This window comes from Streptomyces torulosus, from assembly GCF_001419765.1.
GTDB classification, from domain to species: Bacteria; Actinomycetota; Actinomycetes; order Streptomycetales; family Streptomycetaceae; genus Streptomyces; species Streptomyces torulosus.
Genome location: NZ_LIRK01000010.1, coordinates 1 through 48212 on the forward strand (window position 1 = coordinate 1; position 48212 = coordinate 48212).

Sequence of the window (48212 nt, forward strand, 5' to 3'; positions counted from 1 at the left end):
CCACCTCCCCGGCGGACCATCCCCCGGCGGCCCGTGCCTCCGTAGGACCTGCCTCGGTGGGGCCTGCCCCGGCAGGGCGTGCCTCGGTAGGGCGTCCCGAGGGGCGGGTGCCCAGTCCGCGTCGGCCCGCGCGGCCGGCCGATCCCGCGTCCCGCCCGGCGCCGGCGGGATCCGGTGGCCGGGACGGGGCGGGGGTGTCCCGGCACGACCCGGCGGGCCGGTGGTGGGGAAGGGGTGTGCCGGGGGTGCCGTTCCTCGCCCGGCTGCGGGTCGGCGCCAAGCTGATGCTGCTCGTGCTGCTGCCGGTGACCGTGCTGCTGGTGTTCACCGTGTTCGCCGCCAAGTCGCACTGGGAGAAGGCGCGGACGCTGCGCGACTTCGACACGGCGATCGCGGTGTCTTTCGCGACCGGCGACGTCTCCGACGCCGTCGCCCGGGAGCGGATGGCCGCCGTGCAGGCCCGGCTGCACGTCGAACCGGGCACCGCCCGCGAGCGCGCCGACGCCCAGCGGGCCACCGACGCCGCGCTGCGCCGGGCCGCCCGGCAGGCCACCGGCCGGCCGGTGCCCGACGTCGCCGGTGTCCTCGACGCCGTACACCGGCAACTGCACGCGCTGCGCGTGGAGACGGGCACGACGTCCCTGGACGCGCAGACCGTCGCCCAGCGGTACGACGCCATCGAGGACGTGCTGCTCGACACCGTCGCCACCCTGGAGTCCGGCCGCCCCACGCGGGCCGCGGGCCGCGCCGCCGACGCCCACGTGGCGCTGCGGAAGGCCATCGCCGCCGCCGAACGGGAACGGGCCGAGCTCGCCATCCTGTTCGGCGTCCCCGCCGGCCAACGCCCCACCGCCGCCGGCCGCTGGACCGAACTGGAGAAGGCCCAGCTCCGCACCTTCGAGCAGAACACCTCCGCGGAACTCTGGGCCCATCTGCACAGCACCATGTTCCAGGCCCCCGGCCGCGCCGTCCGCAAGGTCCGCGACATGCTCGACGACTCCGACACCCGGCCCGCCGACTGGCCCTCGTACGACGCCTGGCTCGCCGACTCCGGGGAGTACGTCGACGACCTCCGGGACATCCAGGACCGGGCCATGCGGGACCTCGCCCGCACCGCCGACGACGAACTGCGGGCCACCCGCACCCGCGCCTACAGCGAACTGGCCCTCTTCCTGGCCGTCCTGTGCGCCGTCACCGTCCTCGCGCTGGCCCTGCGCCGCTCGATCACCCGCCCCCTCGGACAGGTCGCCGCGGGTGCGCGGGCCCTGTCGGAGGGCGACCTGTCGTACGACATCCGCTACGCGGGCCGCGACGAACTCGGGGACGTCGCGGACACGTTCCGGGAGCTGCGGGTGACCACGGAACGGCTGGCCGGCCAGATCCGGGCCATGAACACGGCGATCGACGCCGGCCGCCTCGGACACCGGGCCGACGTCGACGCCTTCGACGGCACCTGGGCCCAGCTGCTGGGCGGCATGAACGACACCATGGCGTCCTTCGCCGCCGCCCACGGCCGCCGCAGGCGCGCCGAACAGGAACTGGAAGGCATCTTCAACCTCTCCCTCGACCTGCTCTGCATCAGTGGACTCGACGGCTACTTCAAACGCGTCAACCCGGCCTTCGAACGCACCCTCGGCTATCCCGCCGAGACCCTGACCGCCAGGCCGCTCGTCGAGTTCGTCCACGAGGAGGACCGCGACAGCACCCGCGAGGCGATCGCGCTGCTGGCGAGCGGCGCCGACGTCGCCGAGTTCGAGAACCGGTACGTCCGCGCGGACGGCACCGAGTGCTGGCTCCAGTGGAGCGCCCGGCCCGTCCCCGAGGAGGGCCTCATCTACGCCGCCGCCCGCGACGTCACCGAGAGCCGCCTCGCCGCCCGGGAACAGGCCGCGCTGCGCCGCGTCGCCACCGAGGTGGCCCGCGGGGTGCCGCCGTCCGACGTGTTCGCGAAGGTGGCTGAGGAGGTGGGCGCCCTGCTGAGCACGGCCGCGGCCGTCCTGCGCTACGAGAGCGACGGCGACGTCACGGTCCTCGGCATCGCGCGCGAACACGCCGACGGCGGTGGCGGAGCGCCGCGCCTGACCCGGCGTGAGGCGGCGCGCACGGTGATGCGGGAGGTGGCCCGCACGCGCGGCGCCGCACGGTCGGGCACCGCCGCGGGCGCCCCCATCGTCGTCGAGGGCCGGCTGTGGGGTGTCGTCGTCGCGGCCTCGCTGCTCGACCCGCTGCCCGAGGGCACCGAGTCCCGGCTCGCCGACTTCACCGAACTCATCGCCACCGCGATCGCCAACGCCGACAGCCGCGCCCAGCTGACCGCCTCACGCGCGCGTGTCGTCGCCGCGGGCGACGCCTCCCGGCGCCGTATCGAACGCGACCTGCACGACGGCGTGCAGCAGCGCCTGATCTCCCTCCAACTGGAGCTGCGGATGGCGCAGACCCTCGTCGAGCAGCGCGGCTCGGAACTCGGCAGGCAACTCGACCACCTCGGCAAGGGCCTCGACGACACGTTCCAGGACCTGATCCAGGTGGCCCGCGGCATCCACCCGGCCGTCCTCTCCAAGGGCGGCCTCGGCCCCGCCCTGCGCTCCCTCGCCCGCCGCTCCGCGATCCCCGTCGAACTCGACCTGCGGCTCTCCACGCCCCGCTTCCCCGAGCCGGTCGAGGTGGCCGCGTACTACGTGACGTCGGAGTGCCTGACCAACGCCGTCAAACACGCGCGCGCGAGCGTGGTGACCGTCACCGCCGAGGACACCGGCGGCGTCCTGGAGGTGGTCATCCACGACGACGGCGCCGGGGGAGCGGAGCCGGGCAGGGGCTCGGGACTGATCGGGCTCATCGACCGGGTGGAGGCGATCGGCGGCCGGCTGACCGTGACCAGCCCGCCGGGCAGCGGGACGACGCTGGGCGTCCGCCTGCCGCTGACACCGCCCCCGGAGACGGGGGACGCCGTCGTGTCACGTTCATGACCGCCCGAAGCGTACGCGGCGAGACCCTCAAGGGGGGGAGTGCGGGACTCGGTCGGGCGTACGTTCGGGCGGTCGTGCCGGACGGTGAAGACGGCCGTCCGGCCCAGCACGCGGGAGAACGGCCGATCCGTCTCCGCCGAGACAACCGGCCACCCGCGACTGCACTCTTTCGAGCATGACGTGCCGCCCTCACGGTGTCGCCCCGGCTCTCCCCCAACTAGGCTTCCAGCTAGCCGTAAGACCGCGTTCAGGCAGGCTGCCGTGGAGAAGAGAACAGGTCGGGCAGGGGGAGGCCGAGACCAATGCACGCCGATCAGCATCCGGCGCTGGGACGGGTGGTGCTCGCGGACGACGACGTGCTCCTGCGCGAGGGAGTGGCCAGTCTGTGCGAGCGCGTCGGATACGAGGTGGTGGGCCAGGCCGGCGACGGCAGCGGGCTCATGGACCTCGTCGAGTCGCAGGTGCCGGACATCGCGATCATCGACATCAGGATGCCGCCGACCCAGTCCACCGAGGGTCTGAAGGCGGCCCGGGCCATCCGCGAGCGGTACCCCTCGGTCGGGATCCTCGTCCTGTCGGCGTTCGTCGAGGTCGAGGACGCCCTGGAGCTGCTGGCCGGCGGGCGCAGCATCGGCTATCTGCTCAAGAGCCGGATCACCGCCGTCGACGAGTTCCTGGAGACGCTCGACCGCATCCGCCGGGGCGGCTGTGTGGTGGATCCCTCACTCGTGCAGGAGCTGGTCGCCGCGCAGCGCCGCGACGATCCGCTGGCCATGCTCAGCAACCGTGAGCGCGAGGTGCTCGGCCTCATGGCCGAGGGGCGCTCCAACGCGGGCATCGGCAAGCGGCTGTGGGTGACCGAGGGCACCGTCGAGAAGCACGTACGGAGCATCCTGGGCAAGCTGAGGCTGCCGGAGGAACCGGACGACCACCGCCGGGTCCTGGCCGTCCTGACGTTCCTGGAGACCCGCTAGGGCCTGTTGTGAAAGTGGCCTCGTCGCCCGGAGGGCGGCCGCGCGGCGTCCGGTGCGTGCTCTCGGCGTGCCGCCCGAAAGCCCTCGTACTGGGCGTACTCGGGCTTTCGGGCGGTGCGGCGAGAGTGCGTGCCGGGCGTCGCGCGGCAGAGGTCACTTTCGCAACAGGCCCTAGTCCCCGGCCTGGGCGGCCGCCCTCCGACGGCTGCCCGGGCGCCCCGCGCTGTCACTCCCCGCCAGTAGGGTGTGGAGCATGGCCGATCCCTCCAGCTACCGCCCCAGTCCGGGACAGATCCCGGACTCCCCCGGGGTGTACAAATTCCGTGACGAGCACCGCCGGGTGATCTACGTCGGGAAGGCGAAGAGCCTGCGCCAGCGCCTGGCCAACTACTTCCAGGACCTGGCCGGCCTCCACCCGCGCACCCGCTCCATGGTCACCACGGCCGCCTCCGTGGAGTGGACGGTGGTGTCCACGGAGGTGGAGGCGCTCCAGCTGGAGTACTCCTGGATCAAGGAGTTCGACCCCCGGTTCAACGTCAAGTACCGCGACGACAAGAGCTACCCGTACCTCGCGGTCACGATGAACGAGCAGTACCCCCGCGTGCAGGTGATGCGCGGTCACAAGAAGAAGGGCGTCAAGTACTTCGGCCCGTACGCGCACGCGTGGGCGATCCGCGACACCGTGGACCTGCTGCTGCGCGTCTTCCCCGTCCGCACCTGCTCGGCCGGCGTCTTCAAGAACGCGGCCCGCACCGGCCGCCCCTGTCTGCTCGGCTACATCGGCAAGTGCTCCGCCCCCTGCGTCGAACGCATCACCGCCGAGGACCACCGGGAACTGGCCGAGGAGTTCAGCGACTTCATGGCCGGCCGCACCGGCACCTACCTCCGCCGCCTGGAGCGGCAGATGATGGACGCGGCCGAGGAGATGGAGTACGAGCGGGCCGCCCGGCTGCGCGACGACATCGAGGCCCTGAAGAAGGCCATGGAGAAGAACGCGGTCGTGCTCGCCGACGCGACCGACGCCGACCTGATCGCGGTCGCCGAGGACGAGCTGGAGGCCGCCGTCCAGATCTTCCACGTCCGCGGCGGACGCGTACGCGGCCAGCGCGGCTGGGTCACCGACAAGGTCGAGGCCGTCACCACCGGTGACCTCGTCGAGCACGCCCTGCAGCAGCTCTACGGCGAGGAGACCGGCGACTCGGTGCCCAAGGAGGTCCTCGTCCCGGCGCTGCCCGACCCCGTCGAGCCCGTCCAGGAATGGCTCACCGGGCGCCGCGGCTCGAACGTCTCCCTGCGCATCCCGCAGCGGGGCGACAAGAAGGCCCTCATGGAGACCGTGCAGCGCAACGCCCAGCAGTCGCTGGTGCTGCACAAGACCAAGCGCGCCTCCGACCTCACCACCCGCTCCCGGGCCCTGGAGGAGATCGCCGAGGCCCTCGACCTCGACAGCGCCCCGCTCAGGATCGAGTGCTACGACATCTCCCACCTCCAGGGCGACGACGTCGTGGCCTCCATGGTCGTCTTCGAGGACGGGCTGGCCCGCAAGAGCGAGTACCGCCGCTTCCAGATCAAGGGCCGTGTCGGGGACACCCAGGTCTGGCACGGCGAGGGCCAGGACGACGTCCGGTCCATGCACGAGGTCATCGCCCGCCGCTTCCGGCGCTACCTCGCCGAGAAGGAGAAGACCGGCGAGTGGGCCGAGGGCGAGGACGCCTTCACCGAGGAGGACGGCCGCCCCAAGCGCTTCGCCTACCCGCCGCAGCTCGTCGTCGTCGACGGCGGACAGCCGCAGGTCGCCGCCGCCCGCCGGGCCCTGGACGAGCTGGGCATCGACGACATCGCCGTGTGCGGCCTCGCCAAGCGCCTGGAGGAGGTCTGGCTGCCCGGCGAGGACGACCCGGTGGTCCTGCCCCGCACCAGCGAGGGCCTGTACCTCCTCCAGCGCGTCCGCGACGAGGCCCACCGCTTCGCCATCACCTACCAGCGCACCAAGCGGGCCAAGCGGTTCCGGGCGAGCCCCCTGGACGACGTGCCGGGCCTCGGCGACACCCGCAAGCAGGCCCTGCTCAAGCACTTCGGCTCGCTGAAGAAACTGCGCGCCGCGACGATCGACCAGATCTGCGAGGTCCCCGGCATAGGCCGCAAGACGGCCGAGACCATCGCCGCGGCCCTCGCGGAGGCGGCTCCGGCGGCACCCGCCGTGAACACCGCCACTGGAGAGATCATGGAGGAAGAGGAGCCCGGCACGACGGACACCTCCGTGGAGCCCGTGGCGGTGTTCACCGCGGGTCCCCCGGACCGGCGACGAGGGCAGGAGACATGACCGAGCACGAACAGCGCCCAGAACCCCACGAGCGCCCCGAGCGCCCCGAAGAACAGCACCCAGAGCACACAGCGGAGCGCGGGCAGGCCCCCAGCGCGGTGGGCGACCACGCCTCCCAGCACCCAGCGCCACAGGAAGACGGAGCACACGTGAGTACGGGCATCGAAACAGCCGGGGTCCCCGAGGCGGCCATCCCCGAGCTGGTCATCATCTCCGGCATGTCCGGCGCCGGCCGGTCCACGGCCGCCAAGTGTCTGGAGGACCTCGGCTGGTTCGTCGTGGACAACCTGCCGCCCGCGCTGATCCCCACCATGGTGGAGCTCGGCGCCCGCTCCCAGGGCAACGTGGCGCGGATCGCGGTCGTCGTCGACGTCCGCGGCCGCCGCTTCTTCGACAACCTCCGCGACTCCCTCGCCGACCTGGAGACGAAGAACGTCACCCGCCGGATCGTCTTCCTGGAGTCCTCCGACGACGCCCTGGTGCGCCGCTTCGAGTCGGTGCGCCGCCCGCACCCCCTCCAGGGCGACGGCCGCATCGTCGACGGCATCGCCGCCGAGCGGGAGCTGCTGCGCGAGCTGCGCGGCGACGCCGACCTGGTGATCGACACCTCCAGCCTGAACGTGCACGAGCTGCGCGCCAAGATGGACGCCCAGTTCGCCGGCGAGGAGGAGCCCGAGCTGCGGGCCACCGTCATGTCCTTCGGCTTCAAGTACGGCCTCCCCGTCGACGCCGACCTGGTCGTGGACATGCGCTTCCTGCCCAACCCGCACTGGGTCCCGGAGCTGCGCCCGTACACCGGCCTCAACGATGAGGTCTCCGCGTACGTCTTCAACCAGCCCGGCGCCAAGGAGTTCCTCGACCGCTACGCCGAGCTGCTCCAGCTGATCGCCGCCGGGTACCGCCGCGAGGGCAAGCGGTACGTGACCATCGCGGTCGGCTGCACCGGCGGCAAGCACCGCTCGGTCGCCACCTCCGAGAAGCTCGCCGCCCGCCTCGCCTCCCAGGGCGTCGAGACCGTCGTCGTGCACCGCGACATGGGCCGCGAATGACCGGACGTGCTGCTCTGCGGCTGAGCAGACTGCGCCGGACCACCCCGGAAGGACGCACGACCGGCCCCGCCGAGGCCCGCGGCGGCCGGCCGCGCCGTCGTGGCGCCCAGCCCAAGGTCGTCGCGCTCGGCGGCGGCATGGGCCTGTCCGCCTCGCTCGCCGCCCTGCGCCGGATCACCGGCGACCTCACCGCCGTCGTCACCGTGGCCGACGACGGCGGCTCCAGTGGACGCCTGCGCGACGAGCTGGGCGTGCTCCCGCCCGGCGACCTGCGCAAGGCGCTGGCCGCGCTGTGCGGCGACGACGACTGGGGCCAGACCTGGGCCCGTGTCATCCAGCACCGCTTCGCCTCCCAGGGCGACCTGCACGACCACGCCGTCGGCAACCTGCTGATCGTCGCCCTGTGGGAGCAGCTCGGGGACCACGTCCAGGCGCTGGACCTGGTCGGCAAGCTCCTCGGCGCGCAGGGCCGCGTGCTCCCCATGTCCGCGGTGCCCCTGGAGCTCCAGGCCCTGGTCAAGGGGCACGACCCGGCGCGCCCCGACGACGTCGACACCGTCCGCGGCCAGGCGACCGTCGCGCTCACCCCCGGCGAGGTGCAGTCCGTGCACGTCGTGCCGCACGACCCGCCCGCCGTGCCCGAGGCGGTGGAGGCCGTCCTCGACGCCGACTGGGTGGTGCTCGGCCCCGGCTCCTGGTTCTCGTCGGTCATCCCGCACCTGCTCGTGCCCGAGCTGCTCGACGCCCTCACCGAGACCAAGGCCCGGCTCGTGCTGTCGCTGAACCTCGCCCCGCAACCGGGAGAAACCGATGGCTTCTCCCCGCAGCGTCATTTGGAGGTTTTGGCACGACACGCCCCTAAACTCGCCCTGGACGTGGTGCTGGCCGACGAGGCTGCCGTGCCCGACCGTGATTTGCTCACCGAGGCCGCGAAGCGGTTCGGCGCCGCGGTCGAGCTGGCGCCGGTGGCCCGGCCCGATGGATCTCCGCGGCATGATCCGGAGCTGCTGGCCGCCGCGTACGACCGTATTTTTCGGATGCATGGAAGGATCGGCCCATGGCGATGACGGCAGCGGTGAAGGACGAGATCTCCCGGCTACCCGTCACCCGGACCTGCTGCAGAAAGGCGGAGGTCTCGGCGATCCTGCGGTTCGCGGGCGGGCTGCACCTGGTGAGCGGCCGCATCGTGATCGAGGCGGAGCTGGACACCGCGATGGCGGCGCGCCGCCTCAAGCGGGACATCCTGGAGATCTTCGGCCACAGCTCCGAACTGATCGTGATGGCACCCGGCGGACTGCGCCGTGGCTCGCGCTATGTGGTGCGGGTCGTCGCGGGCGGCGATCAGCTGGCCCGTCAGACGGGACTGGTCGACGGTCGCGGCCGGCCCATCCGCGGGCTGCCCCCGCAGGTGGTCTCGGGGGCCACCTGCGATGCCGAGGCCGCCTGGCGCGGGGCGTTCCTGGCGCACGGCTCGCTCACCGAGCCCGGCCGTTCGTCCTCCCTGGAGGTGACCTGCCCGGGCCCGGAGGCCGCCCTCGCGCTGGTCGGCGCGGCCCGCCGGTTGTCGATCGCCGCGAAGGCCCGTGAGGTGCGCAGCGTCGACCGGGTCGTCGTACGGGACGGTGACGCGATCGGCGCGCTGCTGACCCGGCTCGGCGCCCATGAGTCCGTGCTGGCCTGGGAGGAGCGGCGGATGCGCCGCGAGGTCCGGGCCACGGCCAACCGGCTCGCCAACTTCGACGACGCCAACCTGCGCCGCTCGGCCCGTGCCGCCGTCGCCGCCGGTGCCCGGGTGGGCCGCGCCCTGGAGATCCTCGGCGACGACGTGCCCGAGCACCTCGCCGCCGCCGGACGGCTGCGCATGGAGCACAAGCAGGCCTCGCTGGAGGAGCTGGGCGCGCTCGCCGACCCGCCGCTCACCAAGGACGCCGTCGCGGGCCGTATCCGCCGGCTGCTGGCCATGGCGGACAAGCGCGCACAGGACCTGGGCATCCCGGGGACCGAGTCGAGCCTCACCGAGGAGATGGCCGAAAACCTCGCCGGGTGACCATCCGTCACCCGAACGCCGTATCGACGAACTCGCCGGTGCCGACGCCCTGTTGGGCTGTCGGCGCCGGCTTTTCGGTGACGGGGTGAATTCCTCGTGTGGCCTGTGCGGCACCCTTGACGTGACCCTGATCTGACATGAGCCTGGCGTCTGTTCGCCACTGTGGCGAACCCACACAAGGGGGGCTCATGAGACGAAGAGCGAGATCGATCCTCGCTGCCGGCGTGCTCCTGCTGGGCGGCGGCGCGGGACTCGCGCCGTTCGCCCAGGCGGCCGAGAACGACGGTTCCGGCGATGCGGAAGAGGTCAAGGTCTTCCGCGCCGAGGTCACGAAGAAGCAGATACCCCTGCTTCTGGCGGCCGGGCAGGACGGTCACGAACTCAGCGAGCAGGCACCGCAGAAGGGCACCGCGTCGGTCGAGGTCTACCTCACCGACAAGCAGGCGAAGGCCCTGGAGGAGCAGGGCGTCGACCTCAAGGAGCACAGGCTCACCCGTAAGGCGGAGGCCCGGGTGGACGCCGCGGGCGACGGGGTCTACCGCCCCTACAGCGGCGCCGGCAACATCAAGGAGGAGATCCTCCGGACCGGTCAGGAGAACCCTTCCCTGACCAAGGTGGTCTCCATCGGCAAGTCCCTCCAGGGACAGGACATCCTCGCGCTCAAGCTGACCAAGAACGCGAAGAAGACCAAGGACGGCGCCAAGCCCTCCGTCCTGTACATGTCCAACCAGCACGCCCGTGAGTGGATCACCCCGGAGATGACCCGGCGGCTGATGCACCACTACCTGGACAACTACAAGACGGACAAGCGGATCAAGAAGATCGTTGACACCACCGAGCTGTGGTTCCTGATCTCCGCCAACCCGGACGGCTACGACTTCACCCACAAGGCCGACGGCAACCGCCAGTGGCGCAAGAACCTGCGCGACATCAACGGCGACCACGCCATCACCGTCGGCGACGGCGTCGACCTCAACCGCAACTTCGCCTACAAGTGGGGCTACGACAACGAGGGTTCGTCCCCGTTCCCCACCAGCGAGACCTACCGCGGCGCGAGCCCGGGCTCCGAGCCCGAGACCAAGGCCCTGGACGCCTTCGAGAAGCGCATCGGCTTCGAGTACGGCATCAACTACCACTCCGCCGCCGAACTGATCCTCTACGGCGTCGGCTGGCAGGTGGCCACCCCCACCCCGGACGACGTGCTCTACAAGGCGCTGGCCGGCACCCCGGAGAACCCCGCGGTCCCCGGCTACCACCCCCAGCTCTCCTCGGAGCTGTACACCACCAACGGTGAGGCGGACGGCCACGCGGCCAACGTCAACGGCACGGCGATGTTCACCCCCGAGATGTCGACGTGCCAGACCGCGTCGAACATCGACCCGGCCGACGCCTGGAAGCCGGAGGACTGCGCCTCCGTCTTCACGTTCCCGGACGACGAGAAGCTGATCAAGCAGGAGTTCGAGAAGAACATCCCGTTCGCGCTCTCCGTCGCCGAGTCCGCGGCGAAGCCCGACCGGCCGAAGTCCTCCGTCGGCCTCGACGCCCCCGACTTCACCCCGGCGTCCTTCACCACGTCGTACTCGCGCGGCGCCGACCAGCAGATTTCCGTCGTCGTCCGCAAGTCCGTGCGCGACAAGGAGCTGAAGTACCGGATCAACGGCCGCGGCCGGACCTACGACCAGACGCTCAGGCCCTGGAAGGGCGGAGAGACGTTCGGCGGTGAGGACAACCTCTGGTTCGACGAGTACCGGGCGAAGGTCCAGGACGGCGAACCCGGCGACAAGGTCGAGGTCTGGTTCACCGGCGAGACCAAGAGCGGCAAGCCCACCCGCAGCGAGCGCTTCACCTACACGATCGCCGAGCGGCCGAAGGTCGACACCCTCGTCGTCGCCGAGGAGGGCGCGACCGCGACCCAGACCCAGACCTATGTCGACGCGCTGAAGGCCAACGGCAAGAAGGCGCTCGTCTGGGACGTCGCTACCCAGGGTGCTCCCGACGCGCTGGGCGTACTGAAGCACTTCAAGCAGGTCGTCCACTACACGGGCGCCGTGCGCCCCGGTGTCGCCACCCAGCTCGCCCTGCGCGCCTACCTCAATGAGGGCGGCAAGCTGATCGAGGCGGGCGAGAGCGCCGGCGGCTCCGTCGACCTCGGCGGCGGCACCCTGTCCAACGACTTCAGCCAGTACTACCTGGGCGCCTACAGCCGTACGTCCCTGCCCGACGCCAAGTCCTTCGCGGGCAGCGGCAAGCTGGCGGGCTTCACGGGAACGCTCGGCGACGCGCCCGGCAACCCGCTCAACACGGCCGGGTCGTTCGGCCTCACCTCCGACGCCCTGCCCGCGGACGCCTTCCCGCAGTTCGCGAGCGCCGGGGCGGGCCAGTACCCCGGCACCGTCAACCCCTACGGCCCGTACGAGGGCGCGTCGATGGCGGCGGTCACGCACTCCGACTACGCCTGGAACCGGCTCACCCGCACCATCGACCTCACCTCGGTGACCGCGGCCGACCGGCCCACGCTGCGCACCCGGGTCCTGTGGAACACCGAGGAGGGCTACGACCACGCGGTCCTGGAGGCGCACACCGCCGGGGCGGACGACTGGACGACGCTGCCCGAGGCGGGCGGCGCCACCTCCACCGCCGTGCCCGCCGAGTGCGAGGCCGGGTACTTCATCCAGGCCCACCCGGCGCTGAAGCGGTACCTGACCCTGGGCTCCGGCGGTTGCACGCCGACCGGCACCAGCGGTGCCTGGAACAGCTTCACCGGTGCCTCCGACGGCTGGAAGCAGGTCGAGTTCGATCTGTCCGCCTACGCCGGCAAGTCGGTCGAGGTGTCCTTCAGCTACATCACCGACCCCGGTTCCGGCGGTCGTGGCGTGCTGCTCGACAACACCACGGTGGTCACCGGCGGCACCGCCGGCGCGACCGAGGGCTTCGAGACGTCGCTCGGCGCGTGGAAGACCCCCGGCCCGCCCGCGGGCAGCCCGGCGGTCGTCCGGGACTGGGGCCTGTCCGGCGAACTGTTCAAGACGTTCGGCGCGGTCACCACGAGCGACACCGTGCTGCTGGGCTTCGGCCTGGAGCAGGTGCCCGCGGCGGCCGACCGCACGGCCCTGCTCGGCAAGGCGCTGGCGGCGCTGAGGAAGTGAGCGCCGACTGCGCCGAAGGGCTGATGGCAGGCCCTGGAGAGGCCACCCCGAACGTCTGAAATCAGATGATCGGGGGGCCGCTCAAAAGGTAATCAGCTTGTAAAACCCGGGCGGTCCGTACCCCTACTGGCGGGTACGGACCGCACCGGCATGTATAGGGCATCTCGATGTCACTCGACGGGCCCCGGGGAGGTAGGGTCGTAGGCGGTCGGGGACATCCCATACAGCTCGCCGGCACTGAGCCGGCGTACCAACGAGGAGATCGGTTCGTGACGATCCGCGTAGGCATCAACGGCTTTGGCCGCATCGGTCGTAACTACTTCCGCGCGCTGCTGGAGCAGGGTGCAGACATCGAGATCGTGGCTGTCAACGACCTGGGTGACACCGCGACCACCGCTCACCTGCTGAAGTACGACACCATCCTGGGCCGTCTCAAGGCCGAGGTGTCGCACACCGCCGACACGATCACCGTGGACGGCCACACCATCAAGGTCCTCTCCGAGCGCAACCCCGCCGACATCCCGTGGGGCGAGCTGGGCGTCGACATCGTCATCGAGTCCACCGGCATCTTCACGAAGAAGGCCGACGCTGCGAAGCACCTCGCCGGCGGCGCCAAGAAGGTCCTCATCTCGGCTCCGGCCAAGGACGAGGACATCACCGTGGTGATGGGCGTCAACCAGGACAAGTACGACCCGGCCAACCACCACGTCATCTCCAACGCCTCCTGCACCACCAACTGTGTGGCGCCGATGGCGAAGGTCCTCGACGAGAACTTCGGCATCGTCAAGGGTCTGATGACGACGGTCCACGCGTACACCAACGACCAGCGCATCCTGGACTTCCCGCACTCGGACCTGCGTCGCGCCCGCGCCGCCGCCGAGAACATCATCCCGACCACCACCGGTGCCGCGAAGGCCACCGCGCTGGTCCTGCCGCAGCTCAAGGGCAAGCTCGACGGCATCGCCATGCGTGTCCCGGTCCCGACCGGCTCGGCCACCGACCTGGTCGTACAGCTGCAGCGCGAGGTCACCAAGGACGAGGTCAACGCCGCCTTCAAGAAGGCCTCCGAGGACGGCGACCTCAAGGGCATCCTGTTCTACACCGAGGACCAGATCGTCTCCTCGGACATCGTCAGCGACCCGGCCTCCTGCACCTTCGACGCCTCCCTGACCATGGTCCAGGAAGGCACGTCGGTGAAGATCCTCGGCTGGTACGACAACGAGTGGGGCTACTCCAACCGCCTCGTCGACCTGACGGTCTTCGTCGGCAACCAGCTCTGATCGACGGAAACAGGCACTTGATGTGACGGCAGGGCTCGGGCGGCGCAGTGACGCGCCGCCCGGGCCCTGACTCACGTGCGAAACGGCCCTCTTACGATCACGAGCACCACAAGTCCTCTCCGGGAGCCCCTCAATGAAGACGATCGACGAACTCCTCGCTGACGGAGTCGCCGGAAAGCGGGTCTTCGTCCGCGCCGACCTGAACGTGCCGCTGTCCGGCACCACGATCACCGACGACGGCCGTATCCGCGCCGTCCTGCCCACCGTGAAGGCCCTCGCCGAGGCGGGCGCCCGCGTGGTCGTCGCCTCGCACCTGGGCCGCCCCAAGGGCGCCCCGGACCCCGCCTTCTCGCTCGCCCCGGCCGCCGCCCGCCTCGGTGAACTCCTCGGCGCCGACGTGGCGTTCGCGACGGACACGGTCGGCGAGTCCGCCGAGGCCGCTGTCACGGGCCTCGCCGACGGCCAGGTCGCCGTGCTGGAGAACCTGCGCTTCAACGCCGGCGAGACATCGAAAGACGACGCCGAGCGCGCCGCCTTCGCGGACCGGCTCGCCGGCCTCGCCGACGTCTACGTGGGCGACGGCTTCGGCGCGGTGCACCGCAAGCACGCGTCCGTCTTCGACCTTCCGGCCCGGCTGCCGCACTACGCCGGTCACCTCATCGCCACCGAGGTCGGCGTCCTCAAGAAGCTCACCGAGGACGTCAAGCGCCCCTATGTGGTCGCGCTCGGCGGCGCCAAGGTCTCCGACAAGCTCGCCGTCATCGACCAACTGCTCGGCAAGGCCGACCGCATCCTCATCGGCGGCGGCATGGCGTACACCTTCCTCAAGGCCAAGGGGTACGAGATCGGCGGCTCCCTCCTCCAGGAGGACCAGCTCCCGGCCGTCGTGGAGTACCTGGAGCGCGCCGAGAAGACCGGTGTGGAGCTGGTCCTGCCCGTCGACGCCCTTGTCGCGTCCGCGTTCCCGGACCTGAAGGCCAAGGCCCCGGCCGACCCCACCTCCGTCGCCGCGGACGCCATCCCGGCCGACCAGATGGGTCTGGACATCGGTCCGGAGACCCGCAAGCTGTACGCCTCGAAGATCGCCGACGCGGCCACCGTCTTCTGGAACGGGCCGATGGGCGTCTTCGAGCACCCCGATTTCGCCGAGGGCACCAAGGCGGTCGCCCAGGCTCTCCTCGACTCCGAGGCGTTCACGGTCGTCGGCGGCGGAGACTCCGCTGCGGCCGTGCGCATCCTGGGCTTCGACGAGAACGCATTCGGCCACATCTCGACCGGTGGCGGTGCCTCCCTCGAATACCTCGAGGGCAAGACGCTCCCCGGACTCGCCGCACTGGAGGACTGACCCTCGATGACTGCTGTTGAAAACGGCCGCCTGCCCCTGATGGCGGGCAACTGGAAGATGAACCTCAACCACCTCGAGGCCATCGCCCACGTCCAGAAGCTCGCCTTCGCCCTGGCCGACAAGGACTACGAGGCCTGCGAGGTCGCGGTCCTGCCCCCCTTCACCGACCTGCGGTCCGTGCAGACCCTCGTCGACGGCGACAAGCTCAAGATCAAGTACGGTGCCCAGGACCTGTCGGCCCACGACTCCGGCGCCTACACCGGCGAGATCTCCGGCCCGATGCTCGCCAAGCTCAAGTGCACCTTCGTGGCGGTCGGCCACTCCGAGCGCCGCCAGTACCACGACGAGACCGACGAGATCGTCAACGCCAAGGTCAAGGCGGCCTTCAAGCACGGCCTCACCCCGATCCTCTGCGTCGGTGAGGAGCTGGAGGTCCGCGAGGCGGGCAACCACGTCTCCCACACCCTCGCCCAGGTCGAGGGCGGGCTGAAGGACGTCCCCGCCGAGCACGCCGAGACAGTCGTCATCGCCTACGAGCCCGTGTGGGCCATCGGCACCGGCAAGGTCTGCGGCGCCGAGGACGCCCAGGAGGTCTGCGCGGCCATCCGTGCCAAGCTGGCCGAGCTGTACGGCCAGGAGCTGGCCGACCGGGTCCGCATCCAGTACGGCGGCTCCGTCAAGGCCGGCAACGTCGCCGAGATCATGGCCCAGGCCGACATCGACGGCGCGCTCGTCGGCGGCGCCTCCCTGGACGCGGACGAGTTCGTCAAGATCGTGCGCTTCCGTGACCAGTGAGTAGGCGGTAGCGGCGTAACGTCGTAGTCTTGCGGGGGCATGGCTCAGCCGCCATGCCCCTGTCGTCCATCCAGATCCGAGGAAGTTGGTCCAGCCGTGGTTATGGGGTTCTCGATCGCCCTGATCGTCTTCAGCGGGTTGCTGATGCTGCTGGTGCTGATGCACAAGGGCAAGGGCGGCGGCCTCTCCGACATGTTCGGTGGCGGCATGCAGTCGTCCGTCGGCGGCTCCTCGGTCGCCGAGCGCAACCTCGACCGGATCACCGTGGTGGTCGGTCTGCTGTGGTTCGCGTGCATTGTCGTACTCGGCATCCTCATGAAGGTCAACAACTGACCCTCGGGTCCGCGTAGGACAACGTGTCACGGACGCACCAATCCGCACGTAAAGCCCCATGCTGGGTACGCGACTTCGAGCGCGGCCTATCATGGGGCTCGCGTCTGGGATGGGATGTAACTCCAATCACTGGACGCGCGTTGGGCCTTACGTAGACTGAGGCGCTCGCAGCGAAGCGAAACGCCGACTCGCTTCGCCGCACCATCACGCAGGGAGTTACGACCGTGGCAAGTGGCAACGCGATCCGAGGAAGCCGGGTCGGGGCGGGGCCGATGGGCGAAGCCGAGCGCGGCGAGTCCGCACCCCGGCTTCGCATCTCCTTCTGGTGCTCCAACGGACACGAGACCCAGCCGAGCTTCGCAAGCGACGCTCAGGTCCCCGACACCTGGGACTGCCCGCGCTGCGGCTTCCCGGCCGGACAGGACCGGGACAACCCGCCGGACCCACCGCGCACCGAGCCCTACAAGACGCACCTCGCCTATGTGCGGGAGCGACGCAGCGACGCGGACGGCGAGGCGATCCTCGCCGAGGCGCTCGCCAAACTGCGGGGCGAGATCTAGGAAGTGCGGCCGGCCGGGCACCCCAGGGTGTCCGGCCGTAGTCGTTCGCCGGGCACCGCTTTCCCTCCTGTTCGCCTCCTGTCCCTCGACACGCTGACACCGGTGCGCACGGCCGACGTATCTGTTGTCGAGCCGGACCACGGTGGGACGACCGCTCGTGTCGTCTCGTGCTCCATTAGGTTGGGACCGGCAGCGGGGCAAGGTACGCAGGACCAGTAGGAAAGAAGGCTGAAGTCCGAGATGAACGCAGAAAGCCGTACCAGGCTCAACCAGACTCCCGAGTGGACGGCGCTGGCCGAGCACCGGGACCAGCTGGGCGACGTGGAGCTGCGGGAGCTGTTCGCGGCCGACCCCGGGCGCGGCACCGGGTACACGCTGGAGGTCGGCGATCTGCACGTCGACTTCTCCAAGCACCTGGTCACCGACGAGACACTGCGGCTGCTGCGGGAGCTGGCCGCCGCGACCGATGTGTTCGGACTGCGGGACGCCATGTTCCGCGGCGAGAAGATCAACACCACCGAGGACCGCGCCGTCCTGCACACCGCGCTGCGCGCCCCGCGTGACGCGGTGATCGAGGTCGACGGCGAGAACGTGGTGCCGGCCGTGCACGCCGTCCTCGACAAGATGGCCGGCTTCGCCGAGAGGATCCGCTCCGGCGAGTGGACCGGACACACCGGCAGGCGCATCAAGAACATCGTCAACGTCGGTATCGGCGGCTCCGACCTGGGCCCGGCCATGGCGTACGAGGTGCTGCGCTCCTACACCGACCGCGACCTGGTCGTCCGCTTCGTGTCGAACGTCGACGGGGCCGACCTGCACGAGGCCGTACGGGACCTGGACGCGGCGGAGACGCTGTTCGTCATCGCCTCGAAGACGTTCACCACGATCGAGACGATCACCAACGCGACCTCCGCCCGCGACTGGCTGCTGACCGAGCTGAAGGCGGGCCCCGAGGCCGTCGCCAAGCACTTCGTCGCGCTCTCGACGAACGCCGGGAAGGTGTCGGACTTCGGTATCGACACCGCCAACATGTTCGAGTTCTGGGACTGGGTCGGCGGCCGCTACTCGTACGACTCGGCGATCGGTCTGTCGCTGATGATCGCGATCGGCCCGGACCGCTTCCGGGAGATGCTCGACGGCTTTCGGATCGTCGACGAGCACTTCCGCACCGCGCCCGACGAGTCCAATGTGCCGCTCCTGCTGGGCCTGCTCGGCATCTGGTACGGCAACTTCCACGACGCCCAGTCCCACGCGGTCCTGCCGTACAGCCACTACCTGTCCAAGTTCACGGCGTACCTCCAGCAGCTGGACATGGAGTCCAACGGCAAGTACGTGGGCCGCGACGGCCAGCAGGTCGAGTGGCAGACCGGGCCGGTGGTGTGGGGCACGCCCGGGACGAACGGGCAGCACGCCTACTACCAGCTGATCCACCAGGGCACGAAGCTGATCCCGGCGGACTTCATCGGCTTCGCCGAGCCGGTCGCCGATCTCGGTGAGCGGTTCAGGGCCCAGCACGACCTGCTGATGGCGAACTTCTTCGCCCAGACGCAGGCGCTGGCCTTCGGCAAGACACCGGATGAGGTGCGGGCCGAGGGCGTGGCCGAGGACCTGGTGCCGCACAAGACGTTCAAGGGCAACCACCCCACGACCACGATCCTGGCGAAGGAGCTGACCCCGTCGGTCCTCGGCCAGCTGATCGCGCTGTACGAGCACAAGGTGTTCGTCCAGGGCGCCGTGTGGAACATCGACTCCTTCGACCAGTGGGGCGTCGAGCTGGGCAAGGTCCTCGCCAAGCGGGTCGAGCCCGCCCTGACGGAGGGCGCCGAGGTGCCGGGTCTGGACGCGTCGACGCAGGCCCTGGTCGCCAAGTACCGGGAGCTGCGCGGCCGCCGGTAGTGGATCGGGTGGGGAGGGGGGAGGCACTCCAAGCCCCTCCCCACCCTGCTCTCGGGCCTCGCGGTCTCGGGCCCGCCGGGCTCAGCGCCCGGGCCCGGCTGCGGTGACGTGACCGGCCTCAGTGCCCCAGGCCGGCGCCTCCGTCGACCGGGATCACGGCGCCGCGCACATAGCCGGCGCCGGCCAGGAACGCCACCGCGTCGGCGACCTCCTCGGGCCGGCCCAGCCGGCCCGCCGGCGTGGTGCGCAGCAGCTCACGGCGCTGCTCCGGGGTGAGGGCGCGGCTCATGTCGGTCTCGGTCAGGCCGGGCGCGACGACGTTGCAGGTGATGTCGCGGGCGCCCAGCTCCTGGGTGAGGGCGCGGGCGAAGCCGACGAGGCCCGCCTTGGCCGCCGCGTAGTTGGTCTGGCCGGGGGCGCCGTGCAGGGCGGCCGTGGAGGAGATCAGGACGATACGGCCGTGGCCCGCGCGGAGCATCCCGCGCACCGCCCGCCGGGCGACCCGGAAGGCCCCGGTGAGGTTGGTGTCGACGACGGAGGTGAAGTCGTCCTCGGTCATCCGCAGCAGCAGCCGGTCCTGGGTGAAGCCCGCGTTGGCGACCAGCACGGACACCTCACCGTGGGCCGCCTCGGCCTCCTTGAACGCCTGGTCCACCTGCTCGCCGTCCGTGACGTCGCACCGGACGGCGAGGACGTTCTCGCCGGCGGGGGGCTCCTCACCCCGGTAGGTGACCGTGACCCGGTCGCCGGCCGTGACGAAACGCCGGGCTATGGCCAGACCGATGCCCCGGTTCCCTCCGGTGACGAGGACCGAACGGGCCGTCGTCCCTGTCATCGTGTGCTCCCTCTGCTCGCTGGTTCCGATGGTGGTGTCCGCTCCCGGTCGGCCGGTGGAACGCGCGCTCGGCCGTGGCCGCCAGCTCGGGCAGACGCAGCGAGCCGGCGGGGGACCGGGCGGCTTCGGCGGACGTGCGGGCCTGTTCCTCCGCGGCGGGGGAGAGCCGCTGTCCGGCGCCCGGCAGTTCGGTGTCGGCATGCGTGCCCGGTACGCGCCGGAGAGGATCAGGCCGGCGAGGGCCATGCCGAGGGTGCCGCCGACCTGCCGGGTGACGCTGTTGCCGGCGGGCCCGGCGCCCGCGAGCTGCGGCGGCACCCCTCTCATCATCACGACGGTGACCGGTGTGCCGACCAGGCCCATGCCGAAGCCCTGGATCCACCAGCGCCGGGATGACCCAGATGGGGGTCCGCCGGTCGAGCAAGGTGTAGGCGACATCGGCGGGGGGGCGCGCCGAGACCGTCGGCCGGGTCGGCGTGGGTGGTGACGGCGACGTTGAGGATCGAGGTGTCCAGCCGGATCGGCATCTGGGCGCACACCACGACCGGGAGGACGGGCCAGGACCGGGCGGCGGGCGCCGCAGGGCCTTTCGCCGTCCGGCTCACGGTGGTCATGGGGTGCCTCCGGCGTCCTCGTGGTCGCGCAGCGCCCGGTCGATCAGTGCGTCGGCCGCCCCCGTGTAGTGGGCCGGGTCGAGCAGGTCCGCCAGCTGGGCGGGGGTGAAGCGGGCGGCCAGCTCCGGGCGGTGGGACAGCACCTCGGCCAGCGGGCGCCCGGTGTCGGCGGCCTCGAAGGAGGCGGAGGCGAGGAGCTTCTTCGCCGTCGTCTTGCCGAGGGCCGGGGCGAGCGCCACGTTCAGGCGCTCGGCGACGATCGCGCCGCCGGTCAGGTCGAGGTTGGCCCGCATGCGCCCGGGGTGGACGACGAGGCCCTCGGCGAGTTCGACGGCGGTGTGCGCGGCCCCGCCCGCCAGCCGTAGCGCCTCCCGCAGCGGCTGCCACTCGGCGTGCCACGCCCCGGCGGGCCGCTCGTCCTCGGCGAGCAGACACTGCGCGAGAACGAGGGCGTGCGCGGGCACCTGCCGGGCGGCCGACACGATCAGGGTGGCCAGGGCCGGGTTCCGTTTCTGCGGCATGGCGGACGACGCGCCCCGCCCGGCCGCGGCGGGTTCCGACACCTCACCGATCTCGGTCCGGGACAGGGTCTGCACGTCCAGCGCGAACTTGCCGAGCGCGCCCGTGACGAGCTGGAGCACCGCCCCCAGCTCCGCGACGGGGGTGCGGACGGTGTGCCAGGGGAGCACGGGCTCGGCGAGCCCCAGCGCCTCGGCGAAGGGCCGAAGCAGGGCGAGCCCGCCGACGGCTCGCCCGTCGCCCCCGTCGAGGCGGGCGTACTCGTGGTACGCGGCCAGGGTCCCCGCCGCTCCGCCCAACTGGGCCGGCAGCGATGCCGCCACCGTGCGCACCCGGCGCAGCGCGTCCAGGACCAGGCTGAGCCATCCCGCCGCCTTGAGCCCGAAGGTCGTGGGCACCGCGTGCTGGGCCAGGGTGCGCCCGGCGACGAGGGTGTGCCGGTGGGTGTCGGCCAGCGCGGCGAGGGCCGCGGCCACCCGTGACAGGTCCCCGGCGATCAGGTCGAGCGCCCGCCGGGACACCCGCATGGCCGCCGAGTCGAGGATGTCCTGGCTGGTCGACCCCCGGTGGACGTACTCGGCGGCGGCCGGGTCCTTCGCGGCGACGACCTCGGTGAAGGCGGTCACCAGGGCGACCACCGGGTTGGCGGCGGCACGGGCGGCGTGGGACAGGGCGGCCAGGTCCAGTCGTTCGGGATCGGCCGCCGAGGCGATCGTCTCCACGACGGCGGCCGGGGTGAGTCCGACCGCGTGCTGGGCGCGGGCCAGCGCCACCTCCACGTCGAGCAGGGCCCGCAGCCACGCCTCGTCGGTGACCTCCGCCGCCACGGGTGTGCCCGCCCAGGAGGGAGCGAGCAGCCCGGAGTCGGTGCCCACGGACCTCGCGTTCACGCTCATCGACTCCCCGTTCCCGAGATCCGACGTACGGCTTGGGCATCCGCGGAGGCCGGGCTCTCGGGGTCGGACAGCCCCAGGGCCGCCCGGGCGATCGCGTCCGAGTCCTCCAGCGTCACCGAGCCGACGCCCGGCCGGATGCCGACCGCCGTCACCCAGCGCACCCCCTCCACCGGCACCCCGAAGGCGAACCGGCGCGGGTGCGCGCGGCCCGCCGCGTCCAGCAGCCGGTGCGGACCGTCGGTCACCGCCAGCCCGCCGGGCTCATGACCGCCGAGGCGGTACGGGCCGCACGCGCCGGACGCGAGCAGTCCCCGCAGCAGGGGGTTCGTGCTCCGCCGCACGTCGACGGCGGGCAGCCGGGCCTCGATCAGCGCGTCGACCCGCACCGGCGGCTCGTTCACCAGCTCCGCGTCGACCAGGAAGCCGTGCGGGCCGCCCGGCGGCGCCGGCCGCACCCGCATACCGGGGCCGAGCACCTGCAGCACGTCCGCCTCGATGAGGGCGGTCAGCTGCTCGATGCGGAAGGCGGGCGGCCCGATCGAGGTGAAGGCGTTCATCGGGGTGTACCAGCCGTCCAGGTCGGCGCGGTAGGAATCGCCCGAGACACCGCCGTGGTCGACGACCAGCCGGATCTCGTTGCGCAGGTCCCGCAGGGCGTCCAGAGCGGCCTTCAGCGGTCCGTTCACATTGCCCCGCCGGGCCTCGGCGACATCCCGGCGCAGATACGCCAGCAGCCACCGCCGGAAGCCGGCGCGGTCGGTGAAGGTCCGTTCGCCGTAGGGGTGTTCGATCCGTTCCCAGTCCCACCGCTCGGCGGGCGGCACCGCGTACCGGTCGAGGAGGGCCGCCTCCCGTGAGCCGTCGCCGTCCGCCAGGCAGGACCGGACGAACTCCTCGGCGGCCCCGGGGCCCCGGGCGGCCCGGATCCACGCCTCGTGGTGGACGGTCCGCACCTCGCGGTCGATCAGCGGCCAGAGGTCGGCGCGGAAGCCGATCGGCCGGCCGCCGTCGACGCGCCGCCGGAGGCCGGCGATGACGTCCGGGGTGAGGAACCGAGGCTCGTGGCGGCCGAGCGCGCCCTTCTCGTTCTCGCCCCGTGCGTGGTACGGCACCCCGCGCCGCGAACCGGCGTACAGCACCGGCTCGTTGCCGCTCGGCAGGTACACGAGACCGGACTCGCCCTCCTTGAACGTGCCGCCGCGCCCCTCGGTGAGCAGGGCGACGTAGTCGAAGAAGTTCAGCCCGAGCCCGCGCAGCGCGACCGGCGTGCCGGGCGCGATCCGGTCGAGGTCGATGTCGGCGGGGTTGGCGGGCGGCACGTACGTCAGGCCGTGGCGGCCGGCGAAGGAGCGCAGCCCGCTCTCCTCCGGACCGGGGGTCACATCCCCGTGGCCGAGGGCGAGTACGACCGCGTCCAGGCCGGTCAGCCGGGTGCCGTCCGCCAGGGTCACCGTCTGCCGCGCACCCGAGCCGTCGTCGTGCCGGGCCTCGGAGGGGACGCGCCCCCCGGCCGCCGGGAGGTCGTCGGCCAGCGCCACGGCGGTCGTCGCACGGACGTGCACCGTCAGTCGGGGCGGAGCGGTCCGCAACAGGTGGCGGAACACCCACTCCAGGTAGTGGCCGTGGAACGCGCGGCTCGGATAGCTGTCGGGGCCGAGCCGCCCGGCCTCGTCCCGGGCGCGAGCCGGGAGGCCCTGGCCGACGGACCCGTCGCGGACGGCGCACGCCCACGCGTACAGGCTGGGTCCCGGCACCGAGGGCCCCGCGCAGTCCACGCTGTCGTCGGTGAACACGGTCACCTGCGAGGCGACCGTGTTCATCAGCAGCTCGCCCGGCTGGTCGGTGCGCCAGACCGCGCCCGCGCCCGGGGGGTAGGGGTCGACGAGGTGCACCTCGACCGGCCGTCCGGGCCCGGCGGCGCCCGCGTGGGCGTGGATCCGCTCCAGGACGGAGAGGCCGCGGGGCCCGGCGCCGATCACGCAGACGGTGACGGCACGGTCGGGACCGGTCATTCCTGGCCCAGCCCGTCGCGCCAGCTGGGCCGCACCGGCTTCCAGCCCAGCCGCGCCCGCGCCCGGTCGTTGGCCGCGCCGTGGGCGGAGGTGAGCTGGTGCGCCATGAACCAGCCGAGCAGCCGGGGAGCGAGCGCTGCCGGAACCGTACGGGGAGAGGGCGCGGCGAGCGCCCGCGCGAAGTGGGGGAGCCACTGCGCGGCCGGGGCCGGGTCGTCGTCCGTCACATGGAACACGCCGGTCGCGTCCGCCTCGACGGCCGCCACGGCCGCTCCCACCGCGTCCTCCACATGCAGGAACGACATGATCCCGGAGCCACCGCCGGGCAACGGCAGCTGCCCGGCCAGCACGGCCTGCGCGGCGCCGCCGGTACGGGCGTACGCGGTGCGGGGGCCGTACAGGGTGCCGTACCGCAGCACCACCCCCTCCAGGTCTGCGCCCAGCACCTGCCGTTCCAGCTCGGCGACCGCACCTACGGTCGCCGCCCAGCCGGGGTCGGGGGCGTCCACGTACAGCGGGGCGTCCTCGTCGAGGACGGGCTCCCCGGCGGGCGCGGCGGCGAAGGCGATGGACTGGGCGACCAGTCGGCGCGCACCGGCGGCGCGGGCCGCCGCGATCAGGTTCGCGGTGCCCTCGGTGCGCAGCCGCGCCGTCTGCGCGAAGGCCGCCGGAGGGTCGTCGGGCAGCAGCCGCAGGGCCGACATCTGATGGACGATCACCTCGGGCCGGGCGGCCGACACCGCCGACAGCAGCGCCGCACGGTCGAGGGCGTCGGCGACCACCACCCCGTCCGCGTCGGGAGCCCGGTCGCGGGCCTCCTTCCGGACGAGTGCGCTCACCTCGTGGCCGCGTTCCCGCAGCGCGCCCACCAGGGGATGCCCGACCACTCCGGTGGCCCCGGCGACAAGGATCCGCATGCCTCAGTCCTCCGTTCCGGCCGGGGCGGGCGCGGCGACCCGCATCAGCAGACGGCACGCCTTGTCGCCCTCACGCAGACAGCTCTCGGCGCGGTTCTCGGCCAGGGTCACGCCGAGCCCTTCGGACCAGCCCGCGTGGATGGCGGTGCAAGGGCAGCGGTAGCCCTCCAGGGAACCCGCCATGCGGACCATGGTGATCGCGAAGTTCCGCTTCAGCGTGAGGACGATCAGATCGTCGTCCTCGACCTCGGTGGAGGCGTTGCGCAGCTCGGGCGGGAACATCCGGTCGCCGCAGTCGTCGTAGCGGCGGCGCAGCTCCTCCAGGTCCTTGCGGACGTCACCGGAGTCGGGGAGCGGCCCGGCGAGGCGGGCGACGCGCTGCCCCACGTGCAGGGCGACCTTGCGCAGCGCCTCGGCGTTGATCTCGTTCGCCGCCTCCTGCCCGAATCTGGCGGCCACCCCCTGGTACCAGTGGGCGTCGTGCTGCCACCACAGCCGGTACGCCTCCACGGTCGCGGCCCGGTGGTTGACGGTGCCGTCATCCGTACGCGTGCTCATGCGTGCTCCTCGGCGACGCCGTCGGCCGGGGCGCCGGCCGCGGCGGCCGGACCGGCGGCGAACCTGTCGCGCATCACTCGTTTCAGAACCTTGCCGGTGGCGCCCTTGGCCACGTCGTCCGGCCTCATCCGCAGGGCCCGTGTCACCGGCGGGAGACCGGCCGCCGTCAGCACGGAGTTGACGCGCGCGGTCCACTCCTCGTCGCCCGTGTCACCCCCGTCGCCCTCGCCGCCGTCCTCGGCCGCGCCCTCGTCGGCGAGCTGGAGCAGCGCGTACGCCTCGGCCTCCCCGTCGCCGTCCCAGTCCGCCCGTACGCCGTCGGGGGCGACCCCGACCACCGTGCAGTCGGCGAGCCCGGGGACCTCCGCCAGCAGCAACTCCTCGGTGCGGGTGCTGAAGACGATGCCGGCGGCGGTGCGGATGGCGTCCGGGGCCCGGTCCAGGTGGTAGAAGTTGCCCTCCTCGTCCTGGTGGGCGAGGTCGCCGGTGAGCCAGTAGCCGCCGAGCCGCATCCGGTTCCAGGTCAGCGAGTCGTTCCAGTAACCCGGCGTCAGTGTCGGCGACTTGAGACCCAGGCGGCCGATCTGTCCGGGCGGCAGCGGGGTGCCGTCCTCGGCGAGCACGGCGGCCTCCGCGAAGCTGATCGGCTTGCCCACGCAGCGCGAGTACGCCGAGGTGTCCTTGGTGTGCCGGTTGTGGAAGACCGAGTAGCCGGCCTCCGACGAACCGAGCCCGTCCACGAACACCGACCCGTCGACGCGCGTACGGCTGAGATCCCGGCGGATCTCGACATGGCTGCCGTGCCGCACGAGCGCCCGGATGTGCGCCTCGTGCGCCGCGTCCCCGGTGTTGAACCACACCTGCACGCTCGACAGATCACGCGCCGTCAGATCCTGGACCGCCATCTCGCCGAACGTCCCGGCGAACGCCAGCACCGTCGTCGGACGGAACTCCTCGATGGCGTCCAGCACGTCCGTGCCGCGCTGACTGGACAGCAGCTTGATGTCGGTGCGCAGCAGCAGGCAGTACATCAGCGTCGCCACCATCGCGTTGTGCGCGCCCGGCAGCCCGACCAGCGTGCGCTCCATGTCGGTGCCGGTGGAGTAGCGCAGCCGGTGCAGCTGCGCGTACATCAGGGTCCGGTGCGTGTGCGGCACCCCCTTGGGCAGGCCCGTGGTGCCCGACGAGTGGGAGATCAGCACCGGGTCGCTGGGGTCGTGCCGGTAGGGGTACGACGCCGGGAGCGACTCCCGGTCCTCCGGCCGGATCCCGGCGGCGGTCGCACAGAAGCCGAGGCCGGGCGCCCCGGCCAGCACCTCGTGGTGTGCCTCGTCGGTGAAGGCGCCCACCACACCCTGCCGGCGGACGTACTCGCGGGCGATCTCCGGCGACAGATTGCCGTTGACGAACGAGGGGATCGCGCCGAGCGCCGTGAGCGCCAGGAAGTTCACCGCGAACTCGGCCGCCGCGTACGAGTGGATCGCCACCGGGTCACGGGGCCGCACCCCCCGGGCCGCGTACCAGCCCGCGTACGCCTCGACCACCTCGTACAGCTGCCCGAGCGTCAGCACCTCCGGGTGGCTGCCGTCGGGGGCCCGCCAGGTGCCGTCGAACCGCAGGACGGGCTCGTCGAGGGCGCGGTCGTACTCCTTCAGCCGGTACAGGACGTTGCCGGCGCCGAGTTCGCTGTCGGAGCAGATCCGCGCCCGCTCCTGCCTACTGATGAGCATGGGTGTCCGTCTCGTTTCTCTCCGGGAGCCGTTCGGAACTGAGGAGGAACGCCGCTGCCGCCGGGCCGGCCGCCGCCAGGACCTGGCTGCCGCCGTCCCGCAGCAGCCGACGGTGCGCGGCGGCCAGGTCGAACAGGCCCTGGACGCTGCCGTGATGCGGGGCCGCCGGGGGATGCCCGCTGTCGTCCGTCTCCGTCGCGCGGACCGTCACCGGTGCCTCGGGGCCGGGCCGGGTCAGCAGCAGCGCCGCCGCCAGACCGGCCGGCTCGGGCAGGTCCGGGACCGGGCGGCCGTCGTCGGCGGTGAGCTCGCGGTGCACGGCGGCCACCCGTTCACCGCCGCCCAGCTCCACGCCCAGCACCAGGACCCGGTCCAGCTCCGGGTCCTCCAGCAGCAGGTCCGCCATGGCCAGCAGCTCGGTGACCGGGTCGTCCAGGGTGGAGAGGCTGAACATCTGCCCGGTGATCCCGAACTCCCGGCTCAGGTGGCCCAGCACGGAGTTGGGCGTGGCCTGCATGAACAGCAGCGGGTTGTGCACCCGCCCGGACACCACCCGGGTACTGGCCAGGTCCGCGGTGGTGGTGTCCCCCATCAGGCTCGCCAGCGCCACCGCCGTACGGGAACCGTCGCCCGGGCACGCGGTCAGGCACCGGGCGGCCACCTCGTACGCCAGCGGACTGAACGCCGACTCCACGAAGCCGGGCAGCCGCGGCAGCGCGATGTCGCCGTCACGGCCGGTGCCGTGGGTCGCGGTGGTGGAGGTGAGCACGGCGAGGGGCGAGCGGAGCGCCGCCTTCTCTGTGGTCGTCACGGCCGCTCCAGGACGAGCGCGGTGTTGGCGCCGCCGAACGCGGCGTTGATGGTAAGGGCGCGGCGGAGGTCGGCGGGGCGCGGCTCGTTCGGCACGTAGTCGAGGTCGCACTCCGGGTCCGGCGCGGTGAACCCCGCGGTCGGCGGGAGGACCCCGTCCGTCAGGGCCAGCATCGTGATGACGAACTCCACGACTCCCGCGGCCTCCAGCAGATGCCCGGTGGTGCTCTTGGTGGAGCTGACCGGCACCGACTCGGCCCGCTTCGGCAGGGCGGCCCGCAGGCCCCGGGTCTCGGCGCCGTCGTTGTACTTGGTGCCGGTGCCGTGCGCGTTGACGTAGCCGAGGTCCGCGCCGTCCGGGTCGCCGGCCAGCCGCAGCGCCTGCCGGGCGGCGAGGGCGAGGCCCACGCCCTCCGGGTGCGGCTGCGCGATGTGGTGGGCGTCGGTGGCCGCGCCCCAGCCGACCACGCCCGCCAGCGGCCGGGCGCCGCGCCGCCGGGCGTGCTCGGCGGACTCCAGCACGACGGCCGCGACCCCGTCGCCGAGCAGCAGGCCCGTGCGGTCCGCGCTGAACGGGCGCACCATGCCGTCACGGGACAGCGCCCGGCCCGAGTCGAACTTCCCGAACGTCTCCTCCTCCACCAGATAGCCGCCGGCGCAGACCGCCGCGTCGATCCGGCCGGACGAGATCAGCCGGCAGCCGTGGATGATCGCGGCCGCCGACGCCACACAGGCGTTGGTGAACGTCAACCGGGGCCCCGTCAGCCGCAGTTCGCCCGCCAGCGACTCGGCGAGGCGGGCCGGGACGGCGTCGGCGAGCCGTGCGTGGAGGGGGTCCCCCATGCCCTCGGAGCCATCGGGGCGGTCCGAGTCGACCCCCGGGCGCGCCGCGTCCCGCCAGTGGCGGGTGATGCTCGTGCAGTCACCGGCGATGCCCAGCAGGACCGCCGCCTCGGTGCCCTGGGGCAGGCCCGCCATGTCGAGGGCCTCCGTCCCGCAGCGGGCGAGGGCGTGGCGCAGGGCCCAGCCCTCGACGGCGTCGGGCCCGTCCGGGGCGGCGCCGGCCATCGGCGTGCGGTACGGGCCGGTGTCGAACCGGGTGGTCGGCGCGAACGAGGGGACGCCCGCGAACACCCCGCGCCGCAGCGCGTCCGCGCCCGTGCCGAACGCCGTACGGACGCCGAAACCGGTCACCGTCACCTCACCGGTCAAGGTGCTCACCCCCGTCCGCCGCCTGCTCCGCCGTCCGCAGGAACTCGGTGAGCCGACGGAGCGAGGTCAGCTGGGAGATGTCGTCGTCGCCGGGCTCCACGACCAGGCCGTACCGCTCCTCCACCACATGCAGCAGCCACACCAGCCCCAGGGAGTCCAGGACGAGTTCGGCGTCCTCGTCGAGGTCCTCGGGCACACCGGGGAAGATCTTCCGGTCCGCCAGCAGGGCCCGGACGGTGTCGGTGGTGAGGGCGGTCGGCGCGGAGGCCTCCGCGCTCATGCCGTGGCACCGCGTCGGACGACCTCGGCGACGAGCCCGCCGAGGGTCAGGGAGGCCAGCGGCTCGATGTCGGTGTCCGGGATCTCCACGCCGAACCGCGACTCCAGCCGCAGCGTCAGCTCGATCAGACTCAGCGAGTCCACCTCCAGCCCGCCGACCGTCACCGGGCTGTCGTCCGTGATGCCGTCGCGGCTCGTCAGGATGTTCATCTCGTCGATGACCGACGTCAGGACGAACTCGCGGATCTCGTCTTCCAATGTGGACGTACTCATGATCAGGATCTCCAGTGACTGATTTCAGTGACCGATTGCAGGGACAACGGACGACCGCGGTGGCCCGCTCACCCCGTGGAGCGGAGCGTGGCCGCCCGGCGGACGAGCTTTCCGTTGGAGGTGCGGGGCAGGTCGTCGAGCAGCCGGATCACGCGGGGCAGCTTGTAGTCGGCCAGCCGTTCCCGGCACCAGCGCAGCAGCTCCTCCGGCGACGGGCTGTCCGCCCCGTCGGCGACCGCCACGTACGCCTCGGTGACGTCCTCGTGGACGATGACGGCCTGTTCGACCGCCGGGTGCTCGCGCAGGACGTGCTCGACCTCGGTGAGGTCGACCTTGAGGCCGCCGATCACCACCAGGGAGTCGGCACGGCCGTGCACGGTGATCGCCCCGTCGGCGCCGACGGTGGCCCGGTCCCGGGTGTGCAGCCAGCCGTCCGCGTACTGGGTGCCGCCCGTGTCGTACAGGTACGGGGACTCGTCGAGCGCCACGTCCAGTTCGCCCTTGTGCACGCGGACCACCACGCCCGGTGCGGGCCGCCCGACGGAGGGCCGCAGCCGGCCGGCGACATCGATGGCGACGATTCCGGTCTCGGTGGTGCCGTACGCCTCGCCGACCTCCACGCCGTACCGCTCGGCGAATCTCGCCGCGGCCTCGGGCGGCATCAGCTCCCCGCCGGACACGGCGGTCCGCAGGTCGGGCAGGGCGGGGGCGTCGAGGGCGGCGGCGAGCAGCTCGTAGTGCATCGGCACCCCGAACAGGGTGGTGACGCGGTGCTCCGCGGCGGTCCGGAGGATGTCACGGGCCGAGACGCGCGGGGTGAACACCACGGAGACGCCGGTGGCCAGGGAGTGCAGCAGCCCGCCGATCAGGCCGAAGCTGTGCGCGGTCGAGCTGAGCAGCAGCAGCCGGTCGCCCTGGCCGGGCATGCCGGGGACCTCGGCGAACGCCGCGATCTCGGCGGCCAGCGACCGTACGGTCCGGCCGATCACCTTGGGCCGCCCGGTGGAGCCCGAGCTGAACTGGACCAGCCGGTGCCCGGTGACGGCGGGTCGCCCGCCCCTGCGGATCTCGGTGGTGACCTCGTACTCGGGCCGGAACCCGAAGGTCGCCCGGACGTTCGACCCGGCGCCGACCATGAACTGCGGGCGGCAGACCTCGCCGAGGGCGCTCACCTCGGCGGGCTTCAGCCGGAAGTCGAACAGCAGCACCTGCGCGCCCAGCCGCCACAGCGCGAGCAGCACCTCGACCTGGGTGAAGCTGGGCGGGGTCTGGAGGCCCACGGTGCTGCCCGGTCCGATACCGTGCCCGGCGAACACGGCGGCCTGCTTGGCCACCCGCTCCCGTAACTCGCCCCGGTGGACGGTCTCCCGCTGGTGCGTCAGATAGGGGAGGGTGTCGTCCCGCGCGTCGAACAGCCGCTGGACCAGGGCGCCCATCCCCTCGTCGTCGACGAGCTCACCCATGGGGGCTCAGACCTCCTTGCAGAACTCGCCGATGGGCAGGCCCACATGGCGCTTGTCCTGCGCGAGGTAGCCGAGCAGTTCGTCGCCCGCCCGGAGTTCGGTGACGTTGAGGACCTTGCCGCCGGGGCCGAGCACCCGGACATGCCAGTCGTCCTGCACGGTCAGGCTGACCAGCCGTCCGTCCTCGGCGTGGGTGCGGATCTCCAGCAGGGGCCGTGACTCCAGCTTGGCACGCCCCACCACGACCCGCCGGGTGCGGCCGTCGGCGCCGACCGCCAGCAGGGTGCTGCCGGAGCCGACCTCGCTGAGGTAGTTGGTGCGGTTGTCGGGGCCCAGCGTGTACGAGTGCAGGGCGCCGGCGTTGACCCGGAACGGCCTGGTCGGCATGTACGGCAGCGGGTGGGTCTCGCTGCAGCAGAGCACGAACCCGGAGGAGTAGGAGCCGACGAGGATGCCCTCGTCCTCCTCGAAGTGCGAGCAGGTGTCCACGCAGACCCGGTCGCCGAGGCCGACGTGCCGGATGCTCTCCACGGTCAGCGTCGACAGCTCCAGCTGCGGGGTGGACGCCTGCAGCAGCCGGGCCAGCGCGAACACCTCGTCGGCGGAGCGCGGCGCGTAGAGGATGCCGTCGGAGCCGCGTTCGAGGACGTCGAAGACGATGGCGGCCTCCTCCAGGTCGCCGACCACGGTCACCAGCTTGCCCTCGGCGGACTCGGCCGCCGCGAGCACGATCTCCAGGGGGATCTTCGTGGGGTCGGCGAAGTGGATCACGGTGTACGGCAGGGCCATCGCGCCCGCGCAGGACAGCCGCAGCGTGCGGTCGTCGCGGACGTCGATGAATCCGGCGACGGGAGCACCGGACGCGCCGGCGGAGGCACGGTGGGCCGCGGCGAGGGTGTCCAGCTCCTCCTGGGTGGTGAACTTCCGCAGCAGGACGTCGATACCGGTGTCCGCGTCGGTCGCGGACGCGGTGGGTCCGGACGCCTTGCTCCCGGCGTCCTTCGCGTCCTTGCCGCCCTTGTCGGCGGCCTTGTCGGTGGCCCTGTCGCCCGGCTTCCGCACGGCGGCCGGAGCGCCGTCCGCGGCGGCCAGGACCCGGGTGACGGTGGGCGGCAGCGTGGCGAGCAGCTCGGCGTCCGCGGAGACCACTCCGGCCATCCGGGCGTGGACGGCCGCGTCCACCACCGCCTGGAGCTGGGGACGGGGGACTTCACGGAGATCGATCCACGCGAATCTCATGCGACACCTGCCACGATCGTCGAGTAGTGGGTGGGATGCGAATCAGTCATGCTCATGCCGCCCGGGGGCCCCGTCTGCGCGTGCACGACGGCGGCCAGTCGGGACACCAGGGCGGTGGGGGAGGGGGAGGAGAAGACGCGTCGGCCGACGGCGAGCCCACGGCAGCCGGCGGCCATCAGCGCGGTGCCGTACGCGATCAGATCGGAGCCGTCCGGGGGGCCGCCGGCCGCGAGGACGGGGATGGGGCTGTGGGCCACCACCTCGGCCATCCGGTCGAGCGGCAGGGCGACGGACGTCTTCACCAGGTCGGCGCCCAGGTCGGCGGCCACATTGACGATGTGCGCGAGGAGGGCGGGGTCGTGCGGGTTGTCGATCCGGGGCCCGCGTGGATAGACCATGGCGATCAGCGGCATGCCCCAGGTGTCGCAGGAACGCGCCACCGCTCCCAGGTCGGCCAGCTGGCGTCCCTCGGTGTCGGAGCCGACGTTCACATGGACGCTGACGGCGTCCGCACCGAGGGCCACCGCCTCCTCGACATCGCCGACCAGCACCTTCGCGTCGACATCGGCGGAACACGCCGTACTGGCGCTCAGATGCACCACCAGCGCGCAGCTCTTGAGGATGTCCGATGAAAGATTTCGAGCCCGCCCTTTATGGACGATGATTCCATCGGCCCCGCCGGCCACGAGTGCGCGCAAGAGACCTTCCCATTGCCCCGGAGGGGCGATCGGGCCGTCCGAAACACTGTGGTCGAGCGGTATGAGCAAGTGTCGATCGTCGCCGACGAGGGAAAGTCTTCTGAGACGTAATGGCTTGCCAGTTTTCAGCATGGGTGTAAAGCCTTTCTCCATGGCCGAAAAAAGATGGTCGTAGAACATTAAAGTTCTGCCCGGACAAGCATTTCGTGCGTGATCGACCATTGGCAAGGCGTGACGGTCGGTAAATTTTTATGTGGATGTTTGTATTTTTATTGACAGCGAATCGACAGTAGCCCCTGGGTTGACGCCCTCGCCGAGTGGTGTTCGTGCGTTGTTATGCGGCAAGTGGTGAGCTGGTAGGTGTCGTACGCTCTGGGTGGTTTTGGCTGAGTAAAAGGACGCTCAATTTTGTGGCCGGGATTCCCGCAGAGGGCTCCGGCTTGCTTGTGGGAATCGATTTTTCCGACCTAGGGTGACAGTCGCACTCCGGTTCGTGTTACATGCCTGGCCGTCCCCCCATGGGCCCGGACCATTCATGTCCGGGCATTCCGGAAGTGAGCCCCCCATGCCCGAATCCCCCGCAAAGACCGTCACCGAGGCCGTGGGCGGCGGACCGGTCGCCTTACCGTCCGAGTCGCGGCGGTCCACGGCACCGAAGGTCGCCGTCGCGAGCCTCATCGGCACCACGATCGAGTACTACGACTTCGCCGTGTACGGCACCGCCTCCGCGCTCGTCCTCGGCCCCGCCTTCTTCCCCTCGGGCAACGCCACGGTCTCCACCCTCGCCGCGTTCCTCACCTTCGCCGCGGCCTTCGTCTCCCGCCCCCTCGGGGTCGTCCTCTTCGGCACGATCGGCGACCGGCTCGGCCGGCGCCGCGCCCTGGTCGCCTCCCTGCTGCTGATGGGCGTCGCGACGGTCGGCGTGGGCCTGCTGCCCACCTACGAGACCGCCGGACTCCTCGCCCCCGTCCTCCTGGTGACGCTCCGTCTGCTGCAGGGCGTCAGCATGGGCGGCGAATGGGGCGGAGCGGTCCTGCTCGCCGCCGAGCACGCCCCGCCCGGCCGCCGCGCGCTGTACGCTGCGGTCCCCAACATCGGCCCGTCGCTCGGCTTCCTGCTCTCCAGCGCCGTTATCGTCCCCACCCTCGACATCGTCGGCCGGGCCGGTTTCACCGACTGGGCCTGGCGGATCCCGTTCCTGCTCAGCGCCGTGCTCGTCATGGTGGGGCTGTGGGTGCGCACGACGGTCGCCGAGTCACCCGTGTTCAAGGCGGAGACCGGCGGGGGCACGCGCACACCGGCGTGGGCCCACGCGGAGGACCGGCCCGCCGAGCCGGCCCCGTCCCCGGCGTCCCGCTTCCCGCTCGGCACGCTCATCGCGCGGCACCCCGGTCGGCTGTTGCTCGGCACCGGGGCGGCGATCGGCGGCTCGGCCGTCTACTACCTCACGATCGTCTACAGCCTGTCCTACGGACCCAAGACGCTCGGCATCCCGCAGAACACGATGCTGACGGCGGCGAGCATCGGGGCGGCGGCCGGGATCGCGATCACCCTGCCCGTCGCACGCCTCGCCGACCGGGTCGGACGGCGGCCCCTCATGCTGACGGGCGCGACCGGGTCCGTGCTGTGGGCGGTGCCGATGTACGCCTCGCTCAGCTCACGGAACGCGCTGCTCATCACCGGAGCGTACGCGGTGGGGCTGATGTTGCTCGCGCTGATGTTCTCGCCGATGGCGGCGTTCCTCGCGGAGCTGTTCCCGGCGCGGCTGCGGTACACCGGGGCGTCCGCGGCGTTCATCCTCGCCAACACGCTCGGGGGCGGGTTCGCGCCGCTCGTCGCGACGTGGCTGAACAGCCAGTGGTCGTCGCCGCTGGTGCTGGGCTTCTACACGGGTGGGTTGTGCCTGGTCAGCCTGGCGTGCGTGGCGGCTCTGCCGGAGACGCGGGAGGGGCACTTCTCCGTCTGACGGTGGTTCGTGGTTGCCCGCGCAGTTCCCCGCGCCCCTCGAAAAGCAGGGGCTGCGCCCGTGCTTTCCGAGGAAGGCCGGACCGCAGGCCCGTTCCTTCAGGGGCGCGGGGAACTGCGCGACAAGCCCCCACGCAACCGCGCGTACCACTCAGGGAGACGCCGGCGGGTACAGCGAGCGGGGAAGCTGGGACGCCGCCGCCGCGTCCAGGAGCCACAGCGTGCGGGCCCTTCCGTACGCGCCCGCGACCGGCGCCTGGATCTCACCGGCGCCGGACAGGCCGATGGCGGCCGCCCGCGCCTTGTCCTCGCCGGCCGCCAGCAGCCACACCTCGCGTGCCGACCGGATCGCCGGCAACGTCAGGGTGACCCGGGTGGGCGGGGGCTTCGGCGCTCCCCGCACCCCGACCACGGTCCGTTCGGTCTCCCGTACGGCCGGCAGTTCCGGGAACAGCGACGCCACATGCGTGTCCGGGCCGACGCCCAGCATCAGCACGTCGAACGTCGGCACCGAGCCGTGGTTCTCCGGCCCGGCCGCCCGCGCCAGCTCCTCCGCGTACGCGGCGGCCGCCGAGTCCACATCGGTGCCCCACGGCCCGTCCGACGCGGGCATCGCGTGCACCCGCTTCGGGTCCAGCGGCACCGAGTCCAGCAGCGCCTCCCTCGCCTGGGTGACGTTCCGCTCGGGGTCACCCTCGGGCAGGAACCGCTCGTCACCCCACCACAGGTCCAGCCGGCCCCAGTCGACGGCGTCCCGCGCGGGCGCCGCCGCCAGCGCGGCGAGCAGACCGTTGCCGTTGCGGCCACCGGTGAGGACCACCGAGGCGTAGCCGCGCGAGGCCTGCGCGTCCACGACCTTGGTGATCAGCCGGGCGGCCGCCGCCTGCGCCATCAGCTCCTTGTCGCGGTGCACGACCAGCTGAGGAGTACTCACTACGAGGCCGCCTTCTTCACGGGCGGCATCTGCGCCGGCGTGGGCCGCTCGCCCTCGCCCTCGCCCTCGCCGTCACCACCGGCCGCCAACGCCGGCAGGGCCGGCGAAGCGGACGCGGAAGTCGAAGCCGAAGAGGACGCAAAAGCCGAACCGGAAGCGGCCGTCGAAGCCGTGTCCGCACGCGAGGCGTCCGCCGCCGAGGACGACGCGCTTCCCGTGGACAGGGCCGACCCGGCGCCTCCCGGAGAAGCCGCGCTCCCAGCCGAAGAGGAAGCCGAAGCCGATGTCGTCTCGGACGTCGTCCCGCCCGGCAGCGCGCTCCCCGCGGAGCCGCCCAGCCGGTCCACCCCGAACCGCAGTGCCGAGGCGTACGTGTCGTCCGGGTCCAGTCGGCGCAGTTCCTCCGCCAGCAGCTCGGACGTCTCGCGGCGCTTGAGCGCCACCGCCCGGTCCGGCTGGTCCTCCAGCGTGAGGAGGGCGAGACCGCCGGAGGGCCGGTACAGCCGGATGGGGCCGGTGCTGGTCAGCATCCGCACCTCGTTCAGGCCGGGGCCCGCCGACACCCCGCGCCGCACATGGACGTGCAGCCGGTCCGCGAGCCACATCGCCAGCAGTTCCACGCTCGGGTTGTACTGCTCGCCGTGCACCTCCGCGGAGATGACCTCGCAGTCCACCTGGTCGAGCGCGGCCGCCAGCATGGAACGCCACGGGGTGATCCGCGTCCAGGCGAGATCCGTGTCGCCGGGCTCGTAGTTGTCGGCGCGGGCCCGCAGCTCGTCGATCGGCTTCTCGGCGGAGTAGCTGTCGGTGACCCGGCGCTGGGCGAGCGCGCCCAGCGGATCACGGGCCGGGTCGAGCGGCGCGGTGACCGGCCACCACACCACGACCGGCGCGTCCGGCAGCAGCAGCGGCAGCACCACCGACTGGGCGTGGTCCGCGACCTCGCCGTACAGCCGGAGGACGACCGTCTCGCCGGCGCCCGCGTCGGCGCCCACCCGCACCTCGGCGTCGAGGCGGGACTTCGTCCGGTCCCGGGGCCCGCGCGAGACACGCTTGATGACCACGAGCGTGCGCGAGGGATGCTCGCGGGACGCGTCGTTCGCGGCCTTCAGCGCGTCGTACGCGTTCTCCTCGTCCGTGACGATGACCAGCGTGAGCACCATGCCGACGGCCGGCGTGCCGATCGCGCGGCGAGCCTTGACGAGCGCCTTGTTGATCTTGCTGGCGGTGGTGTCCGTGAGGTCTGTCTTCATGGCCGGCGCCAGCTCCGTCCGTCTCGTTCGAGCATCTCGTCCGCCTCGACGGGGCCCCAGGTACCGGCCTGGTACTGGGCGGGCCTGCCGTGCTTGTCCCAGTACTCCTCGATCGGGTCGAGGATCTTCCAGGACAGCTCGACCTCCTCCGTGCGCGGGAAGAGGTTCGAGTCACCGAGCAGGACGTCGAGGATCAGCCGCTCGTACGCCTCGGGGCTGGACTCCGTGAACGACTCGCCGTACGCGAAGTCCATCGACACGTCCCGGATCTCCATCGAGGTGCCGGGCACCTTGGAGCCGAAGCGGACGGTGACGCCCTCGTCGGGCTGGACGCGGATGACGATCGCGTTCTGGCCGAGTTCCTCGGTGGCGGTGGAGTCGAAGGGGGAGTGGGGCGCCCGCTGGAAGACCACGGCGATCTCGGTCACCCGGCGGCCGAGGCGCTTGCCGGTCCGCAGATAGAACGGCACACCGGCCCAGCGGCGGTTGTCGACCTCCACCTTGATCGCGGCGTACGTGTCGGTCTTCGACTTGCGGTCGATGCCGTCCTCTTCGAGGTAGCCGATGACCTTCTCGCCGCCCTGCCAGCCGGCCGCGTACTGCGCGAACACGGTGTCCCGGCCGAGGTCCCGCGGCAGCCGTACCGCGCCGAGGACCTTGGTCTTCTCCGCGGCGAGCGCGTCCGCGTCGAAGGAGGCGGGCTCCTCCATCGCGGTCAGCGCCATCAGCTGCAGGAGGTGGTTCTGGATGACGTCACGGGCGGCGCCGATGCCGTCGTAGTAGCCGGCGCGGCCGCCGATGCCGATGTCCTCCGCCATGGTGATCTGCACATGGTCCACGAAGGACCGGTTCCAGATCGGCTCGAACATCGTGTTGGCGAAGCGGAGCGCCAGGATGTTCTGGACGGTCTCCTTGCCCAGGTAGTGGTCGATGCGGAAGACCTGGTCCGGGGCGAAGACCTCGTGGACGATCGCGTTGAGCTCCTCGGCCGACTTCAGGTCGTGGCCGAAGGGCTTCTCGATGACCGCGCGCCGCCAGGAACCGCTCGACTGGTCGGCCAGTCCGTGCTTCTTCAGCTGCTGGATCACGACCGGGAACGCGGACGGCGGTACGGAGAGGTAGAAGGCGAAGTTGCCACCGGTGCCCTGCGCCTTGTCCAGCTCCTGGATCGTGTCGCGCAGCCGCTCGAACGACACGTCGTCGTCGAAGGTGCCCTGGACGAACCGCATGCCCTGGATGAGCTGCTGCCAGACCTCCTCGCGGAAGGGGGTGCGGGCATGCTCCTTGACCGCGTCGTGGACCTCCTGCGCGAAGTCCTCGTGCGCCCATTCACGGCGCGCGAAACCGACGAGCGAGAAGCCCGGCGGCAGCAGTCCGCGGTTGGCGAGGTCGTACACGGCAGGCATCAGCTTCTTGCGTGACAAGTCGCCTGTGACGCCGAAGATGACCAGGCCCGACGGCCCCGCGATACGCGGGAGCCGTCGGTCCGCGGCGTCACGCAGCGGATTGCTGCTCGACAAGGTGTTCAGCCCTCCGAGGGTGCGAGGCGCTTCAGCTCCGCCTCGGTCGACTTGAGCAGGTCGTTCCAGGACGCCTCGAACTTCTCGACGCCCTCGTCCTCCAGCAGCTGGACGACCTCGTCGTACGAGATGCCGAGCTTCTCGACCGCGTCCAGCTCGGCACGGGCCTGCTCGTACGTCCCGGCGACCGCGTCGCCGCGGATCTCACCGCTGTCCGCGGTGGCCTCGAGGGTGGCCTCCGGCATGGTGTTCACCGTGTTCGGCGCCACCAGCTCGTCGACGTACAGGGTGGGCTTGTACGCGGGGTCCTTGACACCGGTCGAGGCCCACAGCGGACGCTGCTTGTTCGCGCCCGCGCTCTCCAGGGCCGCCCAGCGCTCGCCGCTGAAGACCTCCTCGTACGCCTGGTAGGCGAGGCGCGCGTTGGCGACGCCGGCCTTGCCGCGCGCGGCCTTGGCCTCGGGCGTGCCCTGCGCGTCGAGGCGCTTGTCGATCTCGGTGTCCACGCGGGACACGAAGAACGACGCCACCGAGTGGATCTTCGACAGGTCGAGGCCGCGCTCCTTGGCCTTCTCCAGACCGGCCAGGTAGGCGTCCATCACCTGGCGGTAGCGCTCCAGCGAGAAGATCAGCGTGACGTTGACGCTGATACCGAGGCCGATGACCTCGGTGATGGCCGGCAGGCCGCCCATCGTCGCCGGGATCTTGATCAGGGTGTTGGGGCGGTCCACCAGCCAGGCGAGCTGCTTGGCCTCGGCGACCGTCGCCTTGGTGTTGTGCGCCAGCCGCGGGTCGACCTCGATGGACACCCGGCCGTCCTGGCCGTCGGTCGCGTCGAAGACGGGGCGCAGGATGTCGGCGGCGTCACGGACGTCCGCCGTCGTGATCATGCGGATGGCCTCCTCGACGGTCACCTTGCGGGCCGCGAGGTCCGACAGCTGCTGGTCGTAGCCGTCACCCTGGGAGATCGCCTTCTGGAAGATCGAAGGGTTGGTGGTGACGCCCACGACGTGCTGCTGGTCGATCAGCTCGGCGAGGTTGCCGGACGTGATGCGCTTGCGGGACAGGTCGTCCAGCCAGATCGCCACGCCTTCCTCGGAGAGGCGCTTGAGTGCGTCTGTCATGGAATTACATCTCCTACGTGTCGTATGTGAGCGTCAGCGCTGGGCGGCCGCGAGAGATTCCTGCGCGGCGGCGACCACGTTCTCCGCGGTGAAGCCGAACTCCTTGAAGAGCACCTTGCCGTCGGCCGAAGCGCCGAAGTGCTCCAGCGAGACGATGCGGCCGGCGTCACCGACGTACCGGTGCCAGGTCAGTCCGATCCCGGCCTCGACGGCGACACGTGCCTTGACGGACGGCGGCAGGACGCTGTCCCGGTACCCCTGGTCCTGCTCCTCGAACCACTCGACGGATGGCATCGACACCACACGGGTCGGCACGCCCTGCGCCTGTAGCTGCTCGCGGGCCTCCACGGCGACGTGCACCTCGGAGCCGGTCGCGATCAGAATGACCTGGGCGTCGCCGCCGTCGGCCTCGAAGAGCACGTAACCGCCCTTGGCCGCGCCCTCGTTGGGCTCGTACGTCGGCACGCCCTGACGGGTCAGCGCGAGGCCGTGCGGAGCGCCCTTGCCCCACTCCTTCGTCCAGCGCTTGAGGATCTCGCGCCAGGCGATCGCCGTCTCGTTGGCGTCGGCCGGACGCACGACGTTCAGACCGGGGATGGCGCGCAGCGACGCCAGGTGCTCGACCGGCTGGTGCGTCGGGCCGTCCTCGCCGAGACCGATGGAGTCGTGCGTCCACACGTACGTCACCGGCAGGTGCATCAGCGCGGAGAGCCGGACGGCGTTGCGCATGTAGTCGGAGAACACCAGGAAGGTGCCGCCGAAGATACGGGTGTTGCCGTGCAGCGCGATGCCGTTCATCTCGGCAGCCATCGAGTGCTCGCGGATGCCGAAGTGGATCGTGCGGCCGTACGGGTTCGCCTCGGGCAGCGGGTTGTCCGCCGGGAGGAACGACGACGTCTTGTCGATCGTGGTGTTGTTCGAGCCGGCGAGGTCGGCGGAGCCGCCCCACAGCTCGGGGATGACGGCGCCGAGCGCCTGGAGGACCTTGCCGGACGCGGCGCGGGTGGCGACACCCTTGCCCGCCTCGAACTGCGGCAGGTGCGCCTCCCAGCCCTCGGGCAGCTCACCGGCCGCGACGCGCTCGTACTCGGCGGCGCGCTCGGGGTTGTTGTCCCGCCACTGCTGGAACGACTTCTCCCACACGGCGCGGGCCGCTTGCCCGCGGTCGCCCAGGCCGCGCGTGTGCGCGATGACCTCGTCGGTGACCTCGAAGTGCTTCTCCGGGTCGAAGCCCAGGACGCGCTTGGTGGCCGCGACCTCGTCCGCGCCGAGCGCCGAGCCGTGCGCGGCCTCGGTGTTCTGCGCGTTCGGCGCCGGCCAGGCGATGATGGAGCGCATCGCGATGAACGACGGCCTGTCGGTGACGGCCTTCGCGGCCTCGATCGCCTCGAACAGCGCGGCCGGGTCGAGGTCGCCGTTCTCCTTGGGCTCCACCCGCTGCACATGCCAGCCGTACGCCTCGTACCGCTTGGCGGTGTCCTCGGAGACGGCCGTCTCGGTGTCGCCCTCGATCGAGATGTGGTTGTCGTCCCACAGCATGATCAGGTTGCCGAGCTTCTGGTGCCCGGCCAGCGACGACGCCTCGGCGGAGATGCCCTCCTGGAGGCACCCGTCACCGGCGATCACGAAGATGTGGTGGTCGAACGGCGACTCGCCGGCGGCGGCCTCCGGGTCGAACAGACCGCGCTCGTAGCGGGCGGCCATGGCCATGCCGACGGCGTTGGCGACACCCTGGCCGAGCGGCCCGGTCGTCGTCTCCACACCCTTGGTGTGCCCGTACTCGGGGTGGCCCGGCGTCTTCGAGCCCCAGGTGCGGAAGGACTCCAGGTCCTCCAGCTCCAGACCGAAGCCGCCCAGGTACAGCTGGATGTACAGCGTCAGGGAGGAGTGGCCGGCGGACAGGACGAACCGGTCACGGCCCACCCAGTCGGGGTCGGCGGGGTCGTGGCGCATCACCTTCTGGAAGAGGGTGTACGCGGCGGGCGCGAGGCTCATGGCCGTACCCGGATGGCCGTTGCCGACCTTCTGTACGGCGTCGGCGGCCAGGACGCGGGCGGTGTCGACGGCCCGCTGGTCCAACTCGGTCCACGCGAGGTCTGTAGTGGTCGGCTTGGTGCTCACCCTGGGTCAGGGCTCCTCTCACATGTCCGGTGCCGGCGTTCTCGGGGCGCCGGCCGCAGTCGAGCCTACCCCCGTAACAACGCGCATTTTTTCGAGTCATTCCAGACTGCCGGGACCGTCCCGGATCCGCCTCCCGACCGGTCGTTCCGCATGGTGAGACCAGCGGGTTCGGTCGCTCGACATCTGAATACGCAGCCGCTCATCCGACTGCTCAACCGAAGTGTGTTCGGCTCGTCCGGGCATGCCGTCCAACACGACCCGACCCCGTTGAAAGGCTGGCTCTGGGCAACGTCTACAGTGGCGTGGTACGCGCGAGCCGTTACGGGGAGTTCACATCCGTGGTGCTCGCTGGGAGTCTCTGTCAGGGGTGTGCGTGACGGCCGTCGAATCCCGTCCACCGGGAGTGCTGGGCGCGAGCAGCACGAGCAGCATCCGGGGTCAGCGGCCGTTCGGGGCCCGCGTCAAGGCGTTCGTGGCCCTCACCAAGCCGAGGATCATCGAACTGCTGCTGATCACCACCGTTCCGGTGATGTTCCTCGCGGAGCAGGGCGTGCCCGACCTCTGGCTGGTGCTCGCCACGTGTATCGGCGGCTACCTCTCCGCGGGCGGCGCCAACGCGCTCAACATGTACATCGACCGTGACATCGACGCCCTCATGGAGCGCACCTCGCAGCGCCCCCTCGTCACCGGCATGGTCACCCCGCGTGAGGGCCTGGTCTTCGGCATCACCCTCGCCGTCGTCTCCACCGCCTGGTTCGGTGTCCTCGTCAACTGGCTGTCCGCCTGGCTGTCGCTCGGGGCGCTCCTCTTCTACGTCGTCGTCTACACGATGATCCTCAAACGGCGTACGGCGCAGAACATCGTGTGGGGCGGCATCGCCGGCTGCATGCCGGTCCTCATCGGCTGGTCCGCGGTGACGAACTCGATGTCCTGGGCCGCGGTGATCCTCTTCCTGGTCATCTTCTTCTGGACCCCGCCGCACTACTGGCCGCTGTCCATGAAGGTGAAGGACGACTACGCCCGCGTCGGCGTGCCCATGCTGCCGGTGATCGCCTCCAACAGGGTCGTCGCCCGCCAGATCGTCCTCTACAGCTGGGTGATGGTCGCCGTCTCCCTCCTGCTGACCCCCCTCGGCTACACCGGCTGGTTCTACACGACGGTCGCCCTGGTGACCGGCGGTTGGTGGCTCTGGGAGGCCCACGCCCTGCAGAACCGCGCGAAGAGCGGCGTCACCGGCGCCAGGCTCAAGGAGATGCGCCTCTTCCACTGGTCGATCACCTACGTCTCCCTCCTCTTCGTAGCAGTGGCGGTGGACCCCTTCCTCCGCTGACGGCTTCTTTCCCGGGAAACGCCCGCGGCAGCGCCCTTTAAGGGGCGCGGGGCTGTGTCCATCTGCGGCTCCGCCGCGTGGGCGCGAGCAACCACGATGCACTCGCACGCGCCCCTCACCGCGACGCACGGCGGCGAGTGGCCAACCCCACTGCCCCCACCGTCGCGGCCCGCCCTACTCATCGGTAGCATCCAGCCATGGCAGACACGAAGCAGCTCGACGAGGCCAAGGACACCAAGGCCGCAGCCAAGGCGGAGCGCCAGGCGGCCAAGATCGCCAAGCAGATCGGCGCCTTCGCGAAGGCGCACGGCGGCGCCGAGGCCCAGGTCGCCTACATCGGCGAGCGTGGCTCCCGCATCGTCCTCGTCGGCGAGGACGGCGGCTGGGGCGACCTCGTCGCCCCCACCCACGCCATCGCCGAGGAAGCCGTGCGCAAGGCCGGCGTCACCGTGCACGAGGACTTCGACGGCGAGTTCGCCGCCAAGGTGCGCACCGGCCCGTACGAGTGGTCGCGAATGGCCGGAATCCAGGTCGGGGGACCGGCCAACAGCAACACCTGAGCCCGACTCACCCGTTAGGACCTGTGGGAGCACACCGGTCCAGCGACGGGGAGTCCGGATGATCGAAACGCCGTCCCTCGTGGATCAGTACTGCCATGGCGTACTGAGAACGGAGCTGGGCCTCGGCACGTTCGAGGCCCACCTCGCCCGCGGTGAGGGACCACCGGCGCCCGGCACCACCTACTTCGACACCCAGACCGGCTTCGCCGTGCGCCGCTGGTGCCCGCCCCTGCTGGGCCTCGAACCGCACTGCCCACCGGCCCGCTATCTCGCCCGCCGCCGTGAACTGGGCGTCCTGGAGGCGGGCCGCCGACTGCTGCGGGGCAGCGGCATCACCACCTACCTCGTCGACACGGGGCTGCCCGGCGATCTCACCGGGCCCGGCGAGATGGCCACCACGGGCGACGCGGACGCCCACGAGATCGTCCGGCTCGAACTCCTCGCCGAACAGGTCGCCGACACCTCCGGCACCGTGGAGTCGTTCCTCGCCAATCTCGCCGAGTCGGTGCACGGGGCCGCCGCGCACGCCGTGGCCTTCGCGTCGGTGGCGGGCGTACGGCACGGTCTGGCGCTCGCACCCGAACCGCCCGGCCCCGGGGAGGTGCGAGGGGCCGCCGGACGCTGGCTCGCGCACCGGCCCGTCGGCGGGACCCTCACCGACCAGGTGCTCCTGCGCCATCTGCTGTGGATCGCCATCGCCTCCGGGCGCCCCCTCCAGCTCCACGCCGGCCTCGGCGAGCCCGGCCTGCGCATCGACCGCACGGATCCCGTCCTGCTCACCGACTTCGTCCGCGCCACGGCCGGCCTCGGCACCGACCTGGTCCTGCTGCACGGATACCCGTACCACCGCCACGCCGCCCACCTCGCCGGTGTCTTCCCGCACGTCTACGCCGACCTCGGCGCCGAACTGGTCCGCACCGGGGCGCGGGCTCCCGCCGTGCTCGCCGAGGTCCTCGAACTCGCCCCCTTCGGCAAGCTCCTGTTCTCCAGCGGCGCCCACGGCCTGCCCGAGCTGCACGTCGTCGGCGCCCACCTCTTCCGCGAGGCGCTGGCCCGGGTACTGGGCACCTGGGTCGCCGAGGGCGCCTGGTCCCTGACGGACGCCCAACGCGTGGCCGCACTGATCGCGGCGGACAACGCGCGACGGGTGTACGGCCTGGAGTGAGCCGGACCTGGACCGGACAGACTGGCCCGTATGACACGCAGCGACCCGACCCCCACCGCCGCCTTACGCGCGCTGCCGGACTCCGCCGACGCGACCGCCGCCCTCCTCCGCCGCTTCGTCGACGGGCTGCGGGGCGGCCCGGACCCGCTCGCCGTCTGGGCCCACGGTTCGCTCGGCGGGGGCGACTACCAGGAGGGCCGCAGCGATCTGGATCTGATCGCCGTCCTCGACGGGCCGATCACCGCCGGGACGGTGTGGCGGCTGGCCCGGCTGCACGCGCGGCTGCGCCACGAGCCGCTCGCCGACCTGCTCCACTGCACCTATCTGACCGCCGACACCGTGTCCGACCCCGGCCGCGGGCACCTCACCTGGGCGCACGGCCGGCTGTTCCGGCGGACGGTCACCCCGGTCACCCGCCGTGAACTGCACACCTTCGGCCTGGTCCTGCACGGAGAGCCGCCCGAGGCCCTGCTGCCCCCGGTCCAGGACATCGACCTGGCCGCCTTCGTCGTACGCGACCAGCGGGACTTCTGGCGCCCGGCGGTCGACAGGGCCCACCTGTGGCAGCGGGACGTCTGGGTCGACCTCGGTCTGCTCACCCACGCCCGGGCCACCGCCACCCTGCGGGACGGTCGGCTGATCTCCAAGCGCGAGGCGCTGGAGCTGCTGCCGGAGCTGGGCGCGCCCCGCGAGGTGGTCGAGGACGTCCGGCGGCGCCGCTACCGGGAGCCGGCCCGCGTGGTGCCGCGTCGGGGCGAGCTGACCAGGGCGTTCCTCGGCCCCGCGATCGACGATCTGGTCCGGACGTACGGCTGACTCAGCCGTGGGCCACGACCGGGCGCTCCGCCTGGGTCGGCACCGGCACGTCCGTAAGGTCCGCCGGTCGCTCCCGCAGGGACAGCAGGACCCTCAGGGTGGCGATCCACACCAGGCAGGAGCCGAGCATATGGGCGCCGACCAGGACCTCGGGGAGGTCGGTGAAGTACTGGACGTAGCCGATGACGCCCTGCGCGAGCAGGACCAGGAACAGGTCCCGGGTGCGGCGCAGCGGGTCGCGGGGCGCGTCGACCGCCTTGAGGACGAACCACAGGGCGAAGGTCAGCGTCACCACGATCCAGGCGAGCACGGCGTGCAGCTTGGTGACCGTCTCCCAGTTCAGCGGGATGCGCTCGACCTTGCTGGAGTCACCGGCGTGCGGACCCGCGCCGGTGACGACCGTGCCGACCGCGATCAGCAGCACCGTGACGCCCACCAGGATCCACACCAGCTGCCGCACCGCCGTGCCGACCAGCGGACGCGGGGCCGCGTCACTCTCCCGGGTGCGGTGCCACATGACGGCGGCGACGGCGATGAGCGCGGTCGACAGCAGGAAGTGCGCGGCCACCGTGTACGGGTTGAGGCCGACCAGGACGACGATGCCGCCGAGGACCGCGTTGCCCATGACCACCCAGAACTGAGTCCAGCCCAGCCGGGTCAGGTCGCGCCGGTACGGCTTCTGGGAGCGCGCGGCGATGATCGCCCAGCCGACCGCCGCGCACAGCACGTACGTCAGCAGACGGTTGCCGAACTCGATGTAGCCGTGGACGCCCATCGCGCGGGTCGCGGTGAGCGAGTCGTCGGTGCACTTGGGCCAGGTCGGGCAGCCGAGGCCCGACCCGGTCAGTCGCACGGCGCCACCGGTCACCACGATGACCACCGCCATGACGAGGGCGGCCAGGGCCGCGCGCCGGACCGTCCGGGGATCCGGGGTCCAGCGTTCGGCGATGAAGGCGAGCGGGTTGCGCGCTGCGGAGACGAGGTCGTCGCGGGTCACGTTCGGCACGCGCACCATGGTAGGCCGCCGCTTGTGCACGCGTTCACGAGGGGGCACACGGCTCCCGGACCACCGCTGTGAGCTGCCTTACTCCCAGTGGAAGAACCGGGCGGCCGCGCCGAGCCCGAGCACCGCCCACACCGCGAGGATCCCGAGATCCGCCCACGGCATTCCGGCGCCGTGCTGGAGGACGTCGCGCAGTCCGTCGGACAGGGCCGCGATCGGCAGCAGCCCGAGCACGCTCTGCGCCGCGTCGGGGAACTTGTCGAGCGGCACCACGACGCCGCCGCCCACGAGCAACAGCAGGAAGACCAGGTTCGCGGCGGCGAGGGTCGCCTCTGCCTTCAGCGTGCCCGCCATCAGCAGGCCGAGGCCGGAGAAGGCGGCCGTGCCGAGGACCAGGAGCAGCAGGACGGCGAACGGGTTGCCGTGCGGGGACCAGCCCATCGCGAAGGCGATCACCGTGAGCAGGACGACCTGGAGGACCTCGGTGACCAGCACGGACAGCGTCTTCGCGGTCATCAGGCCCCAGCGGGGGAGCGGGGAGACCGCCAGCCGCTTGAGGACGCCGTAGCGGCGTTCGAAGCCGGTGGCGATGGCCTGCCCGGTGAACGCCGTCGACATCACGGCGAGCGCGAGGACACCGGGTGCCAGGAAGTCGACGGCCTCGCCCTTGCCCGTGTCGACGATGTCCACCGACCCGAACAGCACCAGCAGAAGCGTCGGGATCACGACCGTCAGCAGCAGCTGCTCGCCGTTGCGCAGCAGCATCTTCGTCTCCAGGGCCGCCTGCGCCGCGATCATGCGGGGCAGCGGGGCGGCGCCGGGCCGGGGCGCGTAGGTACCGCTGGTGGTCACGAACGCAGCTCCTTGCCGGTCAGTTCCAAGAAGACGTCTTCGAGGGTGTGCCGCTCCACCGAGATCCGGTCCGGCATCACGCCGTGCTGGGCGCACCAGGACGTGACCGTCGCGAGGAGCTGCGGGTCGACCTTGCCGGTGACCCGGTAGACGCCCGGGGTCAGCTCGACGGCGGTGGAGTCGGCGGGCAGCGCCTTCAGCAGCGAGCCGACGTCGAGGGCGGGGCGCCCGGTGAAGCGGAGGGTGTTCTCGGCGCCGCCGCGGCACAGCTCCTCGGGGGTGCCCTGGGCTATGACCCGGCCGGCGTCGATGATGGCGACGTCGTCGGCGAGCTGCTCCGCCTCGTCCATGTAGTGCGTGGTCAGGATGACGGAGACCCCGTCGGCGCGCAGGTCCCGGACGAGGTCCCAGGTGGCCCGGCGGGCCTGCGGGTCGAGGCCCGCGGTCGGCTCGTCGAGGAAGACCAGCTCGGGGCGGCCGACCACGGCCATCGCCAGGGCGAGCCGCTGCTGCTGCCCGCCGGACAGACGGCGGTACGTCGTACGGCCGCAGCCGCCGAGGCCGAGACGCTCGATGAGGGCGTCCACGTCGAGCGGGTGGGCGTGCAGCTTCGCCACATGGCGCAACATCTCGTCGGCGCGGGCGCCCGAGTAGACGCCGCCGGACTGGAGCATCACCCCGATGCGGGGGCGCAGCGCGGCGGCCTCGCGGACCGGGTCGAGACCGAGGACGCGCACGGTGCCGGAGTCCGGCTTCCGATAGCCCTCGCAGCTCTCGACGGTGGTGGTCTTGCCGGCGCC

39 protein-coding genes are annotated in these 48212 nt (G+C 71.8%); 18 read left to right on the plus strand and 21 right to left on the minus strand.

Annotation, left to right across the window (positions count from 1 at the left end; translation table 11 throughout):
* Positions 1–284: 284 nt before the first annotated feature.
* The 13 genes from AOK23_RS01020 to pgi all read left to right on the plus strand — a co-directional run bounded on the left by AOK23_RS01020 (position 285) and on the right by pgi (position 18714).
* Positions 285–2966 carry a PAS domain S-box protein gene (locus tag AOK23_RS01020; RefSeq protein ID WP_079049205.1) on the plus strand — a complete coding sequence of 894 codons (2682 nt, stop codon included), beginning with the start codon at positions 285–287 and terminating at the stop codon, positions 2964–2966.
* Positions 2967–3268: 302 nt separating this feature from the next.
* Entirely contained in the window at positions 3269–3940 is a 672-nt protein-coding gene (locus AOK23_RS01025) for a response regulator transcription factor (RefSeq protein ID WP_055710843.1), read from the plus strand.
* Positions 3941–4193: 253 nt separating this feature from the next.
* Positions 4194–6263: an excinuclease ABC subunit UvrC gene (gene uvrC, locus AOK23_RS01030; RefSeq protein ID WP_055710844.1), complete on the plus strand. Its 2070-nt coding sequence runs from the start codon at positions 4194–4196 to the stop codon at positions 6261–6263.
* Positions 6260–7312 carry an RNase adapter RapZ gene (gene rapZ / locus AOK23_RS01035; RefSeq protein WP_055710845.1) on the plus strand — a complete coding sequence of 351 codons (1053 nt, stop codon included), beginning with the start codon at positions 6260–6262 and terminating at the stop codon, positions 7310–7312. Before uvrC ends, rapZ begins: the two co-directional genes overlap by 4 nt.
* Positions 7309–8379 (plus strand): gluconeogenesis factor YvcK family protein, encoded by a 1071-nt coding sequence (locus tag AOK23_RS01040; RefSeq protein WP_055710846.1) that lies wholly within the window; start codon positions 7309–7311, stop codon positions 8377–8379. The genes rapZ and AOK23_RS01040 overlap by 4 nt, the downstream gene beginning before the upstream one ends.
* The gene (whiA, locus tag AOK23_RS01045) at positions 8370–9359 is read left to right on the plus strand and encodes a DNA-binding protein WhiA (RefSeq protein WP_055710847.1); all 990 of its coding nucleotides are present in this window, start codon (positions 8370–8372) and stop codon (positions 9357–9359) included. The genes AOK23_RS01040 and whiA overlap by 10 nt, the downstream gene beginning before the upstream one ends.
* Before the next feature lie 188 nt (positions 9360–9547).
* Positions 9548–12505, plus strand: a complete 2958-nt coding sequence (locus AOK23_RS01050; protein WP_055710848.1) for a M14 family metallopeptidase — start codon at positions 9548–9550, stop codon at positions 12503–12505.
* Between the two features lie 269 nt (positions 12506–12774).
* Positions 12775–13785 (plus strand): type I glyceraldehyde-3-phosphate dehydrogenase, encoded by a 1011-nt coding sequence (gene gap, locus AOK23_RS01055; RefSeq protein ID WP_055710849.1) that lies wholly within the window; start codon positions 12775–12777, stop codon positions 13783–13785.
* Between the two features lie 133 nt (positions 13786–13918).
* The gene (locus tag AOK23_RS01060) at positions 13919–15130 is read left to right on the plus strand and encodes a phosphoglycerate kinase (RefSeq protein WP_055710850.1); all 1212 of its coding nucleotides are present in this window, start codon (positions 13919–13921) and stop codon (positions 15128–15130) included.
* A 39-nt stretch (positions 15131–15169) separates the two neighbouring features.
* The gene (gene tpiA / locus AOK23_RS01065) at positions 15170–15925 is read left to right on the plus strand and encodes a triose-phosphate isomerase (RefSeq protein WP_079049203.1); all 756 of its coding nucleotides are present in this window, start codon (positions 15170–15172) and stop codon (positions 15923–15925) included.
* Positions 15926–16027: 102 nt separating this feature from the next.
* Positions 16028–16258: a preprotein translocase subunit SecG gene (gene secG / locus AOK23_RS01070; protein ID WP_055514354.1), complete on the plus strand. Its 231-nt coding sequence runs from the start codon at positions 16028–16030 to the stop codon at positions 16256–16258.
* A 224-nt stretch (positions 16259–16482) separates the two neighbouring features.
* Positions 16483–16818, plus strand: a complete 336-nt coding sequence (locus AOK23_RS01075; protein ID WP_003957010.1) for an RNA polymerase-binding protein RbpA — start codon at positions 16483–16485, stop codon at positions 16816–16818.
* Between the two features lie 240 nt (positions 16819–17058).
* On the plus strand, positions 17059–18714 hold the full coding sequence (gene pgi / locus AOK23_RS01080) for a glucose-6-phosphate isomerase (protein WP_055710852.1): 1656 nt from the start codon (positions 17059–17061) through the stop codon (positions 18712–18714).
* Between the two features lie 118 nt (positions 18715–18832).
* On the opposite strand, the gene fabG is transcribed toward pgi, so the two are convergent.
* From fabG to AOK23_RS01145, 13 genes are all read right to left on the minus strand, one after another.
* Positions 18833–19549 carry a 3-oxoacyl-ACP reductase FabG gene (gene fabG / locus AOK23_RS01085; protein ID WP_055710876.1) on the minus strand — a complete coding sequence of 239 codons (717 nt, stop codon included), beginning with the start codon at positions 19547–19549 and terminating at the stop codon, positions 18833–18835.
* Positions 19550–20159: 610 nt separating this feature from the next.
* Complete coding sequence (locus AOK23_RS01090) at positions 20160–21578, minus strand: nitrosuccinate lyase (RefSeq protein ID WP_055710853.1); 1419 nt, start codon at positions 21576–21578, stop codon at positions 20160–20162.
* Positions 21575–23590, minus strand: coding sequence for an FAD/NAD(P)-binding protein (locus AOK23_RS01095; protein ID WP_055710854.1), 2016 nt, complete (start codon positions 23588–23590; stop codon positions 21575–21577). Before AOK23_RS01095 ends, AOK23_RS01090 begins: the two co-directional genes overlap by 4 nt.
* Positions 23587–24507: an NAD-dependent epimerase/dehydratase family protein gene (locus AOK23_RS01100; RefSeq protein WP_055710855.1), complete on the minus strand. Its 921-nt coding sequence runs from the start codon at positions 24505–24507 to the stop codon at positions 23587–23589. The genes AOK23_RS01095 and AOK23_RS01100 overlap by 4 nt, the downstream gene beginning before the upstream one ends.
* A gap of 3 nt (positions 24508–24510) precedes the next feature.
* Complete coding sequence (locus tag AOK23_RS01105; RefSeq protein ID WP_055710856.1) at positions 24511–25065, minus strand: hypothetical protein; 555 nt, start codon at positions 25063–25065, stop codon at positions 24511–24513.
* Complete coding sequence (locus tag AOK23_RS01110) at positions 25062–26795, minus strand: class I adenylate-forming enzyme family protein (RefSeq protein ID WP_055710857.1); 1734 nt, start codon at positions 26793–26795, stop codon at positions 25062–25064. The genes AOK23_RS01105 and AOK23_RS01110 overlap by 4 nt, the downstream gene beginning before the upstream one ends.
* Complete coding sequence (locus AOK23_RS01115; RefSeq protein WP_055710858.1) at positions 26782–27606, minus strand: hypothetical protein; 825 nt, start codon at positions 27604–27606, stop codon at positions 26782–26784. Before AOK23_RS01115 ends, AOK23_RS01110 begins: the two co-directional genes overlap by 14 nt.
* Positions 27603–28817, minus strand: coding sequence for a beta-ketoacyl-[acyl-carrier-protein] synthase family protein (locus AOK23_RS01120; RefSeq protein WP_055710859.1), 1215 nt, complete (start codon positions 28815–28817; stop codon positions 27603–27605). Before AOK23_RS01120 ends, AOK23_RS01115 begins: the two co-directional genes overlap by 4 nt.
* The gene (locus tag AOK23_RS01125; protein ID WP_055710860.1) at positions 28807–29097 is read right to left on the minus strand and encodes a hypothetical protein; all 291 of its coding nucleotides are present in this window, start codon (positions 29095–29097) and stop codon (positions 28807–28809) included. The genes AOK23_RS01120 and AOK23_RS01125 overlap by 11 nt, the downstream gene beginning before the upstream one ends.
* On the minus strand, positions 29094–29369 hold the full coding sequence (locus AOK23_RS01130; protein WP_185093775.1) for an acyl carrier protein: 276 nt from the start codon (positions 29367–29369) through the stop codon (positions 29094–29096). Before AOK23_RS01130 ends, AOK23_RS01125 begins: the two co-directional genes overlap by 4 nt.
* A gap of 68 nt (positions 29370–29437) precedes the next feature.
* Positions 29438–30832 carry a class I adenylate-forming enzyme family protein gene (locus AOK23_RS01135; protein ID WP_055710861.1) on the minus strand — a complete coding sequence of 465 codons (1395 nt, stop codon included), beginning with the start codon at positions 30830–30832 and terminating at the stop codon, positions 29438–29440.
* Between the two features lie 6 nt (positions 30833–30838).
* Positions 30839–32071, minus strand: coding sequence for a 3-dehydroquinate synthase II family protein (locus tag AOK23_RS01140; protein ID WP_055710862.1), 1233 nt, complete (start codon positions 32069–32071; stop codon positions 30839–30841).
* Positions 32068–32901 carry a 2-amino-3,7-dideoxy-D-threo-hept-6-ulosonate synthase gene (locus AOK23_RS01145; RefSeq protein ID WP_079049204.1) on the minus strand — a complete coding sequence of 278 codons (834 nt, stop codon included), beginning with the start codon at positions 32899–32901 and terminating at the stop codon, positions 32068–32070. Before AOK23_RS01145 ends, AOK23_RS01140 begins: the two co-directional genes overlap by 4 nt.
* 433 nt (positions 32902–33334) lie before the next feature.
* Between AOK23_RS01145 and AOK23_RS01150 the strand changes: the two genes are divergently transcribed.
* Positions 33335–34735: an MFS transporter gene (locus AOK23_RS01150; RefSeq protein ID WP_055710864.1), complete on the plus strand. Its 1401-nt coding sequence runs from the start codon at positions 33335–33337 to the stop codon at positions 34733–34735.
* 150 nt (positions 34736–34885) lie between these two features.
* On the opposite strand, the gene pgl is transcribed toward AOK23_RS01150, so the two are convergent.
* Genes pgl through tkt form a run of 5 tightly spaced genes read right to left on the minus strand, consistent with a single transcriptional unit; the run spans position 34886 to position 41686 of the window.
* Positions 34886–35668: a 6-phosphogluconolactonase gene (gene pgl / locus AOK23_RS01155; RefSeq protein WP_055710865.1), complete on the minus strand. Its 783-nt coding sequence runs from the start codon at positions 35666–35668 to the stop codon at positions 34886–34888.
* Complete coding sequence (opcA, locus tag AOK23_RS01160) at positions 35668–36921, minus strand: glucose-6-phosphate dehydrogenase assembly protein OpcA (RefSeq protein ID WP_055710866.1); 1254 nt, start codon at positions 36919–36921, stop codon at positions 35668–35670. The genes pgl and opcA overlap by 1 nt, the downstream gene beginning before the upstream one ends.
* Positions 36918–38450, minus strand: coding sequence for a glucose-6-phosphate dehydrogenase (zwf, locus tag AOK23_RS01165; RefSeq protein WP_308812029.1), 1533 nt, complete (start codon positions 38448–38450; stop codon positions 36918–36920). Before zwf ends, opcA begins: the two co-directional genes overlap by 4 nt.
* A complete protein-coding gene (tal, locus tag AOK23_RS01170; RefSeq protein WP_055710868.1) occupies positions 38447–39565 on the minus strand; it encodes a transaldolase in 1119 nt (372 codons plus the stop codon). The genes zwf and tal overlap by 4 nt, the downstream gene beginning before the upstream one ends.
* A 33-nt stretch (positions 39566–39598) precedes the next feature.
* Positions 39599–41686, minus strand: coding sequence for a transketolase (gene tkt, locus AOK23_RS01175; RefSeq protein ID WP_055710869.1), 2088 nt, complete (start codon positions 41684–41686; stop codon positions 39599–39601).
* Positions 41687–42059: 373 nt separating this feature from the next.
* Here tkt and AOK23_RS01180 point away from each other — a divergent pair, with 373 nt between their 5' ends.
* From AOK23_RS01180 to AOK23_RS01195, 4 genes are all read left to right on the plus strand, one after another.
* Entirely contained in the window at positions 42060–43016 is a 957-nt protein-coding gene (locus AOK23_RS01180; RefSeq protein WP_055710877.1) for a heme o synthase, read from the plus strand.
* A gap of 197 nt (positions 43017–43213) precedes the next feature.
* The gene (locus AOK23_RS01185) at positions 43214–43576 is read left to right on the plus strand and encodes a hypothetical protein (RefSeq protein WP_055710870.1); all 363 of its coding nucleotides are present in this window, start codon (positions 43214–43216) and stop codon (positions 43574–43576) included.
* Between the two features lie 58 nt (positions 43577–43634).
* The gene (locus tag AOK23_RS01190) at positions 43635–44741 is read left to right on the plus strand and encodes an amidohydrolase family protein (RefSeq protein WP_055710871.1); all 1107 of its coding nucleotides are present in this window, start codon (positions 43635–43637) and stop codon (positions 44739–44741) included.
* A gap of 30 nt (positions 44742–44771) precedes the next feature.
* Entirely contained in the window at positions 44772–45557 is a 786-nt protein-coding gene (locus AOK23_RS01195; protein ID WP_055710872.1) for a hypothetical protein, read from the plus strand.
* 1 nt (position 45558) lies between these two features.
* On the opposite strand, the gene AOK23_RS01200 is transcribed toward AOK23_RS01195, so the two are convergent.
* The 3 genes from AOK23_RS01200 to AOK23_RS01210 all read right to left on the minus strand — a co-directional run.
* Positions 45559–46572, minus strand: a complete 1014-nt coding sequence (locus AOK23_RS01200) for a COX15/CtaA family protein (RefSeq protein WP_055710873.1) — start codon at positions 46570–46572, stop codon at positions 45559–45561.
* 69 nt (positions 46573–46641) lie between these two features.
* Positions 46642–47358 carry an ABC transporter permease gene (locus tag AOK23_RS01205; protein WP_055710878.1) on the minus strand — a complete coding sequence of 239 codons (717 nt, stop codon included), beginning with the start codon at positions 47356–47358 and terminating at the stop codon, positions 46642–46644.
* 50 nt (positions 47359–47408) lie between these two features.
* Positions 47409–48212 (minus strand): ABC transporter ATP-binding protein (locus AOK23_RS01210; protein ID WP_055710874.1); only part of this gene is annotated, 804 nt, incomplete at its 5' end.

Coding starts and splice junctions, on each gene's coding strand:
- whiA (WP_055710847.1), top strand. CDS start 8,370: ATGGCGATGACGGCAGCGGTGAAGGACGAGATCTCCCGGCTACCCGTC.
- opcA (WP_055710866.1), bottom strand. CDS start 36,921: ATGAAGACAGACCTCACGGACACCACCGCCAGCAAGATCAACAAGGCG.
- AOK23_RS01130 (WP_185093775.1), bottom strand. CDS start 29,369: ATGAGTACGTCCACATTGGAAGACGAGATCCGCGAGTTCGTCCTGACG.
- AOK23_RS01095 (WP_055710854.1), bottom strand. CDS start 23,590: ATGACCGGTCCCGACCGTGCCGTCACCGTCTGCGTGATCGGCGCCGGG.
- AOK23_RS01145 (WP_079049204.1), bottom strand. CDS start 32,901: ATGCTGAAAACTGGCAAGCCATTACGTCTCAGAAGACTTTCCCTCGTC.
- AOK23_RS01100 (WP_055710855.1), bottom strand. CDS start 24,507: ATGCGGATCCTTGTCGCCGGGGCCACCGGAGTGGTCGGGCATCCCCTG.
- AOK23_RS01150 (WP_055710864.1), top strand. CDS start 33,335: ATGCCCGAATCCCCCGCAAAGACCGTCACCGAGGCCGTGGGCGGCGGA.
- AOK23_RS01205 (WP_055710878.1), bottom strand. CDS start 47,358: ATGATCGCGGCGCAGGCGGCCCTGGAGACGAAGATGCTGCTGCGCAAC.
- AOK23_RS01040 (WP_055710846.1), top strand. CDS start 7,309: ATGACCGGACGTGCTGCTCTGCGGCTGAGCAGACTGCGCCGGACCACC.
- AOK23_RS01110 (WP_055710857.1), bottom strand. CDS start 26,795: ATGCTCATCAGTAGGCAGGAGCGGGCGCGGATCTGCTCCGACAGCGAA.
- AOK23_RS01020 (WP_079049205.1), top strand. CDS start 285: ATGCTGCTCGTGCTGCTGCCGGTGACCGTGCTGCTGGTGTTCACCGTG.
- AOK23_RS01140 (WP_055710862.1), bottom strand. CDS start 32,071: ATGAGATTCGCGTGGATCGATCTCCGTGAAGTCCCCCGTCCCCAGCTC.
- secG (WP_055514354.1), top strand. CDS start 16,028: ATGGGGTTCTCGATCGCCCTGATCGTCTTCAGCGGGTTGCTGATGCTG.
- fabG (WP_055710876.1), bottom strand. CDS start 19,549: ATGACAGGGACGACGGCCCGTTCGGTCCTCGTCACCGGAGGGAACCGG.
- AOK23_RS01060 (WP_055710850.1), top strand. CDS start 13,919: ATGAAGACGATCGACGAACTCCTCGCTGACGGAGTCGCCGGAAAGCGG.
- AOK23_RS01190 (WP_055710871.1), top strand. CDS start 43,635: ATGATCGAAACGCCGTCCCTCGTGGATCAGTACTGCCATGGCGTACTG.
- rapZ (WP_055710845.1), top strand. CDS start 6,260: ATGACCGAGCACGAACAGCGCCCAGAACCCCACGAGCGCCCCGAGCGC.
- tal (WP_055710868.1), bottom strand. CDS start 39,565: ATGACAGACGCACTCAAGCGCCTCTCCGAGGAAGGCGTGGCGATCTGG.
- AOK23_RS01195 (WP_055710872.1), top strand. CDS start 44,772: ATGACACGCAGCGACCCGACCCCCACCGCCGCCTTACGCGCGCTGCCG.
- AOK23_RS01025 (WP_055710843.1), top strand. CDS start 3,269: ATGCACGCCGATCAGCATCCGGCGCTGGGACGGGTGGTGCTCGCGGAC.
- pgi (WP_055710852.1), top strand. CDS start 17,059: ATGAACGCAGAAAGCCGTACCAGGCTCAACCAGACTCCCGAGTGGACG.
- uvrC (WP_055710844.1), top strand. CDS start 4,194: ATGGCCGATCCCTCCAGCTACCGCCCCAGTCCGGGACAGATCCCGGAC.
- AOK23_RS01185 (WP_055710870.1), top strand. CDS start 43,214: ATGGCAGACACGAAGCAGCTCGACGAGGCCAAGGACACCAAGGCCGCA.
- tpiA (WP_079049203.1), top strand. CDS start 15,170: ATGGCGGGCAACTGGAAGATGAACCTCAACCACCTCGAGGCCATCGCC.
- AOK23_RS01105 (WP_055710856.1), bottom strand. CDS start 25,065: ATGAGCACGCGTACGGATGACGGCACCGTCAACCACCGGGCCGCGACC.
- AOK23_RS01090 (WP_055710853.1), bottom strand. CDS start 21,578: ATGAGCGTGAACGCGAGGTCCGTGGGCACCGACTCCGGGCTGCTCGCT.
- AOK23_RS01050 (WP_055710848.1), top strand. CDS start 9,548: ATGAGACGAAGAGCGAGATCGATCCTCGCTGCCGGCGTGCTCCTGCTG.
- AOK23_RS01135 (WP_055710861.1), bottom strand. CDS start 30,832: ATGGGTGAGCTCGTCGACGACGAGGGGATGGGCGCCCTGGTCCAGCGG.
- AOK23_RS01200 (WP_055710873.1), bottom strand. CDS start 46,572: ATGGTGCGCGTGCCGAACGTGACCCGCGACGACCTCGTCTCCGCAGCG.
- AOK23_RS01125 (WP_055710860.1), bottom strand. CDS start 29,097: ATGAGCGCGGAGGCCTCCGCGCCGACCGCCCTCACCACCGACACCGTC.